Source organism: uncultured Alteromonas sp. (assembly GCF_963976965.1).
In the GTDB taxonomy this organism is placed as follows: domain Bacteria; phylum Pseudomonadota; class Gammaproteobacteria; order Enterobacterales; family Alteromonadaceae; genus Alteromonas; species Alteromonas naphthalenivorans.
The window spans coordinates 1-57,096 of sequence record NZ_CAXBMP010000028.1 but is presented as its reverse complement, the minus strand read 5'-3'; the positions used below and the strand labels follow the sequence as shown (position 1 = coordinate 57,096).

The following is a 57,096-nucleotide window of genomic DNA, read 5'->3' as shown; positions in this document are numbered from 1 at the left end:
GTTCCGCTCTATCACTGAAAGTGTTAGGTTAGGTTATGACCAATCCAGATAAAACTGTGAACACCAAGCGATTTTGTCGTACTTTAATTACCACGCGATTCTGTCGTAGTCGCTAATTACCAAGGGAAATTGACGGTTATCTTTAACCGTGTTCTTTGAATGTTTTGTTTGTGCATTTGAGGAACGCTAAGGATGATTGTGTTGAATTCCAAAGCTCAATTGACAGTTGATGTCATCGCGAAAGTGGCTGAGCGTAAAATTACGATAGCCAATGCCACTAAGCTCCTCAATAAATCCAGACGTACTGTTGAACGTTATTTACAGCGTTACCGAAGCCAAGGACTACAGTTTGTTGTTCATGGTAATTCGGGCAGCGAGCCAGTTAATAAAACTCCAGATAGGCTTAAGCAGCAAGTTCAATCACTAATCCGCGAGAAATACTATGATCTGAACCTGTTGCACCTTGCCGAGATGCTGGAGACTCATGAACATATTGTTGTTAAGCGCGAGACACTGCGTAAATGGGCACATGATATCCATCATGTAAAACGGGCGAAGCGCAGGCGTAGCCGTGTTCACAAACGCAGAGAGCGAATGGAAGCGCCAGGGTTAATGCTGCAAATGGACGGCAGTACACATCGTTGGTTCGGCGATAAGAAGTCGTGTTTAATCGCCATGATTGATGATGCCAACAGCGATATTCATGCTGAGTTCTTTCCGTCAGAAACGACTGAAGGATGTATGAAAGTCATGCGCTCAGTCGTTGAGAAATACGGTGTATTTAAAACCCTGTATGTTGATAGAGCAGGCATCTTTGGTGGCCCTAAGCGCTGTAACTTCTCGCAGATGCAGCGGGCCTGTGAGGAGTTGGGGATTGAAATCATCTTCGCCAGTTCTCCTCAGGGTAAAGGCCGAATTGAACGTGCCTTCGATACCCTGCAAGACAGGTTGATACCGGAATTACGACTCAACAATATTGCTGATATGACGGGCGCAAATAGCTATCTCCAACATGTATTCATTCCCCAGTTCTGGCGTAAAAACCTGGTTGTAAAATCAAGAACATCAGACACTGAATATACGCCTGTACCACGCTACGCCAATCTTGATGATATCTGCATCACCAAGGTCTACCGGAAAATACGCAACGACCATACGTTTAGCTACGGTGGAAAACTCTACTTCATCGACTCACCGCTAAAGCACTCTATCGCAAACCAGAAAATCGAAATCCGCATGGGTAAACATAAGCAGTTCGATGCTTACTTCGCCGGACGAAAGCTACAGGTAACCGAAGTCACAGAGCCTGAAAAAGTGTCCTCGGAAGACAATGAGATCCAGAAGAAGCTTGAAGTATTGGCACTGGCTGACAGGCTTGGAAATGTGGCAGAAGCGTCCCGCCTTAGCGGCGTCTCCCGCGATACTATTTACCGCCATCGTAAACTGATAAAGCAAGGTGGGATCGAGTTGCTAAAACGTCAGGAAACGCCAGATCTTCATCACAAAAATCGTACTGACAGAGCCATTGAAGAAGTCGTCATCGAATTCTCCCTGGCTAACCCACACCTCGGACAATCTAAGGTGTCACGGCTGCTCAAGTCTGAAAGAAACGTCGACATACACGCTAGCGGCGTTCGAAATATCTGGCTGAGGGAAAACATGAACACCACTGCGTTACGGTTGGCAAAGCTTACGGGATAGTGACAATAACTGAGTGTGATTACGTTAAAAGATCTTGGTAATGACACTCATTCAGGTAACTGTTCATTATGGTCAGAAGGCTCACCAATATACATAGTCAATCCAATTACCTATTGCTTATTCTGCTGCTCAAGAGACCACAAGCCTGCATACTTGTTAAAAGTATATTGTGCATAAATAACAGCATACAAAAGCCCTCTGCCGCCATCTAAAAAGCCAAGTCTGAATACGTATATTTGTACGAAGGTGAGGAGCCCCCTAAGAGCCGCTAACGATACACCATGACTCTTCTTGCCTTTGGCGAATTTTTTTTCAGCCATCAATACTGCGTATAGTCGGTTTTTATACAGAAGGTGCTCAAAGTCTCGGATAGAATAGTGATTTAAAAAGCCTTTGCCAATAACACCAGTTTCACCTTCGAAAAGTACCTTTTCATGAACAATGGCCTCATCAAATCTGGAACCATTCCTCCTAAACAAGCGAGTACACGCTCTCGCAGTTCTACCAAACCGGGTTGGTTTACCGAAGATGAAGTTTTTCCATCTCATCTTATAAGCATTGTGCTCAATAGAGTCTTGATTTAGGAGTCTTGTTATTTCTTGAGCAAGTTTCGAATCTACTTCCTCATCTGCATCGATAGATAAAACCCAGTCGCATGTAGCCTTATCCAGCGCTCTTTGCTTTTGGATTCCATAGCCTTGCCAATCCGTAATAAACACTTTATCAGTGAATTGTTTTACTATTTCAACGGTTTTGTCAGTGCTACCGCTATCAAAAACAATTATTTCATCGGCTATGCTCGTTACTGAGCTTAAACAACGAGAAATGCGATCTTCTTCGTTCTTCGTGATCACAATGACAGAAAGAGTATTCTTCATGATTCAATCCCTGAGTGTTGTTATGCATAATTCCTATGCGTTCATTACGTAATCGTTTGAAAAGCGCCAATATGGAAAGTTCCGTCAGATTATATTTTGACTGCTTTTGCTGTAGCCAAAAACAACGCGAAAATAGCATTTCCTGTGAGATTTTGAAAGACTAAAGTCGGCGATATACTCGTAAATGCCAGTGAATAAACGAGCTTGCTACGAATGTAATATCTAGTTGAGGGAAAACATAAATACGACTGCGATGCGATTGGCAAAGCTTGCCGAAGCGGAGCAACATTGATAATGTAATTACGTCAAAATCGCTTGGTACTTAAACCGTCAGTATCCCTTGGTAATCACACTAATCCATAAAATAATGATTCAACTTATTGGCAGTTTCCGTAATACAGGTTTGATATTTTTTCTTGCACTAATAACTCAACTCGCTTTTTGTGCTAGTACCTGCACCTTTCTGCGAACCAATTCTAGTCGTGTTTTCATCCGTTACTTATGGATCAGAGTGGTTAAAAGATAATGAAGATTAGATATTTGGAGACTATTTCTTTGGGAGCTCTTGTGCTTTGGTCGATTAAAGAATCTATGAACCACACATTGTTAGCCCTGAGCTGCTTTAAAATAACTAACTAACTTTGACCCGCATATTATGAAGTAAATTTCAGATCCTGAGCGCCAGCGGATGTGATCAACTTAATCACTTTGACTTCAGACTAAGGAATTTCTAGGCATACTCTCGGTCTTATCACAATTCAATTATTAGTTCTCAAAGGTAAACCGGACACACTACGCGCCCGGTTTTAGAGTCACTATCTTTTGAATAGTTTTAATTGGAATCTTCGCTATTTTGCTCTGCTTCTTCTTTAATTTTTTTAGGTAGTAGAAGCTCTCTGAGTTTAGCTTCGATCTCGTTTGAAATTTCAGGGTTTTCTTTTAGGAAATTCATACAGTTACTTTTACCCTGCCCAATTCTATCACCATTGTAGCTGTACCACGCCCCAGCTTTATCAACTAGCTTGTGTTTTACACCCAAATCTATTAGTTCGCCTTGCTTTGAAATTCCCTCTCCGTATTTAATTATAAATTCAGCCTGCTTGAATGGAGGGGCTATTTTGTTTTTTACTACCTTCACTCTTGTTTCATTACCAACGACTTCATCGCCTTCCTTTACAGCGCCTATACGCCGAATATCCAAACGAACTGAAGCGTAAAACTTCAAGGCATTTCCGCCAGTAGTAGTTTCTGGATTACCAAACATCACACCAATCTTCATGCGAATCTGGTTAATAAAGATCATCATAGTGTTCGATCTTTTAAGATTACCCGTAATCTTTCGCATACTTTGAGACATCATTCGAGCGGCAAGACCCACATGTGAGTCTCCAATATCGCCTTCAATTTCTGCTTTCGGGGTAAGCGCTGCAACAGAATCAACGACAATAACATCGACAGCACCAGAGCGAGTTAACATGTCGCAAATTTCTAAAGCTTGTTCACCTGTGTCTGGCTGTGAAACGAGGAGTTCATCAATATTAACCCCAAGTTTTTCCGCATAGATCGGATCTAATGCATGTTCAGCATCGACGAATGCACATGTCTTTCCTTGACGTTGGGCTTCCGCAATAACTTCAAGAGTGAGCGTAGTTTTACCAGATGATTCTGGTCCGTATATCTCGACGATTCTGCCTAACGGTAAGCCTCCAGCGCCTAATGCTATATCCAGTCCTAATGAGCCTGTCGATATAGTTTCGACATCCATTGTTTTGTTCTCACCAAGCTTCATTATTGAGCCTTTACCAAATTGCTTCTCAATTTGGGATAAGGCTGCATCTAGAGCTTTACTTCTGTTTTGATCTATCATCGTAGTAGGCCTTCATTTCTTGCACTGATACAAGTAATTAATTAAAAACTAAAATATAAAATGAAGCTCTTTTATCTTATATTTTAATTCTCATTGTGTATGTGACACTCTCATTTCTATGTGACACATTTTACGCAGCTATGGGTAAAGGGCCAAAATGCAAACCAACGTGTGAGTCACCCATGTCGCCTTCAATTTCCGCTTTTGGCGTAAGGGCAGCAACCGAGTCAACAATAACGACATCAACACCGCCAGAACGAACCAGCATGTCACAAATTTCAAGCGCTTGTTCACCCGTATCAGGCTGAGAAACTAAAAGCTCATCGATGTTTACACCTAGCTTCGACGCGTAAATTGGATCAAGTGCGTGCTCAGCATCTACGAAGGCACAGGTTTTACCATTCTTTTGAGCCTCTGCAATTACCTGCAAGGTAAGTGTCGTTTTACCCGAGGCTTCAGGTCCGTAAATTTCTACCACACGACCACATGGCAAACCGCCTATGCCCAAAGCGATATCAATGGTGAGTGAACCAGTAGAGATAGCCTCAATGTCCATCGCTTGGTTGTCGCCTAAACGCATAATAGCGCCTTTACCGAACTGCTTTTCAATTTGCCCAAGTGCGGCACTTAAAGCTTTAGATCTATTACTGTCCACGTCAATATCCTCTAGGATTAGCGGTTAAATTCTTTAGTTGGTGATGTCTTTGTTGAAGCTGCCTTTGCTATTTATACTAGCTATCTTTACTAACAGTATTATTCATCTATACAGCTAGCATTCATTGCATCAACATTTGCTTACCGACACCTTACCAAGTGTTGCGTGCATTCTATACTGTACAAGCATACAGTTTCAACCTGAGTTTTCATTTTATTTTGCTTAATGGGTTCTTATTGGCAGCATCTTAGATGACCGTCTGTTCAATCAGCCAACATCGCCAATAGATGGGTAATCGCAAATTCTATTGCATGCAGACGAACAGTCTCTCGGTCTCCAGCAAAAACCTGCTTAATCGTTTCTGACTTAGCACCACAGATAAACCCAAACCAAACAGTACCCACAGGCTTTTCTTCGCTGCCGCCACCTGGGCCTGCAATACCGCTTACGGTTACCACGACATTCGCGTCGCTCTTGTGCTTAACGCCCGCCGCCATCTCTTCAACGGTCTGCATTGACACCGCGCCATGTGCATTTAGAGTTTCTGGCTTTACAGCTAATTCACGTATTTTTGCGTCGTTTGAATACGTCACCCAACTTTGATTAAACCAATCCGAACTGCCAGCAATACTGGTAAAGGCGAACGCAACGCCGCCCCCGGTGCAAGACTCTGCGCTTGAAACCGTCCAGCCTTTACGGCGAAGCGCATTACCCAGCGCCGTCACCATCTCTGTTATATTGTCAGATACCATGAATGTCCTTTATCGCTATCAGCGCTATTATCAGCTTCGGCCGTTAAAGCATTAATTTGAAGCATTAGGCTGTGCCGATGTACTTATTGGTGAGAGCTATCATTTAACTAATGAGTTCAGGAAATGGTTGAAAATTCCATACTCGTATCAATAATACACAGCAAATACGAAAAGTGATTATTTTAGCACTCCTGCTCTTTTAATCACTCTTCTGTTAATAATTCTTCTGTTAATATAACAAATTGAGTTATCGCAAGTAGCAGCAATAAAAAGCACGAGGCATTTTTTGGAATCACACACTCCTATGATGCGCCAGTATTTAACGATAAAGGCGCAGCACCCTAACATTCTTATGTTTTACCGTATGGGCGACTTTTACGAGTTGTTTTTCGATGATGCCAAGAAAGCCGCAGAACTGCTTGATATATCATTAACCGCACGGGGCAAATCCGGTGGCGATCCTATTCCTATGGCTGGCGTTCCTTACCACGCGGTTGAAAGCTATTTAGCCCGGTTGGTGAAAATGGGCGAGTCAGTGGCGATTTGCGAACAAGTTGGCGACCCAGCTACAAGCAAAGGCCCAGTTGAGCGCCAAGTTCAGCGCATTGTTACCCCAGGTACGGTTACCGATGAAGCCTTATTAGAAGAACGCCGCGATAATGTACTAGCGGCAGTTTGCGGTCACAGTATGCATTACGGCGTGGCTACATTAGATGTCACCAGTGGCCGGTTTGTAGTAGTCGAGTGCGACACCGACGATGCCTTGTTAGGTGAACTACAACGAATTAATCCTGCTGAACTACTCTATCCTGAAGGCTTTGAAAGCTTACCCTTGATTGAACAGCGTAAAGGCTTGCGTCGGCGGCCCGAGTGGGAATTCGATATCGATACCGCCACCGAACAATTAACCGCTCAGTTTCAAACGAAAGAACTGGCGGGGTTTGGGGTATCAGATTTAACCAAAGGCATTGGCGCCGCCGGTTGTGTGCTTCAATATGTGAAAGATACCCAGCGTACAGCCCTTCCCCATATTCGCCGTATTCAAAAAGAACAGCAAGACAGCCGCGTACAATTAGATGCAGCTACCCGCAGAAATCTAGAGCTTACCCACAATTTAGCCGGCGGCATTGAAAATACCCTGTTTAGCGTGATGGATACGACCACTACCGCCATGGGTAGCCGGTTACTACAACGCTATATTCACTCGCCTATTACCGATCAACACGAATTACATAACCGTCAAGATGCCATTGAAGCACTTATCGACAATGAGCCAGATGCTATTCGCGGTCATTTAAAAACGATTGGCGATATTGAACGCATAATGGCACGTTTGGCATTACGTTCAGCAAGGCCCAGGGATTTCGCTAGACTTAAAAACGCGTTGAATACCCTGCCCGACCTTCAAGAAGCGTTGGGGGCGTATAACGTTGCACAGCTAAATGAATTAAAACAGGCCGTCAGTACTTACCCAGAGCTACAAGCTTTATTAAATAACGCGATTATCGATAACCCGCCTGTGGTTATTCGCGATGGCGGGGTTATTGCTGAAGGCTTTAATAGCGAATTAGATGAGCTTCGAAAATTGTCTCAAGGTGCTACTGATTATCTTGACGCCATGGAGCAACGCGAACGTGAACGCACAGGCATTTCAACCCTAAAAGTAGGCTACAACCGGGTTCATGGTTTCTTTATCGAGATTAGTCGTGCCAATAGCGACAAAGCGCCCGCCGAATATATTCGCAGGCAAACGCTTAAGAATACTGAACGCTTTATCACCCCAGAGCTTAAAGAGCACGAAGATAAAGTACTTACCAGTCAAGGTCGTGCGCTAGCCCTCGAAAAACAGCTTTATGAAGCACTTTTCGATGAAGTCGCGCCAAGCCTAAATGCGCTAATTGAAACGGCCGCAGCACTGGCTAAACTCGACGTATTATGCTGTTTTGCCGAGCGCGCGTTAAGTCTGGATTGGTATCGCCCAAGGTTAAGTATGGAAAGCGCGCTGACCTACGAAGAAGGTCGGCATCCTGTGGTGGAACAGGTTATGAAAGACCCGTTCATTGCTAACCCATTAACACTCAACGATAGCCAGCGCATGCTTATTATTACCGGCCCTAACATGGGCGGTAAATCAACCTACATGCGCCAAACCGCGTTAATTGCACTATTAGCGTATATTGGCAGCTATGTGCCCGCACAAAACGCCCATATTGGTAAAATTGATAGAATATTTACTCGTATTGGCGCTTCTGACGATTTAGCATCTGGTCGCTCAACCTTCATGGTAGAGATGACGGAAACCGCCAACATTCTGCACAATGCCACCGAGCATTCGTTAGTTTTAATGGATGAGATTGGCCGCGGCACCAGTACTTACGATGGCTTATCTCTCGCATGGGCGTGCGCCAGCTACCTCGCCCAAAAGCTGAATGCTTACACCTTATTTGCGACTCACTATTTTGAGCTTACCGAGTTACCTGATACCGAGAAAAGTGTAGTTAATGTACATTTGGATGCGGTAGAGCACGACGACACCATCCGGTTTATGCATAGCGTACAAAATGGCGCGGCGAGTAAAAGCTTTGGTTTACAGGTTGCACAACTTGCAGGTGTACCTAAGCCGGTTATTAAAGCGGCGCAGCAAAAACTCGCTATTTTGGAAAACGCGCATCTTATTTCTGAAACTGAATCCAGTGCTGATATTAAAACTGATAAATCATCTAACATTGGGGATGAAACTGGCAAGCAGCACGATAGACGCGCCAACAAAAAAGCAGCGTCAACGGCGCATGGTTCCTTACAATCTCAGTCACAACTGTTGTTCCCAGATAAACCCCATCCGGTTGTAGAAGCGTTGGAAAATTTATCCCCAGATGAACTTTCACCACGCCAAGCACTAGACCTTATTTACACGCTCAAGCGTTTAAGTCAGTCATAAAAAACAGCGCTTGCGGCGAAAGCCACGCTCAAATAGGTAAAAGAAGCGATTGTGTGGGCAAACAGATTGTTTGCTCACACTAACTTGCGTATACTATTAACCCGTCCAAAGTATGGGTAGTTTAGTTCCTAAACTACACTCATATTTACCCAATACAACTCAACGTTCTAGGTTTCGCATGACAAATTATATTTTCGTCACCGGTGGTGTAGTTTCATCGCTAGGTAAAGGTATTGCCGCTGCGTCGTTAGCCGCAATTCTTGAAGCTCGCGGGCTCACCGTCACCATGTTAAAACTCGACCCGTATATTAATGTCGACCCAGGCACCATGAGCCCTATTCAACATGGCGAAGTATTTGTTACCGATGATGGCGCAGAAACCGATCTTGACCTTGGTCACTACGAGCGTTTCATTCGCACCCGTATGACCAAGCGTAACAACTTCACTACCGGACGGGTATACGAAGAAGTACTAAAACGTGAACGTCGAGGTGACTACTTAGGCGCCACTATTCAGGTTATTCCACACATTACCAACGAAATTAAGCGCCGTGTGGTTGAAGGCGCTGAAGGCCACGATGTGGCTATTGTTGAAATTGGTGGAACGGTAGGTGACATCGAATCACAACCTTTCTTAGAAGCAATTCGTCAACTAGGCACCGAACTAGGCCGCGAAAAAGCGATGTACATGCACTTAACCTTAGTGCCTTATATGCCAGCTTCAGGCGAAGTAAAAACGAAACCAACACAGCATTCGGTGAAAGAACTCCGTTCTATTGGTATACAACCAGATATTCTAGTGTGCCGCTCTGTAGGCGCGCTTCCTTCTACCGAGCGTTCTAAAATTGCGTTATTTACTAACGTAAACGATAAATCGGTAATTTCGCTTAAAGATGTAGACAGCATCTACCGCATTCCAGCTGCCCTTAAAGCGCAAGGTATGGATCAACTTGTGGTAGACCGCTTTGGTTTAGACTGTAAAGAAGCCGACCTATCTGAATGGGAACAAGTGCTTTATGCAGAGTCTAACCCTACTGCTGAAGTTAACATCGGTATGATTGGTAAATACGTTGAATTGCCAGATGCTTATAAGTCAGTTAATGAAGCGCTTAAACATGCTGGGTTGAAGAACCGTTTAACCGTAAATATCCACTATATCGACTCTCAAGACGTTGAAAGTAAAGGCGCACAAATTTTAGAAAAACTAGATGCTATATTAGTGCCTGGTGGTTTTGGTGAGCGCGGTATCGAAGGCAAAATTGCCACTGCACGCTATGCCCGTGAAAACAAAGTGCCTTACTTAGGTATTTGTCTTGGTATGCAAGTAGCCCTTATCGAGTTTGCGCGTAATGTAGCCGGTATGGAAGATGCCAATAGCTCTGAATTTGATCCAGAGACACCGTATCCGGTTGTTGGTTTAATTACAGAATGGCTTGATGAAGCAGGTACCACAGAAATACGTAGTGAAAACTCAGACCTCGGCGGCACTATGCGCTTAGGCAGTCAGCTTTGCCACTTAATTGAGGGCACTAAGGTGCATGAAATGTATGGCAGTGCTGAAATTTACGAGCGCCACCGTCATCGTTACGAAGTTAACAACAACCTTCGTGAACAAATTGAAGCCGCAGGGTTAAAGGTAAGTGGTTTGTCCACTGATAAACGACTTGTAGAAGTTATCGAAATACCTGACCATCCTTGGTTTATCGCGGGTCAATTCCACCCTGAATTTACGTCAACCCCTCGTGATGGACACCCATTATTTAAAGGGTTTGTCGCTGCTGCTGGACAGTATCAAAAAGAGAATCATTAATTTCTAATAAGGGAACACTTGCTCCCGTTTGTGTTCCCAAACAATTGTTAAGGAAAAAACATGGCGAAAATTAGTCGCATTATTGGTCGCGAAATTTTGGACTCACGCGGTAATCCTACCGTTGAAGCCGATGTGTACTTAGAATCAGGCGTTATGGGCCGCGCTGCTGCTCCATCTGGTGCTTCAACAGGTAGCCGCGAAGCATTAGAACTTCGTGACGGTGACAAGTCTCGTTATTTAGGTAAAGGCGTAATGAAAGCCGTAGCCGCTATTAACGATGAAATTGCCCCTGCGCTTTTAGGTAAAGACGCACTAGCACAAGCTGATATTGACGCTATCATGATTGACCTAGACGGCACAGAAAATAAAGAAACTCATGGTGCAAATGCCATTCTAGCGGTATCGCTAGCAGTAGCTAAAGCAGCGGCCTTAGAGAAAGGCGTTGCCCTTTACGAGCACATTGCAGATCTTAACGGCACTCCTGGTCAATACTCGATGCCAGTACCTATGATGAATATCATCAATGGTGGTGAGCACGCTGACAACAACGTAGACATTCAAGAATTCATGGTACAGCCAGTAGGCGCAAAGAGCTTCAAAGAAGCCCTTCGCATGGGTGCTGAAATTTTCCATTCACTGAAGAAAGTACTTTCTGCTAAAGGCCTAAATACGGCTGTTGGTGACGAAGGTGGTTTCGCACCAAACCTTAGCTCTAACGCTGAAGCGCTAGCGGTTATCGTTGAAGCAGTAGAAAACGCTGGCTACAAAATGAATGAAGATATTACGCTAGCACTCGATTGTGCGGCATCTGAATTCTACAAAGATGGTCAATACGTATTGTCTGGTGAAGACAAGAGCTTCGATTCTGAAGCCTTTGGTGATTACCTAGCTGACCTTTCTGACAAGTACCCTATTGTGTCTATTGAAGATGGTCTAGACGAGAGTGATTGGGACGGTTGGGCAAGTTTGACCAATAAAATTGGCGAAAAAGTACAACTTGTTGGCGACGATTTGTTTGTAACTAACACCAAGATTCTTAAGCGTGGTATTGATAACGGTATTGGTAACTCAATCCTTATCAAGTTCAACCAAATTGGTTCACTAACTGAAACCTTGAACGCAATTAAGATGGCGAAAGATGCAGGCTTCACGGCTGTTATCTCTCACCGTTCAGGCGAAACAGAAGACGCCACTATTGCTGATTTAGCCGTAGGTACTGCAGCTGGCCAAATCAAAACTGGTTCACTATGTCGTTCAGACCGCGTTGCTAAGTACAACCAACTTCTTCGCATTGAAGAAGCGTTAGGTGATGCTGCAACTTATAAAGGTCGCTCTGAAATTAAAGGTCAGTAATAGCACGCGCTTATATTAAATAAGCGCTTATTACTTATCTAATTGAAAGCTGTGTTAAGGCCCATATTTTATGGTCTCTTAACGCAGCTTTTTTGTGTCTGCTTGAAGCCTTTTCCTAACACCCTTTCAATAATGCTCCTTCAATAACGTCCCTTTCAAAAAAGATGACAATAATTAAGGACTAGCGAGCTTAATTTAAGACAAAAAAATACCCCAGCTCGTGCTGGGGTATTTCAATTTTAGTGTTGTTAGCGAAGCTACACGCTATTTAGAAGCGGTAGTTAGCACCTAAAGTCACTCGGCGGTCGGTAAGACCTTGGAAGCACAACAGTGCACCTTCATTAATACAAGACTGCTCAACTTCTGATTCAGTAATGTTTACCGCCTCAATACCTATGTTCAAGTCTTCGTTCACGTCGTAGTTGATGCTAGCGTTAAGCTGACCACGGTCTTCCTGAACTACTGGGAAACCCCAAGGGAAACTAGATGTGCTTCCGAAGTCGTCCGAGCGGTACGCTTCACGCCATGTGTAACGCATACGGGCTGACAAACCAAACTTCTCGTAGTACAAGGTAAAGTTATAGGCATTTTCAGATAAGTTTAGTAAGCCTTGAACTGCTGACACTTCAATATCATCGATACCCGTAGAAGCTGCAAATACATTTGCCGCACGACTAGTGGCTGTATTCTCTGAATCACCACCATCGAACTCTTGAATCGTGTAGTTAGCAAGTACACCGAAACCTGAAGCCCAACCTAGTTCTTTTTCAAAACCTGAAAGGTCATATTGAACCGCAATTTCGATACCTTTTTGCGTGGTTTCGCCAGCGTCGTTAATCTTAGTTTCTGTACCTACACAAATACCTGTGCCTAGTTCAGGTCCAAAAACGTTGATATCAGCAATTGGGTTAAACACACCGCCACCTTCACAAGGGTCGGTAAGATCACGATAACCTGTTACTGGATCTTCAAATGCACTTACAATCTGGTCAACATGAAGCGCTTTACGTGTTTTATGGAATATACCAACACTTAACACGCTCGCTTCAGCAAAGTACCATTCTGCCGCTAAGTCGAAAGAGGTTACTTCTTCAGGCTCTAAACCAGGGTTACCGATAGCTACATTTGGGTTAGGGCTTGTGCTAAATGTTACTGAAGTAGATAAGTCGTCGAAGTCAGGTCGGCGTATATCTTTACCGGCACCGAAGCGAAGGACAACATCATCAGCCACATCAGCAACAATATTTAATCGAGGTAGAATGAAATCATAATCACCGGTATTAGTTACTTGCGATACCAATTCGTTTCCATCACCGTCAACAGTAATTGAGTTACCTACAGAGGTAACGTCTGTCTGCAAATAACGCAAACCAAAATTACCGCGGAACATCTCATATTCAAAGTTTGCTTGCGCATAAAGTGCATGTGTTTCTTCTTCGATGTCGAAGAAACCTGATGAACTTGATGTTGGCGCATTCAATGTAGCCGTCGAACCGTGTGCGTCCATAGCTTGTTGTAGTGTAGCTCATACGCCATCTGGATCTGAAGCCACTAATTCAGGGTTAATGATTAAGAAATCTCTAACGTAAAGTTCGCGACCATCCGCATCGTTGAAGTTATTAGGCCCAGCGACTAGTAATTCAGAGAATAAATCACCTCGAGGACTGTCTTCCATACTTCTTAAACCAACACTGGTGTTAACATCGTCACGGGTGCTCGCTGATTTATTGTAGCGATAACCAAAGTCGACTGACGTGATCATCGAGTCTACGTAATAAGAAAAATCAAAACGGATCGCATCTTCTGAGTTTTCAGTGGTATCTCTACCTATATTCACATCACGTAAAACAACGTTAGCAGGGTCTAAAAGCTGTTCTACTGTTGGTGCGTATTCTGCACCAGAAGCAATTCCGAACGCTAGTGAACCGCCAGATAAGTCATATTCAAACGGAACACTGTTGTCGTTACCACCACCAGCATCTAGCGGTGCATTGGGGTTGATAAAGTTAAGCGTAGTATTAAAGCTAGGAGTGGTAGTATCTGAAGATGAAGAGGCAACTTCAGCACTTACAAACCATTTCTCGCCTTGCCACTCACCACCTAATCTAAAGATTTGGCTCTCTGTAATACGAGAATTTGTATCGGTAGACAAACGAAGATTAGGATCGTCGTCATCGTTATCAAGATTCACTGGAATCACACCGCGAAGAGCAGCCTGCATTGAACCTAAATCAGTGCCACCTAGAGAACCGAAATTAATCGTTTCGAAGGCATCGGGTACTGAAATATCGTTAAGTGCACTTACGCCTGACGCTTGAACACGTGAGCTTTCTTGCAAACGTTCTTGGTCATTGATGATTGCATCGAAGAAAAACTTAGTGTTGTCGTTTGGCTGCCATTCAAAGGTACCTACAAAGTTTTTCGTTTCATATTCGTAGTTATCATAATCTTGTACGAAAAACTGAATGGGTAGGAAGTCGAAGGATTGCGCACTGGCCACGCCGCTATCTGATGCAATTAAGTTATCTCGGTCAGCACGTGGTCTGAACGCCGATACATCTTGCTCCGAATAACTACCACTCACTACCACACCGAATTTACCGTGGTCGTTTTCCCAGTTATCACCGAACGTCGCTGAAAGACGAGGTTGGAAACCACTGTCTGTAGACAAGCTGCTGTTTTCACCTTGAATACGAATCGACGTCAATCTCTCAGTTAATTGAAGAGGACGAATTGTTTTAAGGTTGATGGTACCACCAACAGAACCTTCAATTGTTTTCGCATCTGGTGACTTGGTAACTTCCAAACCGGCAATAATTGCTGCTGACACATCTTCAAAATCGATACCGCTTCGGCCTGCGCCTGAACCCACTGTAGATACGCCGTTAATTTCTGTTCGGTTAGCGTCGGTACCACGAATCTGAACCCCTGTCCCAACACCCGCTTCACGCGTAATTTGTATACCCGTGATGTTTTCTAACACTTCCGCTAAGTTTTGGTCAGGCAATTTACCAATGTCTTCAGCTTCAATGACTTCTACTAAATTGTTTGTAAAACGTTTTTCGTTTAGTGCACTGGCAAGCGAGGCGCGAATACCAGAAACCTGTATAACTTCTACGTCTTTTTCAGCTTCTTGTTGAGCGTCTTGAGCAAGGGTAGAGTGGCAAAACTCAACGATGTTGCAGATAACATCGCTAAGGTAATTTTAGATAATTTGTGTCCCATGTGTGTTTCCTCTTGCAGTGTTTTGAACCGAGCTTTTAGGCTTTCAAAACAGCGTTGCTAAGTTATGTGTGGTTACATCCTGCACTATTAAAGATACACTTCATTTACAAGATGATTACAAAGCTAGACGAAAAACATACAATGGTCAACCTTTGATCACTCAAAAATACAGATTCATTAACATCAATTGTAATGCCAATTAACAACACAACAACTAACCAATAAAAGTACCCACTATCCAAATCAGATACTAATTTATAGTTATCAGATGGTTAGCTATAAATGATTGCAATTTGAGTTTATTTTTTAGGTAAAAAACGTGAGATAAATTAAATAATTATTCTTTAGTATTGATTCGTCAAATGAAGACCAATTCGAAAGCGGTAATACTAATTGCTTATATAAATATATTCGATGCGACTAGATTGGTAATGTAAAATGTTAATGGCTATTGTTGCCGTACGCTGGCGGGATAGATACTTTCATTTGTGGGCATTCATTACAGAAAAACTAGTTAGCGTTTCAAGGCTGTTAATTCAGTCACGCAGCCTATAATTCTCCTGCTGCCAAACTGTGACTTATATTTATTAGTTGGTAGCATTGGGTTTCTGGATACCCAGCCTAAATCCTGCTAACGTAGGTTTATTGCGTCTTTTTTATTGTCTTACCAGTATTATGGCATCCGACGGACATACGTCTTCCACACAATCAGGCTTTTTTAGCAATTCAGGCGAGTTAGGTGGTGCACAACCACAGTTCACTGAAATTTGTACTGCGTTATACGAAAGAGAGCTTTTGCTTATCGCGCATAAGGGCCCAGCCAATGTGTCGATACTGCGTCGCCGATTAGCCGGCCTGCCCCACCATATTCGAAGTGTGGCGCGATACCTCATTGACAATAACTCACCGCTAGACATCGATCCCCACAATGGAAGTTGGTTTATCAAGCAACCTGGAAAGTGCCCTGGGATCACCCAATCTATTGATAAAAAATATCAGTGGTATAGGCAATATGCAGATTACGGTTTGGTTGTACCGATATGCATCACTACGCTAGAAGGTATGCATATAGAGCTCGACTCAATAGATAGCGTGAACCGCACCACAAACACGCTTCATACTAATAAACACGGATGGTTTTCTCTTGACGGCGAGGTGGCGCATAGTGAGATTGAAACCAATCAGTACACCCCAGAAAAAGACACTCCCTGCTTCACCGACGCAAATGCGGTATTAAAACGGCAACTTCTAAAACCTACGACGGCAATTATGGCATCTGCGTGCAGCGGACATATGTGGCGACATAAATCGAAGGGAGCACCTCGAGCACTTTCATTGCGAGAAATGCGTCTGTCTACTCACATAAACTGGAAAAATTTCACCCTGAAAGGTTAAGCCGAGTTCTTATTTAAGGCACACCTATGGCAGGCTTTAACAACAACGCAATGATTACCTTGATACATACTTCCCTGCACAGTGTCGGTATTTAATCCAACGCTTCTTCGTAGCGCTTTATAAAGCGAGAAAAGGCTTCAACGTGTGGTAAGTGCCCCAAACCGTCAAGCTCTTTCACCGTTATGGCAGTGTTGCGGGCTTTAACTTCAGCGCCAAGTTTATCGTAACGACCTAACTCTCGCGTAACGCCCTCTTTTTTCCAACCTCGCCCAGGTCCGGTTCTATCCCGTGTACCTAAAATTAAGGTGACAGGTATTTGTAAATTATCGAATTCTTCGATAACCGGTTGAGTAAATATCATGTCGTAGGTTAACGCACTCACTTTGGCTAGCTGAGGCCAATCATCACCTTCAATCCACCCTGTTAGAAAACTAGCATGTTCCGCATAGGTACTATTCCAATCACCATCGTAATAGTTTTTCTTTTGATAATTAACGATATCTTCAGGCGTTTTTTTCAGTTCATTTTGATAGAAAAATTCCACATCTTTGTACTCAACATAATGCAGATAATTCTCTAACCCTATAGGGTTGATTAATATCAATTTGCTCGTCATTTCAGGGAAAAGCAGTGCAAATCGCGATGCCACCATGCCGCCCATTGAATGACCTGTCACAATCACATCGTCTAGATTCAAAGAGGTGAGCAAATCTTTGGTATTATTCGCTAATGCTGCAAAGCTGTATTGATAATTAACCGGCTTATCTGATTTGCCAAAGCCAATTTGGTCAGGAATAACCACCCCATATCCTTGATTGTGTAGCCAATTAGCTGTCGTTTCCCAATAACTACTGGCAAAGTTCTTACCATGCAACAACAGTACTGTTGGTTGCCCTTCTTCTGCCGGCAAATACATGTATGCCATGTTCAATCCCCGCCCTTGAGATTCAAATGTCAAAGTGTGAACATCAAAGGGATACTCGAAGTCGGTTAGATTTTTCGAAAAGGGTTTTGCAAAAACAATGGTTGAAAACGTGAAGATAAGAAACGAATAACCTAAAGAAAAAATAGCGCGCTTCATCATTTTGCTCTCAAGAAGATAGTAAGTGATTTACCCTATCAAAATCACTAAAACAATACGCCTTGATTAAGCAGCAAATTTCGCTGTTCCATCGCAATTTGGCTAATTGAATAGGCAATACCAGCGCTTCACCAATTTGATGAAATTAGTATATACATCCTAACGACCCGCTTTTTACCCACTGGATTCAAAGCAGGTGAAATGAAAGTGTTAAATTACAACAAAAAGTAGGATAAAAACCCTATTTTCAAAAAACCATTATTTATAACCAAAATTTATACGCATTATTAGAATCAAAGGTTGACCTTAAAGGCGTGGATCGGTACATTGTCGCTATCAACTGGTCGGCAAAGAAAATACGCAAATGATGCGCAATCGCTTTCTTCTAACTCTACTCCTTATGGCAGCAAGACTGCACGGGTAGATTGCGACCAGCGATTAATTACACAGAAACCCGTGCTTAGCACGGGTTTTTTTTTAACTTTTATAAACGAGAGAGCGTTATGACAAATCAAGTGAAAATCTTTGATACCACATTGCGAGACGGTGAGCAGGCCTTACCTGCAAGCTTAAGTGCCAAAGAAAAGCTGCAGATCGCTCTAGCACTCGAACGTTTAGGTGTTGATATCATTGAAGCAGGTTTTCCTGTTTCATCGCCTGGTGATTTCCGCTCGGTTCAAATGATCGCAAAAGAAGTTAAGAACTCTGTAGTTTGTGGTTTATCTCGTGCATTGGCAGGCGATATTGATGCCTGCGGACAGGCACTTAGTGTGGCTGAGCAATTTAGAATTCACACTTTCATTGCTACATCAGAAATTCACGTAGGCGCGAAATTACGTAAATCTCACGATGAAGTAGTAGATATGGCAGTTGCAGCAGTTAAACATGCTCGCAAATACACTGATGACGTTGAATTTTCATGTGAAGATGCTGGCCGTACTCACATAGACTATTTATGCCGTATGGTAGAAGCCGCCATCAATGCCGGCGCTACCACGGTGAATATTCCCGATACGGTAGGTTACACAACGCCAACAGAATTCGGCGGCATTATTCAGCAGTTGTTTAACCGCGTTCCAAATATCGATAAAGCCATTATCTCTGTGCATTGCCACAACGATTTGGGCTTAGCAGTAGCTAACTCGTTAGCCGCTGTAGAACAAGGTGCACGCCAAGTTGAATGTACTATTAACGGTATTGGTGAACGTGCGGGTAATGCGTCCCTTGAAGAAATTGCAATGATTTTGCAAACCCGTCAAGCCATGTTGGGTATTAACACCAACATCAATTCGCAAGAAATTTCGCGTACTTCTAAGTTGGTTAGCCAATTGTGTAACATGCCCGTTCAAGCGAATAAGGCCATTGTAGGTGCGAACGCATTTAGTCACTCATCGGGCATTCACCAAGACGGTGTATTAAAAGCGCAAAATACCTATGAGATCATGACACCGGAAAGTGTAGGTATTAATAAAAACAACCTAAACTTAACCTCTCGTTCAGGACGCCATGTGATTAAGCATCGCTTAACTGAATTGGGTTACAAGGTAGAAGATTACGACTTAGAAGCGGTTTACGACGCCTTCTTGAAGTTGGCTGATAAGAAAGGTCAAGTTTATGACTACGACTTAGAAGCTTTATTATTCTTCGATAAGCAAAAGCACGACCACGCTCACTATCAATTGATGAACCTTCAAGCAACGTCAGGAAGAGAAATCATTCCAAGCGCGACGGTTAAACTGAAGGTAGGTGAAGAAGAGATTATCCAATCTAGTATTGGTAACGGCCCTGTTGATGCAGCATACAATGCGATTAGAGCCATCTTGGGCCATGAAGATGTTGAAGTTGTAGACTTCAAATTAGATTCAAAAGGCGAAGGGGCCGATGCCCTAGCACAAGTAAGTGTAATCGCCACTTATAAAGGGCGTCGTTTCCACGGCATTGGTCTTGCCACCGATATTGTTGAAGCTGGTGTTAAAGCCCTTATTTTCGTACTAAACAACACTTATTTAGCTGATCAAATTGACCAGCAGAAAAATCAACAAGAACGCGTTGCAGGAGTTTAAATGAGCCAGTTCTCAATTGCCGTATTAGCCGGAGACGGTATAGGCCCAGAAGTAATGCAAGAGGCTAACAAGGTCTTAGATGCGGTAGAAAAGAAATTCAACGTAGCATTTAACCGCACAGCCTACCCTGTAGGTGGTTATGCTATCGATACTGAAGGTGAAGCCCTGCCCTCAAAAACCTTGTTAGGTTGTGAGCAAGCCGATGCCATTTTATTTGGTAGTATTGGCGGCCCTAAGTGGGACACCTTACCGTTAGAACAGCGCCCAGAGCGCGCTGCGTTACTAACACTGCGTAGTCATTTTGATTTATTCAGTAACTTACGCCCTGCCCGCATTTATCCTGGGTTAGAAGCCTTGTCTCCACTGCGTGAAGACATTGCTAAATCGGGTGTAGATGTGTTGGTGGTTCGTGAACTTACCAGCGGCATTTACTTTGGCCAGCCCAAGGGTCGCGAAGGTGAAGGCGAAGAAGAGTTTGCTTATGACACTATGCGTTACAGCAAACGCGAAATTCGCCGTATTGCAGTTGCCGCTTTTGAAGCTGCACAGAAACGTCGTGGTAAAGTAACTTCAGTCGATAAAGCCAATGTATTACTGACCAGCCGCTTATGGCGCGAAGTGACTGAAGAAGTGGCAAAAGACTACCCTGATGTAGAGCTTGACCACATCTACATTGATAACGCGACAATGCAAATCATGAAGAACCCAGCGCAGTTTGATGTAATGCTGTGTTCAAACTTATTCGGCGACATCGTTTCTGACGAATGTGCCATGATGACAGGCTCTATGGGCTTATTGGCTTCTGCTAGTATGAATGAAGATGGCTTTGGTTTATACGAGCCAGCGGGTGGTTCTGCACCTGACATAGCAGGTTTAGGTATTGCCAACCCAATTGCACAGGTGCTTTCTGCCGCCATGATGTTGCGTTTCAGTATGAACCTAACTGATGCTGCCGACGCTATCGAAAAAGCGGTTATTGCCACATTAGAAGCGGGGGTTCTTACAGGCGAACTCCTTCCTGATGATAAGCGAGAGAACGCATCTACCACCTCACAAGTAGGTGATGAAATAGTAAAACAATTAATGGCGCAGGAGTAATTAACACCATGGCCAAGACCTTATACGACAAAGTGTGGCAAGCACATATTATCGATCAATTGGGCGAAGACAGCTTAATTTATATCGATCGCCACCTTATACACGAAGTAACTTCGCCTCAGGCTTTTGCTGGCTTAAATGAAAAAGGCCGTAAAGTACGTTGCCCTGAGCGCACTGTTGGTACCATGGATCACAGTATTTCTACTCGCTCGTTGGCGATAGATGCATGCGGCCCGCAAAATGCGCTTCAACTTCACACCCTTGCGAATAACTGTGAACAACACGGTATTCAGCTGTACCCTGTTGGCCATCAAAAGCAGGGTATTGTGCATGTTATGGGCCCTGAACTAGGCCTGATTCAACCGGGCATGACAGTAGTATGTGGCGATTCACACACTGCCACCCATGGCGCATTCGGTGCCCTAGCATTTGGTATTGGTACGTCTCAAGTTGAGCACGTATTAGCAACTCAAACCCTTAAGCAAAGCCGTGCGAAAAGCATGCTTATTAAGGTAAATGGTACGCTTCCTGTTGGTATTACTGCGAAAGACATTATTCTTGCCATCATTGGTAGAATTGGTCACGCAGGCGCAACGGGGCACGTTATTGAATACGCGGGTGAAGCTATTTCCGGTTTAACCATGGAAGAGCGCATGACCGTGTGTAACATGAGTATCGAAGCCGGTGCTAAAGCAGGCTTAATTGCACCAGATGACACTACTTTTGAATACCTTAAAGGCCGTGAATATGCGCCGAAGGGCCAAGACTGGGAAGACGCAGTAGCCTATTGGAAAACCCTTTACACTGAAGAAGGCGCAAGCTTTGACACAGTAGTAGAACTTGAAGCGGCTGACATTGCACCTCAGGTTACTTGGGGCACAAACCCAGGCCAAGTTATTGGTGTTGATGCACCCGTGCCGGGCCCAGATGATTTCTCTGATCCTATCGAAAAAGAAAGTGCCAAAAAAGCCTTGGGCTATATGGGATTATCAGCAGGCGATAAACTTGCCGATGTTGCCGTAAACCATGTGTTTATCGGTTCTTGTACTAATGGTCGGATTGAAGATTTACGTGCAGCTGCCCATATTGCTAAAAACGGCAAAGTGGTCGATTCGGTTACCGCCATTGTGGTTCCGGGTTCAGGTCATGTGAAAAAACAAGCGGAAGCTGAAGGGTTAGATAAAATTTTTACCGATGCTGGCTTTGAGTGGCGCTTGCCGGGCTGCTCTATGTGCTTGGGTATGAACGACGATAAACTGGTGGCTGGCGATCGCTGCGCATCAACCAGTAATCGAAACTTTGAAGGCCGCCAAGGCCGTGGTGCACGCACCCACTTGGTTAGCCCAGCGATGGCAGCTGCCGCCGCTATTACGGGCCGTTTCGCCGACGTTAGAGATTTTCAGGAGTAAATAATGTCTGATACAACACAAGGTTTTACCGCGCATACAGGTACAGCGGTACCGCTAGACCAAGCTAACGTAGATACCGACCAAATTATTCCTAAGCAGTTTCTAACTGGTGTAACCCGTGCGGGCTATGGAAAGCACTTGTTCCACGATTGGCGTTATTTGGATTTAGAAGAAAAAGTACCTAACCCTGAGTTCTCATTGAACAAACCTGAGTTTGCCGGTGCAAGTATTCTACTTACCAGAGAAAACTTCGGTTGTGGTTCTAGCCGTGAACATGCGCCATGGTCGCTGAACGATTTTGGTTTTAAAACCATTATTGCCACCAGCTATGCTGATATATTTTACGGCAACTGCATTAACAACCAATTGTTGCCAGTTGCGCTTGCCAGCAGTGAAATGGACGCGCTATTTGCAGCAGTAGAAGCCAATCCAGCGCTAGAAATTACGGTTAACTTACCAGAGCAAACTGTAACTTTTGGTGAGAATAGCTTTAGCTTCGACATTGCGGATCACCATAAAACTAACTTGCTAAAAGGGTTAGATGCAATTGGCCAAACGCTTGAGCTTACCGACAAAATCTCGGCTTACGAAGCTAAGCAACCTGCTTGGATTTAAATACTGGCTGTAAAATACTCACTCTTAAACGTAAAGTTTAAACTTTAGTATCGTTCAGTGGAATTTTGCGCCGTAGTGATGGCGAAGTACTCGTACTTCGCCTAACTTTAGTAAGTAATTAACATCGCTCAAAAAATTGAATGGAGTCTTTATGCTGAAAGCAGTACCTATTGATGATCTCAAACCAGGGATGTACATCAACCAAGTACTTAAACAAACTGGCAGCTTACGGATGCGTTCAAAGGGCCTTATAAAACATCAAACGGTCATCAACACCTTAAAATCTCGCGGGATACAGATTGTTCAAGTAGACTTCGAGAAGTCTGTTATTCACGAACCAGCAACCGACTCAGCTCCCCTTCCCACTTCAGAAACAATCGTTCAAGCGTCTACTAACGTAAAAGAAGAGCAGTCGCCAGCCCCAAATAGCCTTACAAGAAACGCAATGAAAGAAGCTAATGGGCTTTACTTTGATGCGATAAATATACAAAACGGTTTTTTATCTGCACTTAATCGTGGTGCGGTAAACGACTTAAAATTAGTGAAAGAACTAGCTCAGAGCCTTATCGATAGTATATTTGATAACAAGGACGCCCTGTCCTGCTTAACCCTGATAAAAAACAATAACGCTTACCTGCTAGAACACTCTATCAACTGTAGTATTTTAATGGGCATGTTTACCCAGTTTCTTGGCTATGACAGAGGAACCATAGACCAAGCGAGTCTAGGGGCATTGTTAATGGACGTTGGCATGTCGTCGTTACCTATGGATGTTCACAACAGTGTTCAAGACTTGTCAGCGGCAGATTGGGAAGTGATGAAAACCCATGTTGATATTGGTGTTGAGCTTGTGGAGCAGTGCGGTGATATTTCGGATTTAGTGTTATCGATTATTGCGCAACATCACGAACGCATAGACGGCAGTGGCTACCCTAAAGCACTCAAAGACATGGAAATTTCAGAATTTGCGCGCATTGCAGGTATTATTGATACCTACGATGCTATGGTGTCCAATCGTCCCCACAAAGAAAGTATTAGCCCCACCCAGGCCCTCAAACGATTAACGGAAGATAAGAGCCTCGATCAAGCCTTGGTTAGCCAATTTGTCACATGCATGGGAGTGCACCCTGTAGGCTCAATTGTTAGGCTAAAAAGTGGGAAACTTGCCATTGTCAGCCAACAAAACCCACTTAGTACAATGAGTCCCATTGTAATGACATTTTATAGCGTTCCATCCCAGCAATATGATGATATTACTCGGTTAGATTTAAGTGATAATGACGATGAAATTGTTTCGGGCGTGCGGCCCGATGATTTCAACGTGAACTTGTCGAATTTCTTTCAAGACGTATTGGTAAATCAAGCGCCAGACTAATGAGCACCCTGACTATAAGCCAAGGGTATTAACATTCACTTCAATACCCATTACCTAGCGCCTTTACTACCAGTCAGTAAGCGCCGCCATGGTGAAGAGTTCTTCTTCAAAACCTAGCACCACTTGCTGCGCTTCAATATTGACAATTTGCACTTTATCGTCAATCCAATCACCCTCACTCATTTGTATGCCATTCACTCGCACCCAACGATCGTCTGGTCGTGAAGCGTACATATGCGCACTGAAATTCATAGAGGGCAACCGCGTTAATAGCCGTACAGGCAACTGATCAACACGCTGAATATTATCTCGTACCGTCACTTTCGTTTCCGGCTCAAAATCATTGTTCTCAGCTTGAGTATCAAGCGCTGCCACCGCTTGATTAAAACGCGCTAACAGTTCTGGCGATACTTCAATCTTGTTGTCATCTTGGTTACCTTGAGAATTAAGCACCCGCCCTTCTTCCTCAGCCGCGGCTAAGTCGAGGGTATCATCAGCGTCATTTTGATTTCCCGACCGCGTCTGATTTTCCGTCCGTGATGGGTTTTCCGTCCGTGCTTGGCTTGGCACTGACTGCGAATTTGGGTTGGTATTAGCGGCTTGCGCTATGCGATCTGAACCATCTTCTTGCGAAGCGATATTTTCAGAAGGTGAATTATCGCTAGTCGTTGATACTTGTTCAGATGCATTGGGCACCATTAGTGGCGTAGTTTCAGGCGCTGTAGTTTGTTCAGCCCCTTGTTCGCTGCCTTGAGAGTTCACTTGCGCAGGTAACTGTGAAGGGGCTTGTGCAAGCGCTTGGGAGCCTTGCTCCGAGATGCCAATGGTGTTTGGAGCTTCAGGTCGAATAGATTCCACAACCGACGCAGTAACGGTAGGCCACCACTCCCCTCGCGTGGCAATCAGAAACCCTAAGCATAAACCACCTGCAACAATCGCTGAGTAAGTCGCCAGCTCTTTACCATATACCTTCCACATGGAAGGCAGCCCTTGCACGGTAGGCAAAAACAAACTGCGATTAAATTGGTCAGATAGCGTTTTGTCGAACTTTGCGCTGGTATCGTGCTGGCCACGTAATAGCGCTTGGGTTTGCGTTCGATGTCCGACGCCAGCTGTCGCTGCAGGCGCAATCTCTACGGTTTGATCGGGATCTATTTCTATTTCCTGAACCCCCATTTCTGCTAAGCCTTCCACCATAGCATCACTGGAGACCAGGCCGGATTTTCGAATTTTAACCGGGCCATTCTGTTGCGTAATTCTAACAATCACCATGCCGGGCTTTAGGTCACTAATACTAAGAATGTTAGACATATAAACTCCCTAGGCCATAGCCACAAAACACAGCCACTACAAATGCGCTAGCAAGCCACCATTTACGGTTACCCTGTATACGCTGGCTGACCACATCTTCACCAAGAATTTGCTGTGCCGCAGCAAGGAAAATAGGCTTTTGCACTACGGCATGTTGTTTGGTGAAAGAAAGCGTTAATGCCCTATCGCAAAGCAAGTTTATAACTCTTGGAATACCACCGGTTATTTGATGCACTGCCCGCAAAGTAGATTTGCTAAAAATACTCACATCACCGTGTGCCACACTAAGCCTATGCGCTATGTAAGCACTAACTTCTGGGGCGGTAAGGGGCAGTAAATGATAGCGCGCAGTAATACGCTGAGCGAGCTGTCTTAGCTCGTTACGCTTCAATAGTTGCTGTAATTCAGGCTGACCAATTAATACCACTTTTAGTAATTTTTCGCGGTTGGTTTCTAGATTCGTGAGTAACCGCAACTGCTCCAACACTTCAGGCAATAAATGTTGCGCTTCATCAACCATCAACACCGTATTCATGCCCTGTTGGTGATTTTCTGCCAATTTAGATAAAATCAAATCGGTGAAGTATTTTAAGCTGGCTTTCTCTTCTTGGTACGGTAAACCAAGTTCATCGCATACCGTGGCGAGCAACTCCAGCGCAGAAAGCGTTGGGTTTAGTATCATTGCTACTTGGGTGTTATCCGGCAATTGTTGCAATAACTTACGAGAAACCGTGGTTTTCCCTGTACCTACCTCGCCGGTAAGCATAACAAAACCGCCACTTTCACTTAGCCCAAAAGTAAGGTGAGCTAACGCCTCTTTGTGCCGCGGGCTCATATAGAGGTAATCGGGGTTTGGTGCGATTGAAAACGGATTATCGCTTAACCCAAAGTAATTCAAATACATGGTATTCGCTGTTGAAGTTGAAAACGCGATTTAAACTACCAGAGCGTGAACAGAAGTCAAAGTGTGCTTATACAATCTGCTTCTGTAATAATAACTATTGGCTGAGTTAAATTTTAAAATAGAGGTTACATGCAGGTTTATTTAGTTGGCGGCGCGGTACGCGACACCCTTTTGGGAAGAACCGTTACCGAACGAGATTATGTTGTGGTAGGAGCAACACCAGCGCAAATGCTAGCTAAAGGCTTCACTCAAGTCGGTAAAGACTTTCCTGTATTTTTACACCCCAAAACCTCAGAAGAATACGCACTTGCCCGTACCGAACGTAAAATGGGAAGCGGTTATACAGGCTTTGAGTGCGACGCTTCTACCTCGGTTACGTTGGAAGAGGATTTAAAACGCCGGGACTTAACGGTAAATGCCATTGCCCGAGATCAAGACGGCGAACTTATCGATCCTTATCATGGCCAACAAGATTTACAAAATAAAGTACTTCGTCATGTTTCTGAAGCGTTCAGTGAAGACCCTCTGCGGGTATTTCGCGTTGCCCGTTTCGCCACCCGCTATGCCTACTTAGGATTCACCATTGCTGAAGAAACCCTAAGCCTGATGACCGACATGGCCAAGTCTGGTGAATTAACTAGCCTAAGTGCAGAAAGAGTATGGCAAGAAACCAAGCGAAGTTTACTTGAAGCCACGCCCGAGGTATTTTTCAAAACTTTAAAAGCGTGCAACGGCTTAGACGACTGGTTTGCAGAACTTAGTCAGTCTGAAAGCGCTTTTAACACTGCCATTCAAACGCTCAAACAAATTCAAAGGCAAACGCACTCTCAACCACAAGAACAAGACGCCAGTCCGTCTGCGCCAATAGAAGTTCGTTTTGCAGCGCTTTGTTCAGGCTTATCACTCAATGACGTTCAGCAGATGTGTAAACGATTAAAAGTGCAAAATACGGTAAGCGACATTGCTGAAATGGTAAGCGCGCATAAAACATCACTTCTTAATTGCGACAAACTAGACGCCGACACGCTGTTAACAGTGTTTAATAAAACCGATGCATGGCGACGACCTGAGCGCTTTAGGCTTTTCCTTAATGCCCTGCAACCAATTGCAATGCAACCCTCTGATTTAGCGCAGGCCGGCGCTATGAGTTCATTACATTGGCCAGAGCGCGAAGCGTTGATAACTCAAGCCTTAGTGGCAGCCAATGCCGTGGATGTTCAGCACATTATTGCTCAAGGATTTAAAGGCCCAGAAATTCGTGAAGCCCTGAACAACGCTAAATTGGAAAAAATAAGCGCACTACTTTGATAAGGCGCACTGGCAAGTGCGTTTTAAAAATGAGCTTTTATAAAGAGCTCACACAAAACACGTCGGTAAATTACCTATTACGTGTTTTTTTTCTACGTTTTGTACCATAAATGCTACAATACGCCCCATTCAATATGAGCGTTTTATACTATGACTTTCGAAGATCTCGAATTAGACGAAGAACTCTGCCACGCGGTGGCGGATATGGGCTACGAGAGCCCCACCAGCGTACAATCTTTGGTTATCCCTCATGCAATGGACGGGCGCGACATTTTAGCGTCTGCGCCTACTGGCACGGGTAAAACCGCTGCGTTCTTGTTACCGGTTTGTCAGTTTTTACTCGACTACCCGCGTAAACAACCCGGTTCAACCCGTATTCTTATTCTTACCCCTACCCGCGAACTCGCGCTGCAGGTGTATGAACAAGCCGTAGAGTTAACCAAGCACACTGACATTGTTAGCGGTGTGATCACCGGTGGCATTAACTACGGTACCGACAGAGAAACCCTTAGCCAAAGCATCGATATTTTGGTGGCGACTCCAGGGCGTCTATTCGAGCATATTCAAAATGAAATGGCCGATTGTCGAGACATCGAGTGCCTTATTCTTGATGAAGCCGATCGCATGCTAGACATGGGTTTCCGCACTATTGTGAACCAGATTGCGAGTGAAGCACGCTGGCGCAAACAGAACATGCTATTTTCTGCCACATTGGAAGGCGGCGGTGTAAGTCAGTTTGCCAAAGACATTCTACAAAATCCTGAAGTGATTGAAGCCTTTCCATCACGCAAAGAAAAGAACAAAATTCACCAGTGGTATCACTTAGCTGATGACTTAAACCATAAAAAGGCATTGCTCGTTCATATATTAAAAGAACAAGCGACTACCACGGTTGTATTCGTTAAAACCCGCGAACGCCTGCAAATGCTTAAAGACTATTTAGCATCGCAAGATATTATGGTGTGCTGGTTACAAGGCGAAATGCCACAAGATAAACGTATGGCTGCCTTAACGCGCTTTAAAAGTGGCGAAGTGCCGGTGCTCTTAGCTACCGACGTAGCCGCGCGAGGCATTGATGTACCTGAAGTTAGCCATGTTATTAACTTCGATATGCCACGTAAAGCCGACGTTTATGTTCACCGAATTGGACGTACCGGCCGTGCTGGCGCCAAAGGCACTGCGATATCTTTGATAGAAGCCCACGACTTTGAATTTATCACCAAAGCAGCGCGCTACACCGAAGAACCAATCAAAGCCCGGGTTATTTCAGAACTTCGTCCGCAAAATAAAGCCCCCAAAATTGGCCCAAGAAAGAAAAAGCTAACGGCGAAAGACAAAGCAAAAGCCAAGTCTAAAGCGAAGCCAAAAATTAAGAATCGCACGAAGAAGCGCTAACGCGATAACCTGACACGGGGATAAGTGATGCGGCCATTTGCCTGCTAGTTGATGACGAGGTTGGTGATGGCACGGTTAGCGATGGCACGGTTAGCGCGGCCAATCAGGTGTATTGGCTGCGCAAGCTTTCTCCCAATTCAGGGCAATCTGCGAAACCGGCAGGTATAAACCACCTTTAGCCATTCAAAGTTTTTTAAAAACGGTGTCTTATTAAGTTGCTCTTAATCTGCTACACAAGCTATTAAATAAATCGCGATTAAAACTGCAATATTAGCGACACAGGCTAGCAAGTAGGAGAACTAACTGCACAGTAACCCCTCTGCCGCATGGATGCGGCCTACATGCAAAAGAAGGGCGTACAGGGATGTATTCACCGCGTGGTTACGGGGTAGTTAGGTCTCCTGCTTAGCTTAGCCAGCGCCAGCTAAAACTGAATTAAATTTGTTAAGGTATTTTTATGACTTTTCCTCAAAAGATAGTGCTCGCGTCTGGTAATCAGGGCAAGGTGCGTGAATTCACCAGCTTGTTTGCTGAGTACGGTGTAGATGTTATTGCGCAAAAAGAATTGGGCGTGGAAGACGTGCCTGAAACGGGCACTACCTTTGTTGAGAACGCCATTATTAAAGCGCGACATGCTGCCAAGGTTACAGGTTTACCCGCTATTGCTGACGATTCGGGCTTAGTGGTCGACGCCCTGGGTGGCGCGCCAGGTATTTATTCAGCCCGTTTTGCTGGAGTTAATGCTACCGACAGCGACAATATCGACAAGCTTTTAAGTGAGTTAGCAGGTTCTGATAACCGCAAAGCCCACTTCTTTTGCACACTGGTATTCATGCGTCACGCAGGTGACCCTGTCCCACTCGTTAGCCAAGGTAAGTGGGAAGGTGAAATTCTTAAATCTCGTGAAGGCGATGGCGGCTTTGGTTACGATCCTGTTTTCAATGTGCCATCTCACAACTGCACAGCCGCACAGTTAGATAAAGCTGAAAAGAACCGTATTAGTCACCGCGGAAACGCACTGGCTATATTATTAGCATCAATGAGAAACACCTTTGCGTAATCCTCCACTAAGTTTGTATGTGCATATTCCTTGGTGCGTACAAAAATGCCCATATTGCGATTTTAATTCACACGGCTTAAAGTCGGCATTGCCCGAAAAAGAGTATGTCGCTCATCTGCTTGATGACTTAGCCATAGATGCTAAGCGCATAGGCGATAGGACCGTTGAAACTATTTTCATAGGCGGTGGCACACCTAGCTTATTTTCAGCCGAGGCGATTAGCGACCTAGTTAAAGGCATTCGCGAGCGCGTGAACTTGGCAGATAATGCCGAAATCACTATGGAAGCCAACCCTGGCACGGTGGAAAGTGGCCGTTTCGCTGGCTTCTATCAAGCGGGTATCAACCGCATTTCAGTAGGTATACAAAGCTTTCAGCCAGCCCACTTAAAGGTACTTGGCCGCATTCATGACGATACCCAAGCCATAGAAGCGATTAATCAGGCACACAGCGCTGGGCTACCTACATTTAACCTTGATTTAATGCACGGCTTGCCTGAGCAAAGTGTTGAAAATGCCATGTCTGATGTAGACAAAGCACTGGCGTTGTCACCCTATCATTTGTCGTGGTATCAGCTAACGATTGAACCCAATACACCTTTTTATTCACGTCCCCCTGAGTTACCCGATGATGATATTTTATGGGACATTCAAGAACAGGGGCATGCCCGTTTAAAAGCTGCTGGGTACGAGCAATATGAGATTTCTGCTTACGCAAAAGCGGGGCATCAGTGCCAGCATAACCTTAACTACTGGCGCTTTGGGGATTACTTAGGAATAGGCTGCGGTGCACACGGAAAAATTACAGATATCGCCACGGGCACGATTACGCGCACGGTTAAAATTAAGCACCCTCGTGGCTATATGGAAATAAGCCGTCCTTATTTAGATACTGAAACTCAAGTACCTGCTGAAGACTTACCTTTTGAATTCTTCATGAACCGCTTTAGATTGGTAGAGCCCTGCCCTATTGAGGATTACCCTGCATTAACCGGTGTTGAATTAACGAAAGAATATCAAGATGCATTGGATGATGCACAGGCACAAGGGCTGCTGGATATCACCGATACCCATTGGCAGGTCACCGCCAAAGGCAGACGTTACCTGAACACTTTACTGTCTTGTTTTGTATAGGTGGTATTGAGATTGGTTGGCTTGAATTATCAGAGATTAGTGCGAGGCTATCCGCTATTCCGTTTCCTCTGGGGAGTGGGAAATAATGAGATTATACGGTTGCAGTGCGGGTATTGAAGCGCGAAGCTTTTCTTCTGCAACATCTAAGCGTTTTAGCTTGTTACAAATCCACTCTGCTTTATTCCGCAGGCTGGTCGCTTTACTGTTCATATCTCTCTCAAGCTGTTCGCCTACCGTGCCTAACTGACGGGTAATTTCAGCCACTTTCTCGCTGTTCACTTCATCACTATTGGTATTGATCCCGCTAATCGCCGACAAGATGCCACCTACAGAGGTGGAAATAGCCTCTTCCAATTGGGCTTCAATTTCACTATCAACAAAATCATCCACACTTTCTAACGATCCTGGGCCAATGAAGTAGTGATTACTGGCGTGCCTAAACTTATCTTTAACTCTTACCTTCACTCGCTTCATGGCGCTATTTAAGCGCTCGTAGCTATCGTGGTCGCTTCCTACTAAACCTAAGTAAACACTTTCAATAGTATCTACTGCCAGGTCGACACCCTCGGTAGCCAAAACTATCATTTTAGGCACCACATAATGGAGGCCATGCGCATACTCTCCTAACCACTCGCTTTGCTCAGCGGTAAGGGTTTGCCAACGACCATCGATAAAAAGTTGAGTTTGATCGTTAATTTGCACCCGCGTGCGAGACTTTTCCATAACGCGAAGTTGAGTGTCGTTAACCGCTAAGCCATACGCAAAATCAATGTTGCACGAGATTTCTGCCGAGGCTGGTTTAATCCATCCAGCAAATAGCACTGTGCTTACAATACCTAGTAAAAGGCGTTCAAAATATTTCATGGGAGTATTGTGGCTAGCTTACACGCAAATAGGAAGGCGACATGAGTCTAAACTGCGAAAAATCAGGGTGAAGTATCAAGGTCAACATGGATGCCTGCTAGCAATAAGAAAAGCGCGCATTATAAGTGCGCGCTTTCATATTTCCTACCATACAACCTTAGCATTAGCCTAAAGTATAAATTGAAGATTGGTGCATATTCGCTAATCGTTTGTGTACGTTCGCACCAATCTTACGTAAATAAAGCGATCTTTCTCTTTAATTGAATGGCTCGCATTGAAGAAAGCCACTACCCACGCCCTATCGGGGTCATCAACCGAAGGGGTAGATGTCCAAAAGTCATCTGGCGGCGTTTCTGGGAACATGGTGCTATTTACAGCGGGGCGTACACAGTCACGCTCAACAATGGTGGCAAGTTCCTTAACATTAGGAAGTCGCCAACCTAATAAGTCTTCATCACTGGCCGCTTGCGCTAACTTCAATGCTTGCTGCCATGTGTACTTCACGGCTTCGCCGTCACACGTACTTCCATCCCATGTTTGCCCTTCTGCACACCGCTCCCACACCAAGTCGGTAGGCTCATGCAATACCGTACTACTGGTGATAGTGGTAAAGTCTTCATCAGGTGTGGTTTCAAGCCCATCGGACAAACAGGTTTGTGCCGAAAGTGTCGTAGAAATTAACATCAACGATGCTGCTATCGGTGCTAATAAAGGTGCAAATGTTTTCATGATTATCTCCCCGCTCTTACTAAGCGTACTTTTGCCGCCGAGGATTTATTTAAAAAGTTATCTACCCCAGAATCGAAATCCAGCGCCCATGCATTTTGCGCATCGTCGCTGTTTACACCGTCGGCGCTTGGTACAGAAGTCCAGTACCACACTGGGTTTGCCGAAAGTACGCCAGTATACGGAAAGTAGTCTTCATCAATGGTCATACTATCAGAGATACCTAAATGCATGAGCGAGAAAAGCTCTTGATGGGTGGGCATACGCCAATCGTAAAAACCGCATAATCCTTGAGCGTTTAGCGCTGTCACATAAGCTTGTGTGTTGCAGTTGGTCAGTGAACAAACCGTATCGCTGCCGCTTAAATCACCTTCATAGCCGCCATTAACATCGTCGCTATACCATGAATAAGTGTAGTCTTTATCTTGCAGTGTACCGTCGTCGGTTTTAACTTCCCACACTAAGCCCGTTACGTTGTCGCGTACGCATGACCACGTATCTGCACTGGCATCCTGTTCATCACCATTGGCATTTAAGCGGGTATAATCGAAGCCCGCTTTACCTCGTCCGGCTTTCTCAATTAATCCATTTTGTTCAACAATATCAGCGCCTCGTTGACCATCTTGACCTGGCCACTCGTTTTGTTGCGCTTCAGTAAGCGCATTATCAGTTGCTTGCTGCAACACGCCAGTATCATTCATTAAAGGAGTCGGCATGGGGCGTACACCCACATTAATTGTATCTTCTACTTGATTACCGTTGGCATCGGTCACGGTTAATGTGTAAGCCACTACAGTATATTCCGTTACCGCAGGTGCGATAGCAAACGTCGATAAGTCATCTTCATCGTCAATTGCTTGTATGTCTACGTTTTGGCTTAAGGTAGCTGCATCTGCCGCATTAGCAGGTAAGGTTATTGAAGAGACGTTATTGCTGCGCTCCCAATCGTAGGTCAGGGGTAATGAGCTTGGAATACTGGTGCTGGCATCGCCATCTAGTACGATAGTTTCACCGCTGAATACGCCTTGTGAGGAACCTGCGTCAACGACGGGAAGTGTATCTGACTCCGACTGAACAAAAATAGTCACAGATTCCGTGTCGGTGGTGCCTTCACTGTCGGTTACTGTTAGTTCGAAACTCAAGGTCTGCGCATCATTTGCAATAGGCGTCACTATGGTAAGAGTAGATAAATTGGTTTCTTCCCCCGTAATAACGTTAGTACCATCGGTTTGCGTCCAGCTGTAATCAGAGATGGACGCGCTCTCGTCTGTAACGTCGTCATCGGTACTGCTACTGCCATCAAAAATAACTTCTACGCCGCCAGGGAAATTATTTGCGTCTAAACCATCCCACTCGGGCACATCAATAATTGCTTCTGGTGCAATATTAATCGGCACCACGGTTATAATGGTCAAGTCACTGGCTTCGTTGCCCCCCGTGTCGTTAACCGTTACGGTAATAGTATATTCAGTGGCACTTGATACGCTTGGTGCTTCAAAGCTAGCAGCAGAATCGCTAGTGTCTTCGTGGGTGATAGTCAGTGAAGGCGATGCCGACCAGCGATAAGTATATTCTTCATTCCCACCACTCACTACCGCACTCAAGGAATAACTTGCGCCCTCGGTAACCGTTGCATCGTCACCGGCGTTAATCACTAAGTCACTGTTACTAGAGCCACTACCGCCATCTGAATCACCGCCTCCGCCGCCACACGCAGCTAACGCGAACACCGTAGCGATTAAAATGAAATGCTTTGTCGCTGAGACAGCGTTTGCTTTCGCCTCTAATGGCAATAGTTGGGGTGAGAATAGAAACTGGAAAAACGTTCGCATAGTGACTCCGGCAACACGTGCAACTGTGGCCACGTGTTGATTAGCTCGAATAAAAAATGGGGGTGGTTCGCAAGTACTTGTGGCGATAAAAGTGGATATTAGCGGGCGAGCTGGTTGCGCTCTTGTGCTTCCGTCATATGCACTTGTATGGCTTCAAGTTGCTTTTTACCCACCGCAACATCTGTCATGTCGTAAATCATCATACTGATGTATTCAACGTTTCCTGTAGCCGATATTAATGGCGACAGTGTGATGTTTTGATACATAAATGACTCACTACCTGTAATCGGCCGGTAGTTAGGAAACTTAAATAAATAAGGGCGCTGTTCCCAAGTCATAAAGGCTCTGGTTTTTAGATCAAATACCGGTTTAGACTTTTGCGTAAACCAGTCTTCTTTAATGGTAGGGAATAAGTCAAAAAGCGATTTATCACGAACGTCACTAGGCAGCATGCCACTATGACTTTCCATGAAGCCGTTCCAGACTTGAATTTTAAACTGTCGATTTAGCACAACAATGCCTACATCAACCGTTTGAAGCATGTCCATCATCCAATGGAATTCGAGTATATCATCCAATTGTTGGCTCATTAGAAGTCCTCCAACAGGTGGGCAAGTTTCGAATTCATCATTTTCATCGACTCTTCGGTAAACAACAAAATCAAATCACATTGAACATTGTAACCTTCTAAGCCATAGCTTAGCTCGATGGCGAGGGTTCGTTTCCATCTAATCTGATTCATACTGATAATTTCAGTAATAGCTCGGTGCTGCCCTAAAACAATGGGATGACCTTGGCTGAAGTTAACATCCATTTGCACTGCTAGGCCAGTAAGGCAAGTACCGATAAGAATACTGGCCGCATCCATTAATAGTTCTAGCTGTAGCTGATCATCCACTTCGCCCTCAACGTTGAGAATTTTTGCCACATCTTCAAAGCTCGAGTCACTTAAAATACAAATGGCCTCACCACTGATGCCCGGCCCTAGAAAGCCCTGACACACAGCAGTAACTTGCTCATGACTTTCAATATCTGAAAGCATCATATGTAATTCAGAGACTTCAATAAGGTTTACATTAGGAATAGGAAGTCGAACGAAGACGTTCATAATACGGGCTAAGTGATCACCGGCTTGCCCCATGGCGATATTCGTTATTTCTTGGTAACAGTCACGAATATCAGGATCTAACGGCGCAGCCTCAACAACGGGCTCTGGCTCGCTGTGCAATATGTCAAATTTATCGAGCACTTCAGCAAGGGTTTGAGGTGAGACCGGCTTACGAATAAAATCCAATGCCCCCAAGGCCGTTACTCTATCGTAAGCTTCAGGTTGAATATCACCTGAAATGACAATGACCTTAGTCGACAAGCCTTCCGCTTTAATTGCCTCTAACGTGCCATAACCATCGAGTATGGGCATGTTCAAATCAAGTAGCAGTAAGTCGCCTTTCCCTTCTTTGAGTGCAACGAGTGCTTCCTGCCCATTCTTTGCAAAATGCACGGCAATTTCCCAGTCCTGAGGCAAACATTTGGCAACTTGTTTTCGAGCGACTAACGAGTCGTCACAGACGAGTACAGAAAACATTGAATAATCTTACCACCTAGCTTTTTGATAATAGTGAAAATTACAATGCGTTGTAATCAACACTGTATCGGCGTTAATACTTCGAACTGAAGCGATAAATTTTGACGGTTCATATATTGACGTGACACGTCGAAACTAACAATAGCACTTTCGAATGAAATGCTTTTTATCCATTGTAGTCAAAATTAAAGAGATGGTGAGAGAAAACTAAATATTAATGGCAAAATAATAGCGGTAAATATGCCATTTACGCACAAACCTAGTGTTGCCATGGCTGCCACTTCATCGCCCATGTGGAGCGATTTTGCGGTTCCTACTGCATGGGCAACCGTGCCTAGCGCAACGCCTTGAGATTGCGTATCGGTTACCTTAAAAATACGAAAAACACTCGTAGCGGCAATGGCGCCTACTACACCGGTTGTAATGACAAACACAGCGGCAAGAGCAGGAATTCCACCTATTTGAGCCGATGCTTCCATGGCGAGGGGCGTGGTAATAGATTTGGCTAACATAGTGAGTTGAAGACTAACTGGCGAGTTAAACGCCCACAGTGCAGCCCAAGCTAAAATAGGCGCTACAATACCGCCAGCCACTATACTTAACAGCAAGGGTAAACCATAGTGACGCAAGCGTTGCCATTGTCGATAAATAGGCAGTGCCAACGCAACGGTGACAGGGCCTAACAACCAATGCAACAAACCAGCAGATTGCTGATAATGGGTCATAGCAGTATTGGACAAATACACGAGCACTCCCACACTTAGCGCCGTAAAAATAAGTGGGTGAGAAATCGGGTAACGGTAATATTTTCGGTTTATGGTTAACCCAATCCAATAAAATAGTAGCGTAATTGCAAGCCACGCCACACCGGAAAGCGTAGCGGCATGTCTAATAGCTTCAATCATTGTCACTTCCCTTTCTCACCATTTTTTTCACTACCTTTTGCTCAGTGACTTGTTCGGCTGTATCTCTTTTAGCGGGTACTTGCGAAAGGTGTGTATGGCGTGAGGACAGTAGTTTTTCTGCTATTTTAGCGCTAATACCTAAACTTATGCAGGTAGTGATGATTATCGCGATACCTATGGCCCACCCATTTTCTGCTATTTCCTTCCAATATGCGCTAACGCCAAGAACAGCAGGTACAAACAATACCGACATGTGACTGAGTAAAGGAGAGGCGGCACGTGCCACAAGAGGTTCGGCCTTAGGAGCGATAAAAAGCACCGCTAAAAGAATGAGCAAGCCAGTAAGCGCACCAGGCAGGGGTAAACCTGTTGAAGAAGACAGCCACGTACCAAGGTAATAACATCCAAGTACTAATATCGCGCCGGTTATCCATTGTCGTAGTTCAACCATTACACTTCTTGTTCTCCTGAAAACCCAGTAAGTGAGTAGACAAAGCACTTACTTCTTAGCGAAAACAGTCTATCAGCTGAACGAATATGACGCTAGTAAGACATTGGTCTTTTTCGACGTTTTTCTTTCCAAGCCTTATGGAGAAGGAAATAGAGAGAAGGAAATAGAATATAGGCAGATTATGTGCAAAGGGCTCAAGCTTAGAAGGCTGGTACTTAAAAGGCTGGTACTTAAAAGTTTAGAGCGTAAAGGAATTACGCATGAACTTGATAGTTTGCTCTCTTTTTTAAATAAAAAAGAGCTACTGAAAATCAGTAGCTCCAAATCCAGGGATTTAAAATTCAATCATAAAGTCTGATTTAGTTGCCGTTAACGTTTCGCCGTTAAGACTGATTTATCAGCTTTTACTTTGCGAGCAAGATAGTCGCCTGTTGACGTCGCGTTGTGTGACTGAGCGAAAGACAGCATATCTTCGCCGTTACACACTAATCCTCTGTGCAAATTTTTATAACTGATACGACTGCGTTTTACTGCTTTATGCAATGCTAAGCGATTATCTTCTTTTATCGCTTCGCAAACTGCTACAAGGTCTTGTTCAGTGCTTTCAGGATACCCATTTGCATTGGCTAGACTTGCAGACAACGCAAGAGTGATTCCAAAACCAAACAAAGCGGGTAATCTAACGTGGCGTGACATATCCATATCAAGTTCCTCAAATGAGAGTAGTTAAATGATGCGTCGACAACTACTTTTGTCTTCGCGTGCATAAACTAGTGAAAAAATATGACATTCGCGCTATAAAAAGGTTAAAACTCTGTTACGTGAGACCAAGCGATAAACGGCCGATAGAAGCCGATAATTAACCATACTAAAACGCTTACTGGTCGCAGGTTACACACACTTTGATACAAATCACTCAGTCATTAGACAAGGAGGTAATCATGTTAGAACAGCAAAAATACCATCATATTAGAGAACAAATGCGTCCAGGCGATATTATCGCTTTTGGCGGAAACAGCCTTTTCTCTCGATGGACAAAATTAACCACCCGCTCAGCCGTAACTCACATTGCTATTGTTATGCAAACCAAAATGCGTGACGAAGCGTCGGGTCGGTACTTTAATCAAGTTATGGAAGCCACCGTTTATGACGGTAAAAAAGGCGTGATGACTAACCGCTTAAGTGAACGGGTGCATACCTACGACGGCGACATGTGGTGGCTACCATTAGGTGAATCTGCTCGCGATATGTTCGAGCAAAACAAACATGAATTTTTTAATTTCATGTTTGACCAGGAAGGCAAGGCCTATGACGTACTACAACTTTTTGGTTCCGCTGTAGACGCGTTAGATAGCCACCCTATTTTAGGAAGCATTAGCTACAACCAAGAAGACTTCAGTAGTTGGTTTTGTTCCGAGTTAATTGCCGAAGGGCTGGAAACTGCAGGTATCATAAATAGTGTTAACGCATCAGAAGTTACGCCAGTAGATATTTGTCGATTCTCAATATTTGAACAGCGCTATGTGCAACTTAAAGGAGAAGCACGGCCAATAGCAGGGTTTAATACGCAGCTAGCAGATAACTGGGGACAGGTTTGCTGACCCCACATAATTTCTAATAACTAGAAAATGCTATCTTGATGGATTTTGATGAACATACTGGTACCGATTTTTGTGTAATCGATTTTATATTCTTTTCCATTTAGGGTTTGAATAAACACTAAGGTTTTTTCATCGCCAAACACATCGCTTGTTGTAATATCAACAAGTTCCATATCCATCATTTTAGCATCGCGCTTATTCTCAGGGATTTTCCCTTCGTACTGCTTGATGCCTTTATAAGTAACGATAAGGGGCGGATTTTCGTCGCCGTTTGTTACTAGCAAATCTAACTTTCGAATTTTATGGATAATGGTATTTCTACCGCTTATCAGGAAGGCCTTCTCTGTCATTCTTCTCTCCGCGCCAGTTCGCCTTGTTCAGGAATCATTTATTTTTATTAAGATAGCAAATTTTGACACTATGTGCACAGCATAACCTATTGGCGATAGGTTATTATCTCTGCTTAAAGTATAAGCTTAAATTCACGTTCGCGCGTATAAAAGCATCTATCATTGATTAAAAAAACTATTTCGCATGGTTAATTTCTACTTAAACCCATGCACTCGCTATTATTATGACCCGCGAGCCGCAGCCTCTCTAGTATCCGAAAGTCTATAATACGCCCTTAGCGCGAGCCTAATCCCACTTTATCCATGGTCTATTCAGTAAGTTACGTAGCAATTGCTTGCATGGTTGTGCTTCAGGGCTTCCAAATTCACAGCTATCAGCCTCTAAAAGGTCGACCTGAGCGAGTATATTTGAAACCGAAATCTCAAGTGCCAGTTCGCTATCGAGCTGTGTCATCGGTAAAATGAATTCTACCCTGTTAGTAAAGGCACAAGATGCTTCAGGCGCTGCATCAGCGGATTCAGACTCACAATTAGCACTGCCCAAATGATACTGCCACTGTTTATTGTTAGCCCCCGCGTGAGATAAATCCAGGCGTAAGAAACGATGCCCCGACTGTTTGTTTAAAAACATGCTGGTATCATTTAACGGTGATGCTTGAGCTAGAGGGTCGGTATGGTTTACATCAAAGGGAAGCCCCATTGTGAACCTAAGGTTGGTCGCCAGTTTTAATAGGCCTTCCGATACATCTAGAATGATTTTATTATTGGCATTTTGTGGCGCGCTACACAATGTATGAAACTTTAATAAGGCGGTAGATTGGGTTTGCCACTGCGTTTGCTTAAATGATACTCGCTGCCATTTACCGTCAATACGCACTTCAGGTTTGGTTAAGTAGAAGCCAAAGTAATCTAGTTGCCATTTTGTAGGCCCTACTTTTACCATTAATGGGCATGCGCTATTTTCAATGCCCGTAAGCGTAAATGGGATCTCGCCCACTTCTCGTTCACTCAAGCCCAGCTTGTCGCAGCCCGACAACCCTAAAATAACCGCTAATATGACACCTAAACGCCCGTGCATTTTCATTTCTATCTGTACTTCCTGTTTGAATTTAAGGTGCTAGGACCTTGGTATAGTGGTGTTAACCCCTTCGCCCAGAGGTTATAACTAATAAACGTCCCGTTGCTAAGGATCATAGTGAGGCTAATAAGGCTGGCTCGTCAAGGATTGAGGTGGCCGTGCAAGGTAAAGAAGGTGATAACAATGCAAATTCATCACAAATGCAGGTAAAGCTGAACAAAAATAAAGCAAACTGTTCACAAAGCCTAACCCTAGGCGTGACAAGGCAAATAAAACTGCTTATACTTGCGCTCGCTTTTCATTGATACGTTTCACGTTTTCAAGCAAGCGATTTCAAATATGGCCCCATAGCTCAGTTGGTTAGAGCATCCGACTCATAATCGGCAGGTCCCCTGTTCAAGTCAGGGTGGGGCCACCATTTTTCCTAGCTTCAAGCGATAGTATTTACCAACCATATTTTACTGTGCTACATATGTGCTACAGTTTCGGAATAGAATTTATTTAAAGCTCTTGAGAAATTAAATAAGCCCATAGGTAATTAAACCTTTTGCTTCTAGCTCGCCACTCCAATAATCATCGTTCTGTTTTGCGCAAACTGCGAACATTTCAACTAGTTCATCTGAACAATGCTCTCTAAGAATTTCGATAATTTTGTCATTATTAAGTGAACTGTCGTGGAGGTTAGCTTGTAAATTTGGGAATTTTTGTTTTATCGCTTTAAGAAGTGCTTCTTCAAAGTCAATGTATTCAAATTCATAACCATCTTCATTATGCGTATCTAGAATGAGTTAATACCAGTCATCCATTGTACCTTCGAATTCATCAATAATTTTTGAGTACTCGGGAGGAGTAAACTTCTCCCCTCCTACCGGAACTGATCCCTGTCTCAAGGGGCCAATGTCAGCTTGACTTAAATCCTCTGCAGTATCAGTTTTATTTCTAATTAAGTTATTGTAGGTTCGTTCACTAATTTTATTCACAAGCATGTTTGTTTCACTTTCTAACGCAACGTTTGCTTTGCGCGCTATCTTCTGTTTCTTCGCGCGTTTTTCCTTCTTCGTTAACTTCATTTAGATTTGAAGTAGTAAAAGCCATTAAGAAAGTATTCGGCAATAATGTACACAACACTTGCAGTGTTAATCGATATAAAGCGCTACGGTCGAGCAAAATGCTTGATATTTATTCTATTTTCTCTGATACCGCCACTTTGACGCTACAGTACTAATTTGCTCAATGGTCATAGCTTTTTTCTGCCAACCCTTGTCGAAATCAACATCATTTGAGCGAGGTAATTGTTCATCTGATAAGCTACGAATCAACACTCTAGTAGGCAATGTTGCTGCTTGGCCAACAAAGATGGCTTCTTGACGCCTTAAGCCCGAAAGCATCTTTGTCAATCCAGACATAGAGTCGGGTAGTACGCTACGAACATGCTCGCGGTCAGTATCATTGGTTATTCGAAGTACAATCCATGAGTTGCATTGCGACAGTACCGTTGCCTCAACTTCACTCGGTCTCTGAGACACGAGTATCAAACCAACGCCATACTTACGGCCTTCCTTCGCAATTCGACGAATTGCAGACTGCGCTGCTTCATACTGTGCCTCACCGCGATTCGGCACATATCGGTGTGCCTCTTCACAAACCAAAAGCACAGGGCTATTTTGCCGTTCAGCCTCGGTTTGCCAAACTTTAAGTTGAAAAACAATTCGTGCAATCGCTGCACTGGCAACACCCGCCACCTCATTAGGTACACCCGAAAGATCAACAATCTGCACTGTGGCTTTTTGTGTTAAGAATTGATTGACGATAGCGGGTAGCGGATCTTTGTCACCGTCCCAGTTTTCCATCATAAATTTGAGTCGACCATCTTTTAGCAATGAATCAATCTTGCGAATTACTTTACTGTAATCTTCGTGGTCTTTTTTATTCGCACCAGATGGCCTTTGCTGGTTAATAGCTCCGATTAATCCGTCTGTATACAGCTCGCCATCCTTTTTTCCAAAGTGATCAAGTCCGCTGCTGTCACCAATGATATAAGGAATCGGCGAATCAACCGTTAATTGATTCTTATCAAGTCCAAGCTGTTCAGCTGCTGCCTCACGAACCGCTATTAGGGCATTTTTAACAATGTTGGATTGTGAGGTTGCTGCAAACTCGGTCTTGCCGATAAACAAACTCAGTGACTCTTCTAAATCAAGTAACCAATACGGTAGTCTTAGTGAACCTTCATCGGTCGATAAACGCTGGTGTTTCGGGAACGCTTTGCCGTATTCATTGTGTGGATCAAGGATAATAATTTGTGGGTGCCAGTGCTCATGATTGGCTATCTGCCCACGTTCGAGAACACTGTGAATAACTGCCGCCACAGTACCCGATTTGCCGGCACCGGTGGAGCCTAGGATGGCTGTATGCTTACCTAGCAATTCATTCAGTTCTGCGTAACAAGGGGCACCGCCAGATCCTACATGTTCACCAAGTTGAATAACAGCACCTTTGGCATCACCGTAAATAAACCTTAGTTCTGATTTAGGTGTCAGATAAATGGTTTGTTGTGGAAGTGGATAAGTAGCGACGCCACGTTCAAATTCAAGGGTAAACTCATCTTCACCTTTCCTACGCCACTCCCCTTCACCAAACAAATCAGCTTCAATTATTCGCTCATCTGAAGACGCGACAGGTAAGCCTTTTTCTAGTTGATAGTCCGCCTTCATACGTAAACGACTGACTAACCCATAAATAGAGCGGCGACCAAAATGAACTTTTATGATTGAACCAAACTGCCCAATCGGATAGTTTTCACCAGCAAATACGCGAGACAAGTCTGAAATACTAGGATCGAGTTCGGCGATAATACGCGAACCATCTACCTCAATAATTTTACCTATAGAGAGATTCTCAATGGGTTTTATGTATTTGTTATCCATATCAAATACCTCCTTCAAGGATCTGGGTTAGGTTTTCAAACTTCCACCATTCAATGCTATTTTCTGAGGTTGCCTTGTGGTCGGCGTGATAAAAACCTTTATCGGCAAAAATAAGTACTTGTTCGTTGATTGAGCTGTCTTCATGCCAAGTTTTCAGCGCACCACTAGGCTCAGAGTCGCTCGTAAACGTAATCACGGTTAAATTGCCATTTGAAGCCCTTAAACCACGTTCGATTTCTAGATTGATATGGGCATCGCCAAAACTATAACCTGCAATCAATAAAACCCGTTGGCTACCGCCTGCCGGATTCAAAACTGATCTCGCTCGATGCATTAAATTGGCGTAGGGGTCGAGCTGAGTTTCACGGTATTTAGTCGATGCAGGCCAAATCATAATCTTTGCTGCTTGATCTTGGCTGCGCTTTAAATGCGGTGCAATACGCAGTGGTGTTGATGAAGAACTGTGTTCAGCCCAATTGATGGAGCCGTGTAGCTTAAATACTCGAGCATCAAGATTGTTCTGTTCAAACGTCGAAGGGTTCCACCAGCCGGAGACGCCGCCTTCTAGACCATCGGCATATCTCAATTGTGATAGTGCAAGTGAGTCTTCAATTAACGTGTCGTAGTTCATCACTAGATAATCAATTGTACTCGGTAGGTTGCCTTTTCCTGGTCGCATTGGTCGATGCAGTGCCTGAACAAAGCGCTCATGAACAGCAGAATCTACATCATCTTTAATTACGTCAAAAATAGCGAGTTTTATCTCGTTTATCGCTGCTAATAGCTGATCATTATTATATTCATTACCACCAATAGATACATCGTTAGCCATTACGTTGCGATTTGATCGGCGAGCGGTGATGGCAAGCCAATCTACGAGTTCGCTTAAGTAGTCTTCTATATGCGAAGCTGGATTTGCGCCAGCAAAAGAGTTTTGTATGGCAGTCAATATCTGCTTTGAATCGTCGGAGAGCTTGTCACTTATTAGTGCTCTCTCTGTTAGTTGGTTTGTTAATGGAAGCCCAGCACAAAAACTTGCTCCCGCACCCAACAAAACAGCTTTGGAGTGCGAAAGTAACTCTTCAAGCTTGTTTATTGCTTCTCTTAACTCTTTCTGTTCAAAAACCGTGGTATCGAATGCCATACTCCCTCCTTAGAGTTCGCCTTTAAAGGCGGAATCGAGAATTGATGCTTTTAGTTGATGCATCATTATTATTTTTTCAGAAATTTCAGCTTTACTCTTTCTTGCTTTGGATATCAAAGCGTTGCAGTCAGCAACCGCTTTAGCAATGGCCTTATCATCAGCCGGAAATGGAAGCGTCAGGTTCTTAAGGTCTGTTATTGACAAATTCGGCTGATTCAGGGACTTAGATTTTTCCAATACATAATTTTTAGTGCGGGATGACTGCAAGTAAAGATAAATAAAATCTAATACTTGTTTGTTGTGTGAAGTTATTGCGGCTACACGCTGATTCACTAGCGCTCCGCTATAAGATTCAGGTACTCGGCAAACTTTCAACCCACCATTAATTATCGGACGAGTTAATGCAATTACAATATCGTTCGCCTTTGCTGCAAATCTCTGATATTCAATTTCATAGCCAGTAGGCAGAAACTCTTCTGCACTTTCAGAAAACTCAGTAACACCAACGTTGGTTATTTTGATCGGCTTAACTCCCGACTCCGAAGTAAAATCTCCACTCTTGAATGCATAGCCAGATATGAAATTAACTAGCTTTAATAAAGGCAACTCGGGATTTGTTTTTGTGAGTTCAGTAAAATAGACATCAAGCCCATTCTGAGACAACTCATCAGTCAGCGTGACGCTTTGCTGAAAATGCTCGATGGCGGTGTCGATGCGGGTGAGCAGTGCATCGAGTTTTTCGACAATGCGTTTTTGTTCAGTTATTGAAGTAATAGGTACTTTGGCTATTTGAGTAAACAGTTTGGTTGTAGCTCTAGGCATTCGTGCGCCTGAACAGTTATTCATTGCCAAGTCAACGAAATACTGAGAGCGAAGATAGTAAGCCAAAAAGTCTGGACTGATTGCATCAGAACATTCAAATGGGATGATTTCTGTAGTAGCTATTCCATCTATTTTAGCCACAACCACTTTGTTTAAATATGGTCTTAACTTTCCATAAAGTACCATCCCTTTCTTGAACGAAACTTTTGTACTACTTATTTCCGAACCGTTTGTTGGAGAGTCACTGATAACTTTCCCGGTATTACTTTCAATGTTCTCTAAGCCAATATAGTTATATTGTTCTTCAGGGTTAGGTTCCACTGTTTTTCTTGATAGAGTGCAGATATCGGTTAAATTACTCCACTCCCACCCATCCGGCAGTTTATATAAAACCTGCTCCATGCTTACTTCTCCGTCAACAGGTTTTCAATTTCATCCAATAGGCCTGACACCAGTTTTTCTTTGGTGCGTATCTGCTTAAGGATATCGCTTGGCGCTAAATGCTCGGCATCTTTTTGCTTGGCTGGGTTTTTGGCGGATAGGTCATAATCTTCAGCCAGTTTGCTGGCTGAAACCGTCCATGAACGTTCGGTAGTTTCGCGGCTGTTATACAGCCCCACAAACTCTTTTAGATGACCATCTGTGATAGGTTTATTTTTGGTGAGTTTTTGCTCAGGCTCACATTCATAGAACCACACATCGCTAGTGCCGCCGCTGCGATCGAAAAACAGGACGTTAGTTTTAACACCCGAGTACGGTAAAAATACGCCAGCGGGCAGGCTTAAAATGGTGTGGAGGTTAAAATTTTCCAGCAGTTCTTGTTTGACTTGTTTAAACGCACTGTTGGTTTGGAACAACACGCCTTCTGGTACTACGATGGCAGCCTTGCCACCACTCTTTAGGGTTTTCATAAAATGCTGTAAAAACAGCAATTCAGTCGCGTTACTCTGAATAGGGAAATTTTGCTGAATTTGTGACTTCTCTTTACCGCCAAATGGCGGGTTAGCCAGAATAATGTCGTAGCGGTCTTTTTCCTGAATATCGCGTATATTCTGAGTCAGGGTATTACCGCGGAATAAGTTGGGTGACTCGATGCCATGCAAAATCATGTTCATCATACCCATCACGTAAGCCAGCGAGGTTTTTTCAAAGCCAAAGAAGGTATCACGCTGGATAAAGTCCCATTGCTCAGTAGAAAGCGCACTCTTTTTTGCTTTCAGGTGGTCAAAGGCTTCGACTAGGAATCCGCACGAGCCAGCCGCTGCATCGTAAATGGTTTGCCCAGCTTGTGGGTCAATTGACTTGATCATGGCGCGTACTACTGGGCGTGGGGTGTAAAATTCACCCGCATAGCCACCAGCATCGCCCATGTTTTGCAATAACCCTTCATAGACTAGCGAGAGCTCAAACATTTCATCACTGGATTGGAAGTTCAGCGTATCGATAATATCCAACACTTCACGCAAGGTATGGCCAGAAGCGACCTTGTTGTCTAAATAATGGAAGATGGCGCCAATCTTATAGGTGAAGGATTTAGGGTCAGAGCCAGTAACGGCAGAGTTGGCAAAGCTTTTTAAGTAAGGAAACAACTCGTTATTCACATAATCGGTCAAGTCATCGCCCGTGCGAATTTTGTTGATATCTAGCTTGCCCTCAGTATTTTTCGGGCAGGCCCAATTTGACCAACGGAGCTCATCATCCAATACAGGTTGATAGTCTTTACCAGACAGCACAGCTTCATCTTCTTTTTCTGACTCGTAATCATCCAAAAACTTCAAGAACAATACCCAAGAGGTTTGCTCGGTATAGTGCATAGCCCCGCTAATGCCATCGTCGCGGCGCAGTATGTCGGTAATTCGGTCAATCTTTTGTTGTAGTGACATTATCTTAATTTCTCTTTAATAAACTGGTACATCTTAGTGATGTCTTCGCTGATTTCGTCTGGCGGAATCAGGTCGATATACGCTTGGAGTTTAGCGAAGTCCAAGCCATTTCCATCGATGTTAATTAGCGGGTCCAGAATACTTTTTACTTTTTCTGATGAAAGTTGTCCAAGACCTTCGTTAAAGTCTAAGTTTTCTCCGAGGTGTTGAGTTGCTAAAGGAGCTTTGTTGCCAGTTTCTTCATCTACCAAGCACTGATAGTCACCATTCATGTTCTTATGAAGATGGCAAGCTAGGCCTAAAGAGTCATTGTTAACACTTTTAAGAAGCTGATGATGTTTCAATGCAGTATATGAAAGTAGGTAGTGCTTTACTTCTCGCCTTCTCCATACGAAAATTTGAGCATTTATTTTAGATTTTCCTACTATCGAAGATGTAATACCTTTTCCGCCATTTAGCTGTAAGCTTTCGTTGTCTATACTAGCTAATGGCAAGCTATCTCTATCACAAATTAAGCAAACGTTTTTGGCTTTGTGATTACTTCCATCAATGTAACTAACAAAAGACTCTAACCATTTAAGTTTTTTTTCTGCAAACGATGACGTGTGAGAATTCCAACCTGATTCTATGGAAATACAGCATATCTTTCGTAATTGGGAACTTATTTCCTCGTATTTTTCCTGCCCTAACTTTCTTATAGCGAGCCTGGTGAAAATCTCCCAATCGTTTTCGTTATCCATGAGTACAATAAGCTCATGAAGTGCATAAGCCTTCAGCTTTGCCCTATTAATATTGGATAGCTGCTCCAACCTAGCTTGTAACTCTTTTCTCTCAGTAGAAGGTAAGATGCGCCCTTGCTTAATTATGTGAATATTTTCCACTCCAATTTCAGATATTGAGTCAAGCAAGTGTGTGGTCGAGAGTGCTTTCCCTTTGGCATTCGCCACGCTAGCCCAGAGTTTACTAATATTCCTAAAATGAAGATGGCTATCAGCTTCGTCAAAAAGGAACAAAGTATTTTCATCATCGAAAAGGTCTAAAAGTGAATACACGAACAACAGCTGATATTCCCCATCACTTACTTCGTCTAGAGATAGGCCGTTACAAAAGCTTAGGTGGAGGCTCGTCTTCGTTATTGGATTGTTGGCATCAATAGCTTGAGTCAAAAAAGTTACAGCGGGGTCATCACTGATTCCATTAGTTCCTCCTTCAATATGAGCAGACTCGAAAGATGTGTTAAAGATTTCTTTGCTCGTTACCGTGATAATTTGCTTTGAAATTATGTCTTCAAACTCATAATCTTTATCAATCACATTTGCGATAAAACTTGATAGACTTCTAAAAAAGGGGGTTGTGCGAATTGTATCTTGGGCTCCTGTTTCTTCTTGTTTCAAAGCTGCTTTTACCTTGTGAACGAAAGGCCGGTCAATTCTGAAGCTGCAAGATAGCACTGAGCTGATATCATCTCCTAGATCATCACTTTCTTGTACGTGGCCTAGAGACCTCAGTAATTCCCTTACCTTTCCTTGTTTCTTGAGAACAGAGGCCAAAAAAATTAATAGTGGAGACCAAGTTTTGTCGTAGTAAAAACAATGCAATGACAACCCAGTTTTAGATTTCCTAGCTTTTTTCAAATAACTCGAAAACGTTCTTGAATAGCGCTCGTTGTGCCCTGAAGAAAAGCAAACGACCTTACATTCAGTTAGCATCTCCTCGTCCATACGAGCTTCAAAAATAGTTTGAAGGATAGATGATTTCCCACATCCATTTTCACCGATCAAGGCCGAGAATTTATTGAGCTTGAATGATTGCGCTACCGGATGGAGATGATTAGCGGATAAAGTTAATTCCATTTCAGTTCACGTAATAAAGCTGTTGTTGTAATTGTTTGAAAGCCGCAAGCAAATAAGCCGGCTTTCCACCGAATGCGGTCGAAGCGTCTTTAATTGTGCCCAACCCTGATAGCTCGATAAGTGCAGGTAGTCTTTCACGTGATAATTCCGTGCTGCCGGTTTGTTCATAACGATTTAATACATAGTGTAAAAACCGCTGAGCCTTTTCCTGCTTATACTGTGTAAAAAAGGCGCTGTTATTACGCACTTCATCGGCGCGAGATTTGCGGGTTGCCATAGGCTGCTCAAAGGCTAAAAACGCCAACAGGTCGAAGATATCGCAGTCTTCTGCCTCAAACATCCGCCGCAGGGTGGCGAGTTGCTCTGTATCAAAGCCTGCTTGTACTAATTTACCTAAAAGCGTCTCGCGCTCATCTGGGTCCGACCATATCTGGCGTAATTCTTCCACCGATTTGAACAAACCAGGTAATTGAGTGGTCAAACGCTCTACAAATTCCTGCACTGTAAGGGGTTTACCATTTTCGTCAATGTAGCGAACTTCTATATCTATGACTTTGAGCTCACGATGTTTACCCAGTTTTACTTTTAACTTTGGTTCCCCTGGTTCAGGAAGAGGTCCTTCTCCCGGAGGCTGCGGCGAGTAAGGAGGTGGTTTGGGTTCCCCTGTACCACCAGGCTCTGGCGCCTCAGGCTCTCCATCCCAATCTTTGTCGTAAAACTTATTAGTTGCACCGCGAAAGTCAATAATAGTGAAGTAGTCTTTACCATCAAAAACACGAGTCCCGCGACCGACTATTTGCTTAAACTCCACCATTGAACCAACGGTTCTATCTAGTACCACGTTTCGTACGTTACGCGCATCTACACCTGTGGTTAGCATTTGCGATGAGGTTATGATAGTGGGAATGTCTTTATCATTATCTTGAAACTTCTCTAAAAGTTCGCGGCCGATTTTACCCTCATCACTCGTAACACGAACACAGTAGTGTGAGTCTTTTACTTTTTTATGTTTGTTGATCATATCACGCATCGTAAGTGCATGATTTTGGTTTTCGCAGAAGACGATAGTTTTTTCTAATGGATTGGTATTATCCAATATAGCTTTTGCGACAAGCTCCGTACGATCATCTACAACAATTTTTTTGTCGTAATCTTCAACCTGATAGACGTCTTGACCAGACTCACCTTCAATTATTTTATCGTCTCCAGTCAGCACCAACTCATCTAAATTGGTGCGTACTCGTTTAACGCGGTATGGCGTTAGGAAGCCGTCGTTAATGCCATCTTTTAAGGAATACTCAAAAGCAGGTTTGCCAAAATAGTCATAAGTATCCACGTTGGCTTCACGTTTTGGTGTGGCAGTAAGACCTACATGTACCGCACTACCAAAATGATCGAGTATGGCTCGCCAAGAGCCTGTTTCATTGGCACTGCCACGGTGACACTCGTCAATCATTACAAGGTCAAAAAAATCACTCGGGTACGCTTTATAATAACCTTCAATATTCTCGCGCTCTGCAATGGCTTGATATATCGCAAAAAAGATATGCGCATTTGTTGGCACGATACCGCCGCGCTTACGCACTTCTTCACCGTTTATTTTGATGATATCTTTTTCGTAAGGATTGAACGTGTTAATAGCTTGGTCAGCCAAAATATTGCGATCTGCTAAAAACAAAATTCTTGGTCTACGTGTTCCCGAAGATTCTCTGTTCCACCTCGACTGAAATAGTTTATGGACAATTTGAAAGGCAATAAACGTCTTACCTGTTCCAGTAGCCAGTGTTAACAACACTCGTGGTTCGCCCTTTCCAATAGCATCTGTGGCTGCATGCACGGCTAATTCTTGGTAATAACGCGGCTGCATTGCTCCTTCTAAATGGAAGGGTACATTACGCAGTTGTTGTCCTAAGTCAGAGTTAACGCCCGCGTAACGATTTTCGAGCTCTTGGGGTGTAGGATAAAACTCGACGTAGTCGCCTTTGCCGGTTTCTAAATCAAATTCATAAGTTTGTTTACCATTACTAGAATAAACAAAGCGAACTAATAGCTTCTTGGCATAATCGATAGCTTGTTGGAGACCTTTGGTTGGATGCTCAGACTCTTTCTTTGCTTCAACCACAGCAAGGTAACGATTGTCCTTATAAAGCAGATAATCGACAAAACAGCGACGACCACGAGCGCCTCCAGCAAGCTTGCGGCCATCGGTGAAGTAGTGTTCTCGAATGATATTGTTCGGTTGCCAATGTGCAGCTTTTAACGCTGGGTCAATGTAATTTGCTCTAGTATCTGCTTCTGAACTCACTCGTCACTCCTTGTAACTCAACGCTACTTCCACACTTTAAACCACAGTCGTCAAAACCGATGGTAAAACCATGACTATATTACACATCTTTTAATGAGAAATACTATTTGTCGTCGACGTCTTACACCTTAGGCTAGTTAATTATCAATGGTTCTTCATTGGGTAACCAGCCTCTTTACGCCTTAGCCCGTTTTCCACGCTTCGGGCTATTCAACATTTTGAGGTTATCGAATAATTTTGAGTTTAATAATAAGCTTCTAATCGTTTCCATAAAAAGTAGGTCGTGCGCACTATCAACTTCTTTGCCTGTAATCACTGAATTTACCCACATGAAATGCCAAAAACCAGCCCCCCTCACGCTAGCACGTATTGCACCACGGTTACTTGCACTAGATTCTTCTACAGCCTTTGTTATAAAAGGTGTTCTAAAACTAACACGTCCACTCCGCTGTACTATTTTCACCACGAATAGGCTACTAATTTTAACTTAAACTCTTCGTAGTCTTTCTAACATTCCGCTGAATTGCTAAATCTCTTATTAGAAGATTTAGCAACGTTCCTATTTAGGAAAGAACAAGTGACAAATGTAGCGGTCTGCAATTGTTCATGAAAACAGAAATAATACTGACATTTAAAAATACCCCTTACCGAATACCATTGATAGGCGCTAACGCGCATAAACGTAAAGCTCTAAAGCAAAATTGACCAGTTCAAACTTTTATATTTTAATCATCTATAACGTTCACAGAAAGGATTCACCAATTGTTACCTCCAAGCTTTAACATTAAGGACATCCATAAAGCTGCGGTAGAAGCATTCCCTGAACTCCAGCTTAAAATTGAAAGCCTACCCATAACAGATTTAGGAAAAAGCTTAGCCCGTAATTCACCTGGCATAATTACTCTATTCGACTTGATTATGCTGAGCTATCCCGACGGCCAAGAGCCCTCATCATTTAATATATACAGTCGTTCATTTAAAAAGGTATGGGCTCAGTTTGAACCATGTATTAACTATGTTCATAAGCTGATAGAAGAAAGTCACTCTATTTACAGAGATTCTACGATCAGTCAACTCTACGAACATTTCATAATCAGCAAAAAGCCTGAAAAGTTCATATCAAAACATTTTCCAGACCTCGCTGGTTTAAGAAGCAGCCTAGTCCAGGGATTGCTCTGGAGCTTACCTAAAGGCTATTTAAAGACTGTAGATGAATTGCTCTCGTTCAACAGATTTTGCGCATTAGACTTAGTCACTTCGCAAGTGTTGGAACATCGAGAAACTACTATACTCGATTGGGAGTTCGTTGTTGCAACGAGAGAATATTGCCTTTTTCATCTCGCCGGCAGTCGTAAACATTCCCCATTACAGCCCTTTGATAGTAATCCCAAATTTAATCACATAACTAATTACTCTGAATTTAAGGCAAAATTGGCATTAGCAGATACTTGTGACGTCAGTGCGCTACTTAGGGAATGGAAAAAAGTATGTTTAGAAATAAACAGAAGAAAAAATACCGCATTTATAAGTGAATACTTGGGAAGCGCTTTGCTGATTGCGCATCAGTGGTATCAATGGAGTGGTTTTCATTTAAAAGCTGCATGTCGACTGGGTGATAATAGAATACGTATTCACAATAGTTTTTTTGACTTTGTCATAAAAAGAATCGAACAATTAGCAACCTACGTAGAAGTTATTTTTAAATACCACCAAACTAAGAATGAACTCCACTTTTCAGAGCATGACGAAATCGAGTGGGTAATAGCATCTCAATTAGATGGGCGAATTAGGGCATCTGAAGTTACAAACGGTCAACTTGAGATATCAGTCGACGAAGAAAACTATGAAATGCTGCAGACTGGAATCTCAGACGTCGTACGTTATATCTTTCATGCCGCAGTTGTCTATCAGCGAGAAGATATCCTCCGCCTATGTGCACCGTATATAGATAAGTTTTCTGTATATGATGAAAGGCTGATGGCTTTCATAGGTTTTTATAACAAATGGCCTCTCGTGTTGAAACTAGTTAAAGATACACCTGGAATAACAACTCAAAAACTCTATAAAGCGTTACAAGTAGATGGTCGAAGTTTTCGCCCTATTTTAGTTGCTGGGGAGCAAAACGGCTTCATTTCAATTGAGGATGGAAAGCTTCACTTAGATACCTGAGAAATGCTAGGCGTGACTTTCCTCATCAAGCCAGAGGTACAATTAAAAGTGCTAATTTAAAAGCGTTCACTATGATTTTATTACTTCACTAATATTCCGGTGCCAGCACTCGATTACTTCCATCAGAGGCGCACGTAAGGTCGTATGGATATATGTCGCGTCTAAGTTTGTCTTTTTATGGTTGAGTAATCGCTCTACCAAGTAGTAGTCAACACCGCTATCGCGCAAATATGTTGAACCATACTTACGCAGATCGTGAAGAGTAAATCTTCCTCTACTTGCTTTCATGATTCTTTGCGCCGCATAACTAGAAGACCAACTGCTACGCCCCTGCTTTACCGGAAATAAAAAGCGACTGCGGCAATACCGCCGCTGTTGTCGTTTGTAGTCCGCTAGCCACTTGAGGGAATATGATGATAGTGGCAAGGTAAGTGCTGCACCCGTTTTAGTGTGCTCTTCAGGTATACTCCAAGACATTATCTGAGTATCAAAGTCCCTCCACCGCGCCATTACTGTTTCGGTATTACGTGTAAGAAAGCCCAGACAAAGCAAACATAGAAAACGGTCTGGAGGACTAAAATGTTGAAATTGTTTTATAACCTCGCTTAAAGGTAATCCAGCGAGTGCTGCTTTTTTAGGTTTAATCGAAGCTGGTAACAGCATTGTGAAGCTAAGGTCCGACAAAGGATTTTCATCTATATAGCGAAGCCCATGCGCTTGCTTAAACGCAGCTTTCAAGGTTTGGAATGCGCCCCGCAGCGTGCTCGGTGAAAACCTATTGTTTAATGGCCTTAACCAGGCTTTATCTAAAAGCTGCGAAGAACAATCTGATATACCAACTTCAGATAAATACGGGCGTAAAAGACTTTCAACTCTATGTGATTTATTCTTTATCGTACGGAGCGAAGTAAGTTCCTGCTGTGCGATGTTTGACTGATACCAATCTAGTAGATCACCCACGTTTGTAAATCGTTCAACGCTGCTCAACTTGTATCGCTTTGCGTGTTGCTCTACTAGCCACTTTCTTGCCTGTTTACGTGCCTCTTGCAAATTAACAATTGGATATTCACCTAATGCTTTACTCGTAGACACTCCACCTTCTGAATATAAGCAGTGAAAATAGCCAACTTTTCGGTGAGCCTTTGCTGGACGGAATTGCAGTTGCGGAACAGTAACGTCTCGGAAAACAAAACTTTCTTTACTTGCCTGGCGAAGTAAGCCATCTGTGAACTTAGTGTATTTCATATGGCTTTACCCGATTGCAGAGCAATAATATCGGTGCAATCAGCTAACGAAACTTCATCAATAAAAGGTGGGAGCTCGATAACCTTACTTCTTCCCATGCGAGACAACATTTCGCACGTTGCTGTTGCACCATGATGTTCGGTTAGCGTTCCTATAAGCGGGCCATATTGGCGTTTACAACTGGTCACTCTAGTCGATATATCACTCACATATTCACGCATGAAACGCTCAGTAACAGGGATTACGGTGTGCTTGCCTAACAACTTCCGCAATGCTCTTGGAAATGCACTGTAGAAATAATCTGCTCGATTACGAATAGCTTCATCTGGTATTCGGTCGCGATCATTTGAGACAAACCTAACTTCATGGCGCATCCAGGGTCTGCAATGCGCAAGCTTTAGCTGTTTACCTTTTTCATAAAAGCGGCCTCGTTTATATGCGGTTGGGCCTCCGATATAACGAGTTCTCCCTTCTACCTTGTTTCCTAGGTTTTCTTTTTTGGGGCGCTTACCACTTTCGGCATTAAAGCGGCCTCGCGAATAGTCCTTATCAATTTTTTCAATTTGATATAGTCCATTTTCATCATCTAGCGCCAAATCTATACGCCGTATAGTTACTGCTGGTTGGGCAACTAGCGCCTGCAACCAAATGTAATCTGGCTCGACCTTTTCGATACAGGCACATCCAAGACCAGTCAATTCAAGCAGTACCCTATTATATCGTCCGCTGTACTCTATCTTACCCACAACAGTTTGTATTTGAGTTGTTGTAACGATCTTGTAGGCGCAGTCGTAACCTCGACTTCGATTACACTGCCTGTGACTAATTAGTAAACTGTATTTGAGTAACTGAAGCGCAATCATTTCAAAGTAAGAATTTGGCGCTTCAATATCATCTACCCTGAGTTTAAGAAAGTCGATAAAGACAGGGGGTTGTTCGGGATTAAGCTTCCCGTAATTCTCAGCTACAAATTCGGGCTCTACACCTTTATTCATACGCTTCTACCTCAATATTTTGTGTATTCAATGATCTGGTTATTATCGATATAGATCGACTGGCATTAATTGAGGTGTTAGTCACAAGCGCTCACCGGCTTATCCGCATGATAAAACCTATGTGCATTGATAAACGCTTCGACATCTTCCGCACGATAGCGCACACAGCGACCTATTTTTACATAAGACAATGAACTTGAGCCGTGGCAGCGCCATACTGCGAGCGTGTTTAGCGTAACGCCCAGTTGTTCTGCTACTTCTTGAGGTGATAGAAGTTTTGTTTGTGGTGTTGTTTTCATTTGGGCTCTCTTAGTTTGATTAAAATGCCCGTAGATTTAACAACGATAAAGAAGTGGTAAATAGTAGGAAGGGGTACCCCCCCTTATGAAAAAACAGGGGGGGTGTATATGCTCTAGGCCTCGATTTTATTGACCAAAACACATAGGGGTATATTTTTAGTAAATCTTTGTTGTAGGTTTGCCTTTATTGATAAGTTTGAGAAGTTCTTCCCTTGCAGCACCTTCAATATCAGGATCTATGCCTTCGGCTTTTGCATACTTTCGAAACGTTTCTGACGATAAGATAGTATCTGCCCTTTGCTTAAAGGTTCTTTTTGTCGAACCATCCGCCTTAAAGTTATTTACTTCATTGTTCAGAAGAATCGCGAGCTTCAGCGAGTTACTCATTTCATCTTCGCTACTGCCTTTTATCCTCTCTTCAACTTCAGAGGGAAAATAGCTCAGTAGCAGGTTAAAGCTGTTATCAATCGCCGAAATTGCGTTTTTACACACCGAATTATAATCATAGTTAGCAATATCTTGCTTATCACGGCCTTTGGCCTCTCTGTAGGTTGAATAGGAGTGTTCAATAAAAGTCTTTTTTTCCATGATGTCGTTCATTACTTCATCAATGTTATCAAGTTCTGTATTAGATAATTCAGTCATTTAATCTTTTCGTTTGTGAAATGAGTTTATGGCTTGATTCCTAAGGCCTGTTGATCTTTCGTGATTAGTTTTTGACCGGCATGGTAAAGAGT

General features: G+C 43.5%; 43 protein-coding genes, 1 tRNA gene and 2 pseudogenes. 17 read left to right on the top strand and 29 right to left on the bottom strand.

The window, feature by feature from the left end; translation table 11 throughout:
- Positions 1-192 precede the first annotated feature (192 nt).
- Positions 193-1,701, top strand: a complete 1,509-nt coding sequence (locus tag AAC006_RS17330; RefSeq protein ID WP_339892022.1) for an ISNCY family transposase — start codon at positions 193-195, stop codon at positions 1,699-1,701.
- 110 nt (positions 1,702-1,811) lie between these two features.
- On the opposite strand, the gene AAC006_RS17325 is transcribed toward AAC006_RS17330, so the two are convergent.
- The 4 genes and pseudogenes from AAC006_RS17325 to AAC006_RS17310 all read right to left on the bottom strand — a co-directional run bounded on the left by AAC006_RS17325 (position 1,812) and on the right by AAC006_RS17310 (position 5,853).
- Entirely contained in the window at positions 1,812-2,579 is a 768-nt protein-coding gene (locus AAC006_RS17325; RefSeq protein ID WP_339892020.1) for a glycosyltransferase family 2 protein, read from the bottom strand.
- Positions 2,580-3,411: 832 nt separating this feature from the next.
- A complete protein-coding gene (gene recA / locus AAC006_RS17320; RefSeq protein ID WP_339892024.1) occupies positions 3,412-4,443 on the bottom strand; it encodes a recombinase RecA in 1,032 nt (343 codons plus the stop codon).
- 163 nt (positions 4,444-4,606) lie between these two features.
- A pseudogene (locus tag AAC006_RS17315) lies at positions 4,607-5,101 on the bottom strand (ATPase domain-containing protein); the annotation flags it as partial.
- Between the two features lie 263 nt (positions 5,102-5,364).
- Positions 5,365-5,853, bottom strand: coding sequence for a CinA family protein (locus AAC006_RS17310; protein ID WP_126872050.1), 489 nt, complete (start codon positions 5,851-5,853; stop codon positions 5,365-5,367).
- A 304-nt stretch (positions 5,854-6,157) separates the two neighbouring features.
- Between AAC006_RS17310 and mutS the strand changes: the two genes are divergently transcribed.
- The 3 genes from mutS to eno all read left to right on the top strand — a co-directional run bounded on the left by mutS (position 6,158) and on the right by eno (position 11,954).
- The gene (mutS, locus tag AAC006_RS17305) at positions 6,158-8,791 is read left to right on the top strand and encodes a DNA mismatch repair protein MutS (RefSeq protein WP_339349975.1); all 2,634 of its coding nucleotides are present in this window, start codon (positions 6,158-6,160) and stop codon (positions 8,789-8,791) included.
- A gap of 178 nt (positions 8,792-8,969) precedes the next feature.
- Positions 8,970-10,601: a CTP synthase gene (locus AAC006_RS17300; protein ID WP_126872051.1), complete on the top strand. Its 1,632-nt coding sequence runs from the start codon at positions 8,970-8,972 to the stop codon at positions 10,599-10,601.
- Positions 10,602-10,661: 60 nt separating this feature from the next.
- Positions 10,662-11,954, top strand: coding sequence for a phosphopyruvate hydratase (eno, locus tag AAC006_RS17295; RefSeq protein WP_013785244.1), 1,293 nt, complete (start codon positions 10,662-10,664; stop codon positions 11,952-11,954).
- Between the two features lie 268 nt (positions 11,955-12,222).
- Here the strand turns inward: eno and AAC006_RS17290 are convergent.
- Positions 12,223-15,179: pseudogene (locus AAC006_RS17290) on the bottom strand (TonB-dependent receptor).
- Positions 15,180-15,779: 600 nt separating this feature from the next.
- On the opposite strand from AAC006_RS17290, the gene AAC006_RS17285 reads away from it, so the two are divergent.
- A complete protein-coding gene (locus AAC006_RS17285; RefSeq protein ID WP_232363144.1) occupies positions 15,780-16,574 on the top strand; it encodes a hypothetical protein in 795 nt (264 codons plus the stop codon).
- 91 nt (positions 16,575-16,665) lie between these two features.
- Here AAC006_RS17285 and AAC006_RS17280 read toward each other — a convergent pair whose 3' ends face one another.
- The gene (locus AAC006_RS17280; RefSeq protein ID WP_126872086.1) at positions 16,666-17,655 is read right to left on the bottom strand and encodes an alpha/beta hydrolase; all 990 of its coding nucleotides are present in this window, start codon (positions 17,653-17,655) and stop codon (positions 16,666-16,668) included.
- A 503-nt stretch (positions 17,656-18,158) separates the two neighbouring features.
- Here AAC006_RS17280 and leuA point away from each other — a divergent pair.
- The 5 genes from leuA to AAC006_RS17255 all read left to right on the top strand — a co-directional run bounded on the left by leuA (position 18,159) and on the right by AAC006_RS17255 (position 24,215).
- Complete coding sequence (gene leuA / locus AAC006_RS17275) at positions 18,159-19,718, top strand: 2-isopropylmalate synthase (protein WP_013785248.1); 1,560 nt, start codon at positions 18,159-18,161, stop codon at positions 19,716-19,718.
- Positions 19,719-20,816, top strand: coding sequence for a 3-isopropylmalate dehydrogenase (gene leuB / locus AAC006_RS17270; protein WP_013785249.1), 1,098 nt, complete (start codon positions 19,719-19,721; stop codon positions 20,814-20,816).
- Positions 20,817-20,824: 8 nt separating this feature from the next.
- Positions 20,825-22,225, top strand: a complete 1,401-nt coding sequence (gene leuC, locus AAC006_RS17265) for a 3-isopropylmalate dehydratase large subunit (RefSeq protein ID WP_013785250.1) — start codon at positions 20,825-20,827, stop codon at positions 22,223-22,225.
- Between the two features lie 3 nt (positions 22,226-22,228).
- Positions 22,229-22,840, top strand: a complete 612-nt coding sequence (gene leuD / locus AAC006_RS17260; RefSeq protein ID WP_013785251.1) for a 3-isopropylmalate dehydratase small subunit — start codon at positions 22,229-22,231, stop codon at positions 22,838-22,840.
- Positions 22,841-22,991: 151 nt separating this feature from the next.
- Positions 22,992-24,215 (top strand): HD-GYP domain-containing protein, encoded by a 1,224-nt coding sequence (locus AAC006_RS17255; protein ID WP_126872053.1) that lies wholly within the window; start codon positions 22,992-22,994, stop codon positions 24,213-24,215.
- 66 nt (positions 24,216-24,281) lie between these two features.
- On the opposite strand, the gene AAC006_RS17250 is transcribed toward AAC006_RS17255, so the two are convergent.
- Complete coding sequence (locus AAC006_RS17250) at positions 24,282-25,526, bottom strand: general secretion pathway protein GspB (protein WP_126872054.1); 1,245 nt, start codon at positions 25,524-25,526, stop codon at positions 24,282-24,284.
- Positions 25,519-26,430: an AAA family ATPase gene (locus tag AAC006_RS17245; RefSeq protein WP_013785254.1), complete on the bottom strand. Its 912-nt coding sequence runs from the start codon at positions 26,428-26,430 to the stop codon at positions 25,519-25,521. The genes AAC006_RS17250 and AAC006_RS17245 overlap by 8 nt, the downstream gene beginning before the upstream one ends.
- A gap of 129 nt (positions 26,431-26,559) precedes the next feature.
- Between AAC006_RS17245 and AAC006_RS17240 the strand changes: the two genes are divergently transcribed.
- From AAC006_RS17240 to hemW, 4 genes are all read left to right on the top strand, one after another.
- Positions 26,560-27,738, top strand: coding sequence for a multifunctional CCA addition/repair protein (locus tag AAC006_RS17240; protein ID WP_339892015.1), 1,179 nt, complete (start codon positions 26,560-26,562; stop codon positions 27,736-27,738).
- Positions 27,739-27,888: 150 nt separating this feature from the next.
- On the top strand, positions 27,889-29,133 hold the full coding sequence (gene srmB / locus AAC006_RS17235) for an ATP-dependent RNA helicase SrmB (RefSeq protein ID WP_013785256.1): 1,245 nt from the start codon (positions 27,889-27,891) through the stop codon (positions 29,131-29,133).
- Positions 29,134-29,590: 457 nt separating this feature from the next.
- Entirely contained in the window at positions 29,591-30,193 is a 603-nt protein-coding gene (locus tag AAC006_RS17230; RefSeq protein ID WP_339892014.1) for an XTP/dITP diphosphatase, read from the top strand.
- Positions 30,186-31,325 (top strand): radical SAM family heme chaperone HemW, encoded by a 1,140-nt coding sequence (gene hemW, locus AAC006_RS17225; RefSeq protein ID WP_339892013.1) that lies wholly within the window; start codon positions 30,186-30,188, stop codon positions 31,323-31,325. Before AAC006_RS17230 ends, hemW begins: the two co-directional genes overlap by 8 nt.
- A gap of 54 nt (positions 31,326-31,379) precedes the next feature.
- Here hemW and AAC006_RS17220 read toward each other — a convergent pair whose 3' ends face one another.
- The 8 genes from AAC006_RS17220 to AAC006_RS17185 form a co-directional block, all read right to left on the bottom strand.
- Entirely contained in the window at positions 31,380-32,189 is an 810-nt protein-coding gene (locus tag AAC006_RS17220) for a YggN family protein (protein WP_288388335.1), read from the bottom strand.
- Positions 32,190-32,390: 201 nt separating this feature from the next.
- A complete protein-coding gene (locus AAC006_RS17215) occupies positions 32,391-32,918 on the bottom strand; it encodes a DUF1566 domain-containing protein (RefSeq protein ID WP_013785260.1) in 528 nt (175 codons plus the stop codon).
- Between the two features lie 2 nt (positions 32,919-32,920).
- On the bottom strand, positions 32,921-34,747 hold the full coding sequence (locus AAC006_RS17210) for a DUF1566 domain-containing protein (protein WP_339892010.1): 1,827 nt from the start codon (positions 34,745-34,747) through the stop codon (positions 32,921-32,923).
- A gap of 98 nt (positions 34,748-34,845) precedes the next feature.
- The gene (locus tag AAC006_RS17205) at positions 34,846-35,337 is read right to left on the bottom strand and encodes a PAS domain-containing protein (protein WP_013785262.1); all 492 of its coding nucleotides are present in this window, start codon (positions 35,335-35,337) and stop codon (positions 34,846-34,848) included.
- Positions 35,337-36,332 (bottom strand): response regulator, encoded by a 996-nt coding sequence (locus tag AAC006_RS17200; protein WP_013785263.1) that lies wholly within the window; start codon positions 36,330-36,332, stop codon positions 35,337-35,339. The genes AAC006_RS17205 and AAC006_RS17200 overlap by 1 nt, the downstream gene beginning before the upstream one ends.
- Positions 36,333-36,517: 185 nt before the next feature.
- Entirely contained in the window at positions 36,518-37,237 is a 720-nt protein-coding gene (locus AAC006_RS17195; protein ID WP_013785264.1) for an LrgB family protein, read from the bottom strand.
- On the bottom strand, positions 37,230-37,688 hold the full coding sequence (locus tag AAC006_RS17190) for a CidA/LrgA family protein (RefSeq protein WP_288388337.1): 459 nt from the start codon (positions 37,686-37,688) through the stop codon (positions 37,230-37,232). Before AAC006_RS17190 ends, AAC006_RS17195 begins: the two co-directional genes overlap by 8 nt.
- Before the next feature lie 369 nt (positions 37,689-38,057).
- Entirely contained in the window at positions 38,058-38,390 is a 333-nt protein-coding gene (locus tag AAC006_RS17185) for a DUF3718 domain-containing protein (RefSeq protein ID WP_013785267.1), read from the bottom strand.
- Between the two features lie 239 nt (positions 38,391-38,629).
- On the opposite strand from AAC006_RS17185, the gene AAC006_RS17180 reads away from it, so the two are divergent.
- Positions 38,630-39,289 (top strand): hypothetical protein, encoded by a 660-nt coding sequence (locus AAC006_RS17180; protein WP_013785268.1) that lies wholly within the window; start codon positions 38,630-38,632, stop codon positions 39,287-39,289.
- Positions 39,290-39,309: 20 nt separating this feature from the next.
- Here AAC006_RS17180 and AAC006_RS17175 read toward each other — a convergent pair whose 3' ends face one another.
- Together AAC006_RS17175 and AAC006_RS17170 are read right to left on the bottom strand one after the other, a co-directional pair.
- Positions 39,310-39,639, bottom strand: a complete 330-nt coding sequence (locus tag AAC006_RS17175; RefSeq protein ID WP_339892008.1) for a hypothetical protein — start codon at positions 39,637-39,639, stop codon at positions 39,310-39,312.
- Positions 39,640-39,925: 286 nt separating this feature from the next.
- Complete coding sequence (locus AAC006_RS17170) at positions 39,926-40,723, bottom strand: MbnP family protein (protein WP_208804142.1); 798 nt, start codon at positions 40,721-40,723, stop codon at positions 39,926-39,928.
- A 335-nt stretch (positions 40,724-41,058) separates the two neighbouring features.
- On the opposite strand from AAC006_RS17170, the gene AAC006_RS17165 reads away from it, so the two are divergent.
- Positions 41,059-41,135 (top strand) — tRNA-Ile (locus AAC006_RS17165).
- A gap of 370 nt (positions 41,136-41,505) precedes the next feature.
- Here AAC006_RS17165 and AAC006_RS17160 read toward each other — a convergent pair.
- The 7 genes from AAC006_RS17160 to AAC006_RS17130 all read right to left on the bottom strand — a co-directional run bounded on the left by AAC006_RS17160 (position 41,506) and on the right by AAC006_RS17130 (position 51,651).
- Positions 41,506-41,787: a hypothetical protein gene (locus AAC006_RS17160; protein ID WP_339892006.1), complete on the bottom strand. Its 282-nt coding sequence runs from the start codon at positions 41,785-41,787 to the stop codon at positions 41,506-41,508.
- A gap of 114 nt (positions 41,788-41,901) precedes the next feature.
- A complete protein-coding gene (locus tag AAC006_RS17155; protein WP_339892004.1) occupies positions 41,902-43,644 on the bottom strand; it encodes an ATP-binding protein in 1,743 nt (580 codons plus the stop codon).
- Between the two features lies 1 nt (position 43,645).
- Entirely contained in the window at positions 43,646-44,788 is a 1,143-nt protein-coding gene (locus tag AAC006_RS17150; RefSeq protein ID WP_339892002.1) for an SIR2 family protein, read from the bottom strand.
- 9 nt (positions 44,789-44,797) lie between these two features.
- Positions 44,798-46,012, bottom strand: coding sequence for a restriction endonuclease subunit S (locus AAC006_RS17145; protein ID WP_339892000.1), 1,215 nt, complete (start codon positions 46,010-46,012; stop codon positions 44,798-44,800).
- A 2-nt stretch (positions 46,013-46,014) separates the two neighbouring features.
- Positions 46,015-47,493, bottom strand: coding sequence for an N-6 DNA methylase (locus tag AAC006_RS17140; protein WP_339891998.1), 1,479 nt, complete (start codon positions 47,491-47,493; stop codon positions 46,015-46,017).
- Positions 47,493-49,346 carry an AAA family ATPase gene (locus tag AAC006_RS17135; protein ID WP_339891996.1) on the bottom strand — a complete coding sequence of 618 codons (1,854 nt, stop codon included), beginning with the start codon at positions 49,344-49,346 and terminating at the stop codon, positions 47,493-47,495. The genes AAC006_RS17140 and AAC006_RS17135 overlap by 1 nt, the downstream gene beginning before the upstream one ends.
- 1 nt (position 49,347) lies before the next feature.
- Positions 49,348-51,651, bottom strand: coding sequence for a DEAD/DEAH box helicase family protein (locus AAC006_RS17130; protein WP_339891995.1), 2,304 nt, complete (start codon positions 51,649-51,651; stop codon positions 49,348-49,350).
- Positions 51,652-52,413: 762 nt separating this feature from the next.
- Between AAC006_RS17130 and AAC006_RS17125 the strand changes: the two genes are divergently transcribed.
- The gene (locus AAC006_RS17125; protein ID WP_339891993.1) at positions 52,414-53,820 is read left to right on the top strand and encodes a hypothetical protein; all 1,407 of its coding nucleotides are present in this window, start codon (positions 52,414-52,416) and stop codon (positions 53,818-53,820) included.
- A gap of 69 nt (positions 53,821-53,889) precedes the next feature.
- Here the strand turns inward: AAC006_RS17125 and AAC006_RS17120 are convergent, their stop codons facing one another.
- The 4 genes from AAC006_RS17120 to AAC006_RS17105 form a co-directional block, all read right to left on the bottom strand.
- Complete coding sequence (locus AAC006_RS17120; protein WP_339891991.1) at positions 53,890-55,065, bottom strand: tyrosine-type recombinase/integrase; 1,176 nt, start codon at positions 55,063-55,065, stop codon at positions 53,890-53,892.
- Positions 55,062-56,060 (bottom strand): replication initiation factor domain-containing protein, encoded by a 999-nt coding sequence (locus AAC006_RS17115; protein WP_339891990.1) that lies wholly within the window; start codon positions 56,058-56,060, stop codon positions 55,062-55,064. Before AAC006_RS17115 ends, AAC006_RS17120 begins: the two co-directional genes overlap by 4 nt.
- 77 nt (positions 56,061-56,137) lie before the next feature.
- Positions 56,138-56,359 carry a helix-turn-helix domain-containing protein gene (locus tag AAC006_RS17110; protein ID WP_339891989.1) on the bottom strand — a complete coding sequence of 74 codons (222 nt, stop codon included), beginning with the start codon at positions 56,357-56,359 and terminating at the stop codon, positions 56,138-56,140.
- A 156-nt stretch (positions 56,360-56,515) separates the two neighbouring features.
- A complete protein-coding gene (locus AAC006_RS17105) occupies positions 56,516-57,004 on the bottom strand; it encodes a hypothetical protein (protein WP_339891987.1) in 489 nt (162 codons plus the stop codon).
- Positions 57,005-57,096: the final 92 nt, after the last annotated feature.

Excerpts from the sequence above, each read along its gene's own strand:
- AAC006_RS17330 (WP_339892022.1), top strand. The coding sequence starts at position 193 with ATGATTGTGTTGAATTCCAAAGCTCAATTGACAGTTGATGTCATCGCG.
- AAC006_RS17325 (WP_339892020.1), bottom strand. The coding sequence starts at position 2,579 with ATGAAGAATACTCTTTCTGTCATTGTGATCACGAAGAACGAAGAAGAT.
- AAC006_RS17310 (WP_126872050.1), bottom strand. The coding sequence starts at position 5,853 with ATGGTATCTGACAATATAACAGAGATGGTGACGGCGCTGGGTAATGCG.
- mutS (WP_339349975.1), top strand. The coding sequence starts at position 6,158 with ATGATGCGCCAGTATTTAACGATAAAGGCGCAGCACCCTAACATTCTT.
- AAC006_RS17300 (WP_126872051.1), top strand. The coding sequence starts at position 8,970 with ATGACAAATTATATTTTCGTCACCGGTGGTGTAGTTTCATCGCTAGGT.
- eno (WP_013785244.1), top strand. The coding sequence starts at position 10,662 with ATGGCGAAAATTAGTCGCATTATTGGTCGCGAAATTTTGGACTCACGC.
- AAC006_RS17280 (WP_126872086.1), bottom strand. The coding sequence starts at position 17,655 with ATGAAGCGCGCTATTTTTTCTTTAGGTTATTCGTTTCTTATCTTCACG.
- leuA (WP_013785248.1), top strand. The coding sequence starts at position 18,159 with ATGACAAATCAAGTGAAAATCTTTGATACCACATTGCGAGACGGTGAG.
- leuB (WP_013785249.1), top strand. The coding sequence starts at position 19,719 with ATGAGCCAGTTCTCAATTGCCGTATTAGCCGGAGACGGTATAGGCCCA.
- leuC (WP_013785250.1), top strand. The coding sequence starts at position 20,825 with ATGGCCAAGACCTTATACGACAAAGTGTGGCAAGCACATATTATCGAT.
- leuD (WP_013785251.1), top strand. The coding sequence starts at position 22,229 with ATGTCTGATACAACACAAGGTTTTACCGCGCATACAGGTACAGCGGTA.
- AAC006_RS17255 (WP_126872053.1), top strand. The coding sequence starts at position 22,992 with ATGCTGAAAGCAGTACCTATTGATGATCTCAAACCAGGGATGTACATC.
- AAC006_RS17250 (WP_126872054.1), bottom strand. The coding sequence starts at position 25,526 with ATGTCTAACATTCTTAGTATTAGTGACCTAAAGCCCGGCATGGTGATT.
- AAC006_RS17245 (WP_013785254.1), bottom strand. The coding sequence starts at position 26,430 with ATGTATTTGAATTACTTTGGGTTAAGCGATAATCCGTTTTCAATCGCA.
- AAC006_RS17240 (WP_339892015.1), top strand. The coding sequence starts at position 26,560 with ATGCAGGTTTATTTAGTTGGCGGCGCGGTACGCGACACCCTTTTGGGA.
- srmB (WP_013785256.1), top strand. The coding sequence starts at position 27,889 with ATGACTTTCGAAGATCTCGAATTAGACGAAGAACTCTGCCACGCGGTG.
- AAC006_RS17230 (WP_339892014.1), top strand. The coding sequence starts at position 29,591 with ATGACTTTTCCTCAAAAGATAGTGCTCGCGTCTGGTAATCAGGGCAAG.
- AAC006_RS17220 (WP_288388335.1), bottom strand. The coding sequence starts at position 32,189 with ATGAAATATTTTGAACGCCTTTTACTAGGTATTGTAAGCACAGTGCTA.
- AAC006_RS17215 (WP_013785260.1), bottom strand. The coding sequence starts at position 32,918 with ATGAAAACATTTGCACCTTTATTAGCACCGATAGCAGCATCGTTGATG.
- AAC006_RS17210 (WP_339892010.1), bottom strand. The coding sequence starts at position 34,747 with ATGCGAACGTTTTTCCAGTTTCTATTCTCACCCCAACTATTGCCATTA.
- AAC006_RS17205 (WP_013785262.1), bottom strand. The coding sequence starts at position 35,337 with ATGAGCCAACAATTGGATGATATACTCGAATTCCATTGGATGATGGAC.
- AAC006_RS17200 (WP_013785263.1), bottom strand. The coding sequence starts at position 36,332 with ATGTTTTCTGTACTCGTCTGTGACGACTCGTTAGTCGCTCGAAAACAA.
- AAC006_RS17195 (WP_013785264.1), bottom strand. The coding sequence starts at position 37,237 with ATGATTGAAGCTATTAGACATGCCGCTACGCTTTCCGGTGTGGCGTGG.
- AAC006_RS17190 (WP_288388337.1), bottom strand. The coding sequence starts at position 37,688 with ATGGTTGAACTACGACAATGGATAACCGGCGCGATATTAGTACTTGGA.
- AAC006_RS17185 (WP_013785267.1), bottom strand. The coding sequence starts at position 38,390 with ATGGATATGTCACGCCACGTTAGATTACCCGCTTTGTTTGGTTTTGGA.
- AAC006_RS17180 (WP_013785268.1), top strand. The coding sequence starts at position 38,630 with ATGTTAGAACAGCAAAAATACCATCATATTAGAGAACAAATGCGTCCA.
- AAC006_RS17175 (WP_339892008.1), bottom strand. The coding sequence starts at position 39,639 with ATGACAGAGAAGGCCTTCCTGATAAGCGGTAGAAATACCATTATCCAT.
- AAC006_RS17170 (WP_208804142.1), bottom strand. The coding sequence starts at position 40,723 with ATGAAAATGCACGGGCGTTTAGGTGTCATATTAGCGGTTATTTTAGGG.
- AAC006_RS17160 (WP_339892006.1), bottom strand. The coding sequence starts at position 41,787 with ATGAAGTTAACGAAGAAGGAAAAACGCGCGAAGAAACAGAAGATAGCG.
- AAC006_RS17155 (WP_339892004.1), bottom strand. The coding sequence starts at position 43,644 with ATGGATAACAAATACATAAAACCCATTGAGAATCTCTCTATAGGTAAA.
- AAC006_RS17150 (WP_339892002.1), bottom strand. The coding sequence starts at position 44,788 with ATGGCATTCGATACCACGGTTTTTGAACAGAAAGAGTTAAGAGAAGCA.
- AAC006_RS17145 (WP_339892000.1), bottom strand. The coding sequence starts at position 46,012 with ATGGAGCAGGTTTTATATAAACTGCCGGATGGGTGGGAGTGGAGTAAT.
- AAC006_RS17140 (WP_339891998.1), bottom strand. The coding sequence starts at position 47,493 with ATGTCACTACAACAAAAGATTGACCGAATTACCGACATACTGCGCCGC.
- AAC006_RS17135 (WP_339891996.1), bottom strand. The coding sequence starts at position 49,346 with ATGGAATTAACTTTATCCGCTAATCATCTCCATCCGGTAGCGCAATCA.
- AAC006_RS17120 (WP_339891991.1), bottom strand. The coding sequence starts at position 55,065 with ATGAAATACACTAAGTTCACAGATGGCTTACTTCGCCAGGCAAGTAAA.
- AAC006_RS17115 (WP_339891990.1), bottom strand. The coding sequence starts at position 56,060 with ATGAATAAAGGTGTAGAGCCCGAATTTGTAGCTGAGAATTACGGGAAG.
- AAC006_RS17110 (WP_339891989.1), bottom strand. The coding sequence starts at position 56,359 with ATGAAAACAACACCACAAACAAAACTTCTATCACCTCAAGAAGTAGCA.
- AAC006_RS17105 (WP_339891987.1), bottom strand. The coding sequence starts at position 57,004 with ATGACTGAATTATCTAATACAGAACTTGATAACATTGATGAAGTAATG.